Origin of the sequence: Micromonospora sp. NPDC049903 (assembly GCF_044460945.1) — a bacterium.
In the GTDB taxonomy this organism is placed as follows: Bacteria; Actinomycetota; Actinomycetes; order Mycobacteriales; family Micromonosporaceae; genus Micromonospora.
Genome location: NZ_JBITKL010000008.1, coordinates 125,617 through 167,399 on the forward strand (window position 1 = coordinate 125,617; position 41,783 = coordinate 167,399).

Sequence of the window (41,783 nt, forward strand, 5' to 3'; positions counted from 1 at the left end):
CGCGCGGGCTGGGCCCGGGCGGGTGGGCCGGCGGGCGGGGGGGGGGGGCGGGGGCGCGGGGGGGGGGGGGGCGCCCCCCCCCCCCGGCCCGGCCCCCCCCCCCCCCCCCCCCCCCCCCCCCCCACGACGGTGTGGCGCGTCAGCGGGCCAGCGGGATGCCCGGCTGGCGTTCGCGGGCCGTAGCCGGCAGGACGCCGCAGAGCGCGGCGAGTTGGTCGACGATCAGGCCCGGGTCACCGAACGGGTCGAGTGCGCTGACCTCAAGCGGGTCCAGGGCCGGCACCGTCACGTGCGAGATCAGCGGGTGCAGCGGCCGGTGGTCGGCCTCGCCGTGGCCGAGCAGGTCCTCGTGCAGTTTCTCGCCGGGACGCAGTCCGGTGTAGACGACCTGCACCGGGCTGGCCGACTGGGCGACCATGCGGCGGGCCAGGTCGTCGATGCGGACCGGCTCGCCCATGTCGAGCACCAGCGCCTCGCCGTCGCGTCCGATGCTGGCCGCCTGGAGGACCAGGTGTACCGCCTCCTGCACGGTCATCAGGTACCGCGTCACGTCGGGGTGCGTGACGGTCAACGGCTGTCCCGCCTCGATCTGCCGCTGAAAGGCGGTGACCACGGAGCCTCGGCTGCTGAGCACGTTGCCGAACCGGACGCTGAGGAAGGTGCCCGGGTGAGTGGCCGCGGCGTGGGCGGTGAGCATCTCGGTGAGGCGCTTGGAGTAGCCGAGCACGCTGATCGGGTTGGCGGCCTTGTCGGTGGAGATGTTGACGAAGCGGGCGACGTCCCGGCAGGCGTCCAGGACGGTGAGCGTGCCCCAGACGTTGGTCTTGATCGCCTCGCCGGGGTGCCGTTCCAGCAGGGTCAGGTGCTTGAGCGCGGCGGCGTGGAAGACGATCTCGGGTCGGCGGTCCCGCATGATGCGCCGGATCCCCTCGTCGTCGCGCAGGTCGGCGAGGATGAGTTCGGGGCCGTCGAGCAACGCCCGCCCGGTGAGGGACATCTGGAGGCCGTGCAGCGCGGACTCGTCCCGGTCGAGCATCATCAGCTCGCCCGGGTTGGCGCGCATGATCTGCCGGCACAGTTCCGACCCGATCGAACCTCCGGCGCCGGTGACCAGAACCCGCCGACCGGCGAGGCCGTTGTCATCGAGCGTCAGGTCGCCGACCACCTGGCGGCGGCCGAGCAGGTCGCTGATCTGCACGTCGCGGACGTCGCTGACCCGGATCCGGTGATCCACCAGCTCCCGGACCGGCGGAATGATCTTGAAGGCGGCGCCGGTACGGAGGGTGATCTCCCGGATCTCCCGGATCAGCGTCGCGTCGGCGTTCGCCACCGAGAAGATCAGTGTGGTCGCGCCGGTGCGGCGGACCGCCTCGGCGAGCTGCTTCCGGCCGCCGAGCACCGGGACCCCGGCGATGCGCAGGTCGCGCCGCTCCGGGTCGTCGTCCAGCGCGCCGACCGGCAGGTAGCGCCCCTTCGGGTCGCCGAGCATGGCCCGGACCAACCCCTGACCGGCCTCGCCGAGACCGAACAGGAGCACCGGAGTGGCCGACCGGGCGTCCGGGCGCATGGCGCGGTCCCGGCGGTGCCGGTGCAGCAGGCGGGAGCAGAGCATGAACAGCAGGGCCAGTGCGCCGCCGACCACCGGGGTGCTGGCCGGAACCGGGCGGTCGCCGAAGGCGAGCAGGGCGAGCAGCACCAGGGCGGCCGTGGTGGCGGTCGTGCCGGCGAGCCCACGGACCTCCTCGATGGTGCCCAGCGGCTGCCGGCCGGAGTAGATCCGCCGTAGTGCGCTGATGCCGACGTGCAGCACGGCGGTGGCGGCACCGAGCAGCATCACGTCGGCGGCCTGGTCGGCGGTGAGCACCTGTTCGTGTCGGGCCCAGCCGGCCACGGTGAAGCCGCCGACCCAGGCGAGGGCGTCGGCGGCGAGGAAGACGGCGGTACGGCGTCGGTTCACTCTGGTCCGGTCCCGGGGCGTCGGCGTTATCTCGGGTGGCATGACGATCTCCCCTGTCCTGTCCGTGGCCGGTGGAGACCCACATCAGGTCAGGGGCCACGTACGTCCCCTAACTGCTTAGCCGAATTAAGGTCGTGCGATTCCCTCTTTCACGTTTATCTGGCCGATCGTTCATTTCCGGAAGTGCGAACAATTGTCGCGTGTGGAGAAAGGGGAGACATTCTCCGAATGCGCAGACGTTGAATTCACTCCGGAGGTGGTATCCGGCGGTCGAGGCGGTGACGCAGCTCCTCGGGGAGCAGTTCGCGCAGTTGCTCGGGCAGCAGCGGCAGGTCCAGCAGGCTCAGCTTGAGCTGGCTGCGCTCCTGGAATCGGCCGGGGTCGAGGCGTACCACCAGGCCCGCGTCGTGGCGGTAGCGGATGTCGACCGCGCCGGAGGTCGACCCCTCGCGGATCAGCAGCCCGTCGACCTCCACCGCCACCGGCCCGGACCCGGGCCGCAGTTCCAGCCGGACGTTCTCGTCGGGGGAGAGCACCACGGCCCGGGAGATGCCGGACATCGGCGCGCTCGGGGTCACCACCACCGCCCGCGTGGCCGGGGAGATCAACGGTCCGCCCGCCGCGTAGCTGTAGGCGGTCGACCCGGCCGGCGTGCTGACCACCACCGCGTCGCAGCGGTAGTAGCCGTAGCGGCGTCCGTCGACGGCCAGGGTGGCGGTGACGAAACCCTGGCCGGGCGCGCGGATCAGCGCGATGTCGTTGAACGCGACCACGTCGTCGCCGCACACGTCGCAGGCCAGGCAACTGTGCCCCGCCACGGTGTAGTTGCGGGTCAGCAGCCGGTCCAGCGCCGCCGGCACCTCCGGCGGCTCCACCTCGACCAGGAACCCGACCTTGCCCAGGTGTACGCCGAGCACCGGCGTGGGGTCGTCCACGGCCATCCGGAGCGCGCCCAGCATGGTGCCGTCGCCGCCGATGCTGATCAGCACGTCGGAGCGGGCGACGAGTTCCGCCGTCGACATCGGCCGGACCGACTCGGGGACCCGGTGGCGGTCCTCGACGCGTACCGCCAGGGTGGCGTCGTGCCGGACGGCCCAGGCCGCGATGGTGTCCACCACGGGCGAGGTGTCCCGGGTGGGATGGAGCACCAGTCCGAGGCGGATACCGTCCATGCGCTCAGCTCACCACAGTCCGGTCGGTCGTACCGGGCTACCCGTGGGTGTCGACGGGCGGATGGTCGACCCGCGCCGCCGGAGTGCTTACCCGAGAATTGTCAACGCGACACGAATTCACGAACCCGCCTCATTCTGCGGCCTGTTCGATAATCGTGGTCGCCGATGCTAGTTTGATTTGCCCGCTCGGAGTCGAACGGATATCGCGGAGGCCCGTACATGAGGAATGCGCCGATTCGGGTTCGCATTCGAGAAGTGTCCCGCCCGCGTCACCGCACCGGAGCGGGGAGCAGGTGACGGCCTCGACGTCGTACCGGATCGTCGAGGCGCGGGTGCCGTCACCGCCCGGCCCATCGACCACACCGACCGTGGTCCGTGGTCGGCGGCGCAAGCTGCCCCGGCTGACCTGGCTGCTGCAACTCTTCCCGGTCACCACCGTGGTGCTGGCCCCGTACGCGGTGCTCATCGTGCCGATGGCGGTGCTCAACGACAACCCTGACGTCGGCTTCATCGTCATGCTGCTGGGGTTGGCCGTGCCGGCTTGTCTGGCGGTGGAGTTGGCCTTCCTCCGGCGGGTGGGCCGGCGGGGGGAGTGGCAACGCGGTCTGGCCGAGGCCAGCGACGGTTATCCCCACCTGTTCACGATCGCCCGCGCGGTCGTACTGGTCAGCGTCACCGCTGACCTGGTCAGTGCCTGGGTCGGCCAGGGCACCATCTTCACCCAGCTCACCGGCGAGGTCGTCTCCTCACCGGCGGCGGTGGTCAGCTCGCTGTTCATGGGGTGGCGGTACCTCGCGTTCGCCCTGCTGGCCGCCAGTCTGCTCGCCGGACTGGCCAGTCGGCTGGCCTGCCTGCGCTGGACGCTCTGCCTGCTCGGGACGCAACTCGTGGTCGCGGTGGCGACGGCGTTGACCGCGCCGTTGATGACCTACCTCTCCTTCCTCGTCGCGCTGGCGGCCATATGCGGGCTGCTGCACAGCCGGTTCGTGGTCGTCGCCGTGCTGGCGATGTTCCTGATCTGGCCGACGGTGTACGCCGCCCGCAACGACCTGCGCGCCGACGGGGGCGTGGCGATCGACGAGGCGGTGACCTCCGCCGACCGGCTGCGGCTCGATCTCCAGGTGACCCGGGCCAGCGAGTACGACATCCCGGTCGACATCGAGCGACCCGGCCTGACCGAGGTGGTGCGGTACGGGCTGGTGCCCCGGATGATCGACCCGGACCGGCCGGCCCTGTCGACCGGTGCCCGGATCAACGAGTACCTGGGCGGCACCTCCACCTCCGCCTACACCTTCCTCTCTCTGGGCACGATCTACTTCCTGGACGGCCCGTGGGGCGTGGTCCTGTACCACCTCGGTTGGGCGCTCGTCGGCGTGCTGCTGCTGCGGGCCGGTGGCGCGCCGGGACCGATCCGTCTCGCGGTCTTCAGTTTCGTGGTGGCGGCCCCGCTGATGTGGTCGAAGGTCTATCCGGAGTCGATGATCTCGTTCGTGCAGTTCACCGTCGCCGCGCTGCCGGTGCTGCTGCTCCTGCGTCTGAGCCGGTCGCGGTCGCGGTCCGTGTCGCCGGGCGCCCGGTCCGACCCGTGACGATCCGGGCGACACCCCGGCCCGCTCCGGCGGCCACCGGCTCGGGTGGACGGCGTGCGTTCGCCCGTCGGGCGGTGGCGGCGTTGTCGGTGAACGGGCTGTCCAGTGTGGGCAACCTGATGGTCTCGATCTCCGTCGCCCGTGGCGAGTCGCTGTCCGGACTGGGCCAGTTCGCCCTTGCTTTCTCCGTCTACGTGCTGGTCATCGGTCTGGTACGGACGGCGGTCACGGAGGCGGTGCTGGCCGCGCGGCAGGCGCCGGAGCGGCGTGCGGTCGGTCGGGGGGCACGTCGGGCCGCCGCCGTCGCCGTCGTGTCCGGGGTGCTCACGGCGGCCACCGGAGCGGTGCTCGGCTCGCCGTACCTCACGGTCGTCGGCCTGGCCCTGCCCGGCCTGGTGGTCTACGACTACGTCAAGGCGATCAGCATCGGCGTCGGCGGGACCCGGGTGGCCTGGACGCAGGAGTGCGCCTGGCTGTGCTGCACCGCGCTGTCGGTCGGGACGGTGCTGGGCACGGGCGCGCCGACGGTCATGATCTTCGCCGGTTGGGCGGCGTCCGGTGCCGTTCTCGGCGTCGTGGCCGCCCTTTGGCAGCGGTACGGCGTGCTGCCCGGCTGGGGACTCGACCGCCGGGAGACCCGGGTCGCCGCCTCGTTCGCCGCACAGTTCCTGGTCACTACCGGCTCGGCCCAACTGGCCCTGAGCGCGCTGGCCGCCACGGCCGGGGTGGCCGTGGTGGGCGCCCTCGGCGCGGCCCGGACGGTCTTCGGACCGGTGACCCTGCTGACGACGACGCTCTCCTCGCTGATCGTGCCCTACCTGGCGCAGTCCCGCGCCGACACGCCCCGGGCCCGGGTACGGGCCGCCGGTGCGGTCGTCGCGCTCTCCGTGGGCGTACTCCTGCCGCTGGTCCTCGCGTTGTGCCTGTTGCCCGACGAGGTGGGCCGGACGGTGCTCGGGGACAACTGGCACGCGGCCCGTCCACTGTTGCCGTTGCTGTCCGTCGAGGCGCTGTTGGCGCCGATCGCGCTGGTCGCGTTCGCCGGGCACCGGGTGCAGTCGGCGGGGGCGCGGGCGCTGGCCATCGGTGTGGCTCTCGGACCGCTGCGGATCGCGACGATCGTGGCCGGCGGTGTCCTGTTCGGCGCCGGCGGCGCAGCCGGCGCGCTGGCGGTGCTCGCCCTGCTCAGCGCCGCCTGCTGGTGGTTCAGCTACCTGCGGTTGGACGCGACGCCGGTCGACTCGCGCTGACCGGCGTCGCGTCCGTCCGGTCAGCCGGTGACGCCGGCCAGGGCGGAGCGGACCCGTTCCACCACGGTCTTCACGTCCGCCTCGCCCAACTCCGGGTGGGTGGGCAGGTTGATGCCCCGACGGCTGAGGTCGGTGGTCACCGGGCAGTCCGCCGCCTCGTCGCGGTGCGCGGGCAACTCGATGATCGGCACGAAGAAGGGCCGGGTCTCCACGCCGTGTCGGTCCAGCGCCCGGGCCAGCGCGTCCCGGGAGGTGACGTCGCCCTCGTCGCCCACCAGGAACGCGGCCATCCACGGTCCCCGGCGGACCCCGGGCAGCACGGGTTGGCGGGTCAGCCCCGGCTCGTCGGCCAACTGCGTCTCGTAGCCGGCGATCACCCGGTCGCGGTGCGCGATGATCTCGTCGGCCCGGTCGAGCTGGGCACAGAGCAACGCCGCGCTCAGGTTGGTCATCCGGTAGTTGTAACCCAGCACCGGGAAGTAGTAGCGGCGGTGCGGGTCCATCCCCTGGTTGCGCAGCAGGCGCATCCGGTCGGCCAGGGCACTGTCCGAGGTGGTCACGCAGCCGCCCTCGCCCGAGGTGATCACCTTGTTGCCGAAGAACGAGAACGTGGTGACGTCGGCCAGTGACCCGGTGGGGTGCCCGTCGAGCGTGGCGCCGAACGACTCGGCCGCGTCGGCGACCAGGAGCAGTCCGTGCCGGTGGCAGAGATCGCGCAGGGCGGGATAGTCGGCCGGGTGGCCGTACAGGTCGACGGCGATGACCGCCCGGGTACGCGGGCCGATCGCCGCGCGTACGGCGGCCGGGTCGACGCACCAGCTCTGCGGCAGCACGTCCACGCAGACCGCGCGGGCACCGCAGTACGCGACCGCGTTCGCCGTCGCCACGTAGGTCAGCGCGGGCACGATCACCTCGTCGCCCGGCCCGATGCCGGCGGCGGCCAGCACGAGGTGCAGGGCCACCGTGCCGTTGCCGGTGGACACCGCGGCGTCGGCGGCGCAGCGGCGGGCGAAGCGTTCCTCGAACTCCCGCAGGTAGGGGCCGTGCGACGAGATCCAGCCACTCCGGATGGCATCGACGACGTAGCGCTCCTCCAGGTCGGTGATGCTGGGCCGGGCCACCGGGAAACGCTCCGGCGTGCTCACGACACCACCTCCGGATCGAGGGCGGTGGCGAACGCGGACCGGGGCACCGGACCGGGCTGTCCGTCCGCCGCCCAGCGCAACACGTCCAGGTAGTCCTGACCGGTGGCCGCCCAGGTACGGGAGGCCAGCCGGCCGTCGGCACGGCGGGACGCGGCGGCGTAGTGCTCCCGGTCGGCGGAGAGCCGTCGGACCGCGTCGGCCAGCGCGGACGGGTCGGTGGCCCGGAACACCGCCGCCTGCGCCCCGGTGAACTCCAGTTGGGCCAGCAGCGGCTCCGAGTCGGCGCAGGCCACCGGGAGTCCCCAACTGAACGCCTCCAGCATCGTCCCGCTGGCCGCCTCCCAGAGCGAGGGCACCACCACCGCGTCGGCGCGGGCGTACAGGGCGTGGAGTTCGTCCAGGCTGACGAAGCCGGGGAAGGACACCCGGCCGCGCAGGTCCGGCTGGGCGGCGCGGGTGAGCAGGCGACTCGCCTCGGGTTCGACCAGCGGTCCCGGGCAGACCAGGCGGTACTCCGGCAGCAACGCCATCGCCTCCAGCAGCGTCGCGTGGTTCTTGTGCGTCGCGGTCGACGACGGATAGACGAGCAGGCCCGGTTCCGGGTGGGCGGCGGCGCGGTCCGGCGCGGGTTGGAAGGTGGGCGTCGGGATGAGCACGATGCGCTGCGCCGCCTCGGGGAACAGTCGCAGCGCCTGCCGGTACGGGTGCGGCCAGGTCACGACGACGGCAGCGGCCCTGGCCACGTTCTCGCGGACCACGGCCGCGTACCCGGGGGAGTGGAAGTCGGCGTGCAGGTGCCGCAGGTCGTGCAGGACCACCACCGACCTGCCGGACCCGGTGGGCGCACAGTGGAACGGGTACAACGTCACGTCCGCGCCCGAGGACGGTGCTCCGGAGCGCTGACGCAGCAGGTTGACCGTCCGGCGTACGGCCACCGAGTTGCGGACCCGGGTCGGTGTCCAGCGTCGCAGTAGTTGTCCGGCCGGGTTGTCCGACCGCAGCGGCTGGGCCACCTCGGTCCAGTCGATCCGGTCAGCGGGCAGGTATCCCCGCCACTGGTCCAGCGTGCCGCGCAGGACCTCGACCCGCAGGTCGCAGGAGTCGTCGGCGGCCATGCCCGCCAGCAGGCCGTACGCGAACGCCTCGACACCGGCCGCGTGGCCGGGGCGGATCGGGGTGGCGTCGACGGTGACCCTCATCGGTCCACCCGCACCAGGCGTCCCATCCGCTCGTCCTCGAGCAGTTGACGGTCGGCGTCGACCATCACCCGCACCAGGTCCCCGAAGAGGGTCTTGGGCGCCCAGCCGAGCCGACGGCGAGCCTTGCCGTAGTCGCCGATCAACGCGTCGACCTCGGCGGGCCGGTAGTACGCCGGGTCGATCTGGACGTACTGCTCCCAGTCCAGACCCACCTGGTCGAAGGCCGCCTCGACGAACTCGCGGACGGTGTGCCCCTCGCCGGTGGCGACCACGTAGTCGTCCGGGCTGTCCTGTTGCAGGGCCAGCCACATCGCCTCGACGTACTCCGGGGCGTAGCCCCAGTCCCGTACCGCGTCGAGGTTGCCGAGATAGAGCCGGTCCTGCAGGCCCGCCTCGATGCGCGCCACCGCCCGAGTGATCTTGCGGGTGACGAAGTTCTCGCCGCGCCGGGGGCTCTCGTGGTTGAACAGGATGCCGTTGACGCAGAACATGTCCCACGACTCGCGGTAGTTCACCGCCGACCAGTACGCGTAGACCTTGGCGCACGCGTACGGGCTGCGCGGATGGAACGGCGTCTCCTCGCGCTGCGGCGGCGGCGTCGAGCCGAACATCTCCGAGGACGACGCCTGGTAGTAGCGGCAGTCGATGCCGGCGGCGCGGGCGGCCTCCAGCATGTGCAGGGCGCCGAGCGCGGTGACGTCGGCGGTGTAACCGGGGATGTCGAAGGAGACCCGGACGTGGCTCTGCGCGCCGAGGTTGTAGATCTCGTCGGGCCGGACGTCCCGGATCAGCGAGGTCAGGCTGGCCGGGTCGGACAGGTCGCCGTAGTGCAGGAACAACCGGGCGTCCGAGTGGCGTGGGTGCACGTCGATGCGGTCCAGTCGATCGGTGTTGAACGACGACGAGCGCCGCTTGATCCCATGCACCGTGTATCCCTTGTCGAGCAGGAATTCGGTCAGGTAGCTGCCGTCCTGCCCGGTGATACCGGATATGAGTGCCACTCGTGACATGAAGTCCCCTAGCGCTGTATCGACGGTGGGTGTCGCCTGGTTTTTATAGCGGTTTTCAGGGTCCCGGTTTCCGTCTTTGCGCATACTGTTCGGAAGGTGTCTTCCGCCGCGTCCGGCAGTCACCGCAGAAGCGCTCGATCGTTGGTCCAATCAGTCCTGTGCTGCCGGCGAGGAGCGAAGATGGTCAACGACACCACCCCCGTGTCGCAATTTCGAGAAGGAGTCTCGGAATACGACGAGAAGCAATTCCGCGTTCTCGTCACGGCGGAGTACTTCGTTCCCGGATGGCGGGCCGGCGGCCCGGTCCGCTCGATCTCGGACGTGCTCGCCAAGGCCAGCGACGACATCGAGACGACGATGTTGACCCGCGACCACGACCTCGGTTCCCGCGATCCCTATCCCGGTCTCTCCGGCCGGTGGGCGCGATTCGGCCGGACCGACATCTTCTATCTCGGGGTACGCCGTCCGGCGCACTGGCGGCAGCTCTGGCGCGCGCTGCGCGCGGTCCGGTTCGACCTGCTCTACGTGAACAGCGTCTGGTCGACCTTCTCCATCCTGCCGATCGTCGCGGCCCGGCTCGGCCTGCTGCGGGTGCGGCGCGTGCTGGTGGCTCCCCGGGGCGAGTTCGGGTCGGCCGCGCTGCGACTGCACGGCCTGCGCAAGCGGGTCTTCCTGGCCGGTTGGCGGTGGATGCTGGGGCAGCCCCGGGTGCTGTGGCACGCCACCACCCCGGCCGAGGCCGCCGACATCCGGCGGGTGCTGCCCCGGGCCCGGATCGGGGTGGTCGCCGTCGCCAGCGGCCCCGAACCGGAGCCGGAGCCGGTCGCGCTGCCGCCGAACGCCCAGGCCCGGCTGGTCTTCATCGGACGGATCTCCCCGATGAAGAACCTCGACCTGGTGCTCCGCGCGCTCGCCCACGTGCCGGTGCCGGTCCGGCTGGACGTCTTCGGCCCGGTGGGGGACCCGGGGTACTGGCGTCGGTGCCAGGACCTGATCGCGGCCCTGCCCGAGCAGGCCACCGTGGCCTATCGCGGGGAACTGCACCCCGACCAGGTCCGCGAGACCTTCTCCCGGTACGAGGCGTTCGTGCTGCCGACCCGGGGCGAGAACTTCGGCAACGCCATCGCGGAGAGCCTGTCGGCGTACTGCCCGGTGGTCTGCTCCGACCGCACCCCCTGGACCGACGTGCTGCGCGACGGTGGCGGGCTGGTGCTGACCGACCTGACCCCGGTGGCCCTGGGCGCACTGGTCACGCAGGTCGCCACGGCCGCGCCGGAGCAGCGGCACGCGGCGCGGGTGGCCGCCGGGGCGGCGTACCGGCGCTGGCAGGCGAGCCTGACCCGGGTCAGCGTGCTCGACCAGGCGCGGCACGTGATCCGCGACCCGGCGTACCGGGTGCCCCCGCAGGGGCGTACGTCCTGAATCGGTGGGCCAGCCCGCCCATCGGAAGACCGTGGTGAGGAGACTGCCCGTGACCCGGGTGATGACCGTTGTCGGGACCAGGCCGGAGATCATCCGGTTGGCCCGGGTGATCGACGCGCTGGACCGGACCGTGGAGCACACGTTGGTGCACACGGGACAGAACTGGGACCCGGCCCTGTCCGACATCTTCTTCACCGAGCTGGGGGTCCGCGCGCCGGACCGGTTCCTGCGGGCGGACACCAGCTCGCTCGGCAGCCTGCTCGGTGCCGTCCTGGTCGGTACCGAGGCCGCGATCGCCGAGACGCGTCCGGACGCGTTGCTGGTGCTCGGTGACACCAACAGCGCGATCTCCGCCCTGATGGCCCGCCGGATGAAGGTGCCGGTGTACCACATGGAGGCCGGCAACCGCTGCTTCGACCTGAACGTGCCGGAGGAGACCAACCGGCGGATGGTCGACCACGTCGCCGACTTCAACCTGGTCTACTCCGAGCACGCCCGGCGCAACCTGCTCGCCGAGGGCCTGCACCCGCGGCGCATCCTGCACACCGGTTCGCCCATGCGCGAGGTGCTGGATTACTACCGGCCGCAGATCGAGGCGTCCACCGTGCTGGCGCGGCTCGACCTGGAGCCCGGTGGCTACGTCGTGGTCAGCGCCCACCGGGAGGAGAACGTCGACCACCCGGACCGGCTCCGCCGGCTGCTGGACTGCCTCTGCGCCGTCCGCGACGAGTGGGGGCTGCCGCTGCTGGTCTCCACCCACCCACGGACCCGCAAGCGGCTGGAGTCCCTGGCCGTGGACGGTACGCGCCTGGAGGCCATCGCCTTCCACGAGCCCTTCGGCTTCTTCGACTACGTGACCCTGCAACGGCATGCCCGCTGCACGCTCTCCGACAGCGGCACGGTCAGCGAGGAGTCGGCGATCCTCGGCTTCCCGGCGGTGACGCTGCGCGAGTCGATCGAGCGCCCGGAGGCGCTGGACACCGGGGCGATCGTGATGACCGGCCTGGACCCGGCCGGGGTGGTGGAGGCGGTCCGCGTGGTGATCGCGCAGGCGGAGGTGGGTGCCGCCGGCTGCCCGCTGGACTACCAGGTCCCGGACACGTCACGCCGGGTGGTCGACTTCATCCTGTCGACCGTGCGCCGCCATCACGACTGGGCGGGCATTCGGCACTGAGGACGGGGTCGGTCGGGCCGGTACCCCGGTGACCACGACACCGGCTGGGACGTCGCGCGTCACGCAGGCCCCGGCCCCGACGACGGCGTCCCGGCCGACCGTGAGCCGGGGCAGGACGGCGGCGGTGGTCCCGACCATCACGCCCTCGGCGAGGCGACAGTGGCCGGAGACGGCGGCCAGCGGGTTGACCGACACGTAGTCGCCCAGCTCCGCGTCGTGCCCCACCGTGCAGTTCTGGTTGAGGTGTACGTGGCGGCCGAGGATCACGTTCGTCGTGACCCGCGCGCCACCGGCGGCGAACAGTCCTTCGCCGACCACGCAGTCCGCGCCGATCTCGGCGTCCGGGTGGATCACCGTGGCGGCGGGCAGCCCGTGGTGGGCGATGGCCTCGGCGGTCTCCCGGCGCAGTCGGGGCCGGCCGACCCCGAGCGCCACCCGCGTGGTCGGTGGCAGCCCGCCCAGCCGGTGGGTCGGGCCGAGGAACGGCACCCCGAGGCGGTGCACCAGCGCGACGTCGGGCTCGGTGGGGTAGTCGTCGACGAACCCGAGCACCCGCCATCGGGGTACGTCGGGCACCGGCGTGTTAAGTAGACAAATTACCCGATACACCTCACGGCCCATCCCACCGACTCCTACGATCACTACGTCGGTCGTCACCCGTGCCTCCCTCGTCCGTGGAGAACGCCGGTCGCTCTCCGCCATCTGAACCGTCTCGGAGCGTCGATGGTGACGGCCGTGCCGACGCGGCTGCGCTGCGGTGTAAACACCCGTCTGCTGAAGGTTGAGCCACACAGTGAACGAGCCGGTGCGGACCCGTCCGCCCGACGCCGCCGGTGCACGCCGGTCGGTGTCGCTGCGCGCTGTCGAGGCGGACGGCTATCGGGTCGTCGCGACCGCCGGTGTGTTCGAGCCCGGCTTCCGGGGCGGCGGGCCGATCCGCTCCCTGCGGTACATCCTGGACACCCTGCCGGAGGGGATCGACGTCACCCTGGTCACCCGGGACCGCGACCTGCGCTCACCGGTGTCCTACCCGGGGCTGTCCGGGCGGCTGCTGCACCGCGACGCCCGCGCCGCCGTGTTCTACCTCGACCCGTTCGCCCTCCGGCACTGGGCCCGGCTGCTGCGGCACGTCCGCTCCCGGCCGGTCGACCTGCTCTATCTCAACAGCCTCTGGTCGGCGTTCTCGGTGGTGTCGATCCTCGCGGTCGCCTCGGGCGTGCTGCGCGCCGGGGCGATCCTGCTCGCGCCGCGCGGTGAACTGGCGCCGGCCGCCCTCGACATCAGGTCGCGCAAGAAGCGACTCTTTCTGTCGGTGTGGGCGCCGCTGCTGCGCCGGCTCGACGTGCGCTGGCAGGCATGCAGCCGGCGGGAGGAGGAGCAGATCCGGGCGGCCGTGCCGTGGGCCCAGGTGATGGTCAACGGCAACGAGTGCGCCGTGCCGGAGGATCCCGCCCCACCCGCCGAGCCGCGCGAGGGGCCGCTGCGACTGGTCTTCGTCGGCCGGATCTCGCCGATGAAGAACCTGGTCACCGCGCTGGAGGCGGTGGCCGGCGCGACCCGGCCGATCGAGTTCGACATCTTCGGGCCGGTGGAGGACGAAGAGTACTGGGCACGGTGTCGCGGGATCGTCGAGTCGATGCCCGGACACGTCCGGGTCGCCTACCGGGGCGAACTCCCGGCGGCGCAGGTGCTTGCGACCTTCGGCCGGTACGACGCGTTCCTCTTCCCGACGTTGGGCGAGAACTACGGTCACGTGATCGTCGAGAGTCTGGCCGCGGGCTGCCCGGTGATCTGCTCCGACGAGACGCCCTTCAGCGAACTGATCGCCGACGCCGGGGGAGCGGTGGTACGCCCCGCCACGGTGGCCGCGTTCAGCGCGGTGCTCGACCGGCTCGCCGACCGGCCGGTGGCCGCTCGTGCCGAGGCGAAACGGCTCGCCGCCCGGAAGTACCGGCTGTGGCGGCGGCAGAACCGGGAACTCCACGTGCTGGAGCACGCCCGTCGGTTCTGCCGCTGATTGTCGAGTCGCCGGGTCCGTCACCCGTACCCGGTCCGGCTCGTTAAGAGGGTGTCCGGCGGTGCGGGCGCGCCCGCCCGTCGCCGCGTACTTCGTCAGGTGAGGACGTCAGGTGTCTCGTCGCGTTCGTACGCTGGTCCAGCGGGTGCGGGACCATCTCGCCGCCACCCGCGACCCGGAGGCGTTCGCCCGTTCCCTCGGGGTGAACCTGACCGGCCGGGTCCGGTTCTATGGGATCAGCCGGGCGATGTTCGGCTCGGAGCCCTGGCTGATCACCATCGGCGACAACGTCTTCATCACCTCCGAGGTGCAGTTCGTCACGCACGACGGCGGCACGCTGATCCTCCGCAAGGAGCACCCGGACCTCGACTGGACCGCGCCGATCGTGATCGGCGACGACGTCTACATCGGGATGCGGTCGATGATCCTCGCGGGGGTCACCATCGGCAACCGGTGCGTGATCGGGGCGGGCTCGATCGTCACCCGGGACATCCCGGACAACACCGTGGCCGCCGGGGTGCCGGCGCGACCGCTGCGGACGACCGACGAGTACCTCGCGCGGTTGCAGGCCAAGTCGTTGGGGATCGGCCACCTGCCGGTGCCCGCCAAACACGAGGCGATGAAGCGGATCTACGGGGTGACCACGGTCTGACGGCCGTCAGGCCCGCCGGTAGGCCACGCGGGGTGGCGGGAACTGGTGTACGCCGCCGACCGTGATCGCGCCCAGGACGCCGGTCACGCCGGACACCTGGTAGCCGTACCGGTCGCCGGACATCGCTGTCCGGTCGGTGCCGATGTTGAGCGCCGTCTCGCCCGCCGCCTCGGCCAGCACCGTCGGCGCGGTGCTGCCGGTGCCCTGCCAGACCAGTGCGTACCAGTGCCAGCCGCCGGGCAGCACGACCGGCGTGCTCAGCACCGACTCCTTGATCCCGGCGGTGGTCACCGCCAGCGTGCCGAAGTCGGCGATCGGGCCGAGGAGCGCGGGCCGCCCGGTCGTCGGGTCGTGGGCGTACACGCCGTGGCGCAACACGCCGGTGCCGGCTGCGGTCACCTCGACGCAGGCCCGGTCGACCGGCGTCGGTTCGGCCAGGTACACCGGGTGCAGCAGGAGCCGCTGGAACGCGCCGGTGTACGTGCACGTCCGGGTCGGACCGGCCAGCGGCAGGAAGTAGCTGCCGACGCCGAGCGTCACGCCGGGCACCTGCGGCGGTGCCGGCGGTGCGGGCTGGGCGCGCCACATGCCGTAACCGGGCGAGACCGGTACCGCGTACGGGATGCCGTCGACGGCGACCCGGTCCGGCACGGCGAGGTTGGTCGGACCGTCCGCGACCAGTCGCCGGTGGAACAGTTCGGGCGCCGCCATCCGGGTCTGGGCGGCCGGGTCGACCCGCTCGATCACCACCACGTCGTGGGTGCCGGTGGAGACGACGATCTCGGTGGCGGTCGAGGGCGGTGCCAGATAGCGGCGGTACGCCGTGCCGGTCACCGAGTCATTCGGCTCCAACGTGCGTCCCCACACCAGTTGCGGATAGTTCTTCTTGAGACTGGAGCTGACGAACCAGCACTTCGCCGTGGTGTGCCGGGCCCGCGTCGCCGGCTGTCCGTCGTCGAAGGGCAGCAGCCCGACCGCGATGCCCCACTTCTGCACCCCACCGGAGTCCACCACCCACTGGGTCATGCTGGCGGCCGGCGTCAGCGGGTCCCGCAGCGTGGCCGGCGTGATGTCGGTGAGGACGGTCAGGGTGTCGAGCTTCGCCCAGGTCGACCAGTTGAGTGAGCCGGCGACCCCCACGTTCGCCATGAACTGCCGGCGGCTGCCGCCGGTCGGCACGGTCAGCGCGGAGCACTGGGTGACCCCGGCGTTCAGGGCGAAGCGGCTCAGCGCGGTGACCGTCTGCGAGATCAGCAGCCCGTCCGTGCTCCAGCGGTACAGGTTGTCGATCCGGCACAGCGACGGGATCCGCGACATGATCGTGGCGATCGGTGTGCCGATGTTCGCCTGGGCGGTGTCGATCATCCCTCGGTAGGAGGGGATCAGGTACGACTCCCGGATCCGCAGCTCCTGGCCGGTACGCCGACCGTCCGGCACCGGCCGTCCGTCGAGTTCCACGCTCACCACGTGGGTGTGGGTGGCCGGACGGATCTGCACGTCCGGCGTGAGACCCGTGATCGGCACGGTGGTGCGGTTCGTCGCGCCGGACACGTGGGTCAGCGGCGCCGTCGGCCGGACCCGCGCACCCTGGGCGATGCCGTCCACGATCACGTACGGGTTGCCGAACAGCAGGCTGTTGGCGTTGGTGATGGCGAGCAGCGTGAACACCCGGGTGCCGTCGGTCCACCGGGAACCCACGTCGGCGGTGGTCTTGCCGTGGTCGGTCACGACGATCTGGTTGCCCACGTTGTACCCGTGGTTGCCACCCACGTACGACCAGCCGGTGTTGATCGGGCAGTTGTCGTCGGAGGTGTCGTGGATCGGGGTGCCCACGGCCGACGGGGAGGGCCACACCTGGGCGTCGGTGGCCGTCGACGGCACGAGCGTGACCTGCGGCAGGCTGGAGTGCCACATGCCGACCATGCCCTGGGGATAGGCGATGTTCGCCGGCATCAGCACGTCCCGGGTGGCGTCGAAACGCGACCGGACGGTCATCAGCGCGTTGGAACGGTAGACGATCAGTTCTCCCATGGCCGGCACCTCCGCCGTGACGCGTCCCGATGAGCCCACTGTGCGCCACGTCGCCCCTGGTCAGCGGTGCACGGTCGGCTCCCGGACAGCAGCGCGGAATTCCCCGAACGCGGGACGGTGACCCAGATGAGTCGATATACATAGCTTCGACATCCATTCGGGGGTTTCGTCCATGCGAGTTCTGGTCACCGGCGGGGCCGGTTTCATCGGATCCAATCTGGCCCGCGCCGCGTTGGCCGATCCCGCCGTCAAAGAGGTGACCGTCCTCGACGACCTCTCCGTCGGGCTGCCCGGCAACCTGGACGGGCTCGGCGTCGACCTGGTCGAGGGCTCCATCCTGGACCCGGTCGCCCTGGACGCCGCGATGGCGGGCCGGGAGGCGGTGGTCCACCTGGCCGCCCTGCCGAGCGTGCCCCGCTCCCTGGCGGACCCGGTCGCCTCCCACCAGGCGAACGCGACCGGCACGCTGATGGTGCTGGAGGCGGCCCGCCGGCACCACGTCGCGCACGTCGTCGTCGCCTCGTCGTCCTCGGTGTACGGCACGAACCCCGCGCTGCCCAAGGCGGAACTGACCTGGACCCGCCCGATGAGCCCCTACGCGGTGACCAAGCTGGCCGCCGAGGCGTACGCGTTGGCGTACCAGGCGTCTTTCGGCCTGCCCACGCTGGCCTTCCGGTTCTTCAACGTGTTCGGCCCGGGGCAGCGGCACGACCACGCGTACGCGGCGGTGATCCCGCGCTTCGCGCACGCCGCCCTGCGCGGTGAGCCGGTCGTGGTGCACGGTGACGGCACCCAGTCCCGCGACTTCACCTATGTCGGCACGGTCTGCGAGGTCATCCTGGACGCGCTGCGCCGCCGGGTGCAGCATCCGCACCCGGTCAACCTCGCCTTCGGTGCGCGGGCCACCCTGCTGGAGGTCGTCGGCGAGTTGGAGGGGCTGCTCGGGCGGCCGATCGTCCGCGAGTACGCCGCCCCGCGCGCCGGCGACGTGCCGCACTCGCTGGCCGACGACACCCTGCTGCGGCAGCTGTTCCCGGACGTGAACCCGGTCGACCGTCTCGACGGCCTGCGCGCCACCGTCGAGTGGATGTCCGGGCGGCGCGACGTCGCACCCGCCGGGACCCGGTGAACCGGGCGGCGAGCCGGACCGGACCGGGGCGGTCGACCGCCCCGAGCGCCCCGGTCGACACCGCGCAGAGCACGACGCCGCCCGCCGTCGACACGCCGTCCGCCGTCGAGACACATGCGGGCGCGGGTGACCGGGACCGACGCGTCACGGTCGGCATCGCCGCCGCGATGGTGGCGAAGGGGATCGGCCTGGCCGCCCCGCTCGTCGTCACCCCGGCCTGCTTCGGCTACCTCGGCGACCAGCGGTACGGCCTCTGGATGGCGGTCACCGCGCTGACCGGCATGGCCTGGTTCGCCGACCTGGGGTTGGGCAACGGGCTGCTGACCCGGTTGAGCCACCACGTCACCGACGTGCGGGCACAGGCGCGGGAGATCTCCAGCGCCTTCGCCACCCTCGGCGCGGTCGCCGTGGTGCTGGTCGTCGCGCTGGTGGCGGTCGTACCCACGGTGGGATGGGCCGGGCTGTTCGGGGTGACCGACGCGCGGGTCGCCGCGGACGCGTCCGCGATGGTGCTGCTCTGCTTCGGGGCCTTCGCCGTCAACATCCCGTTCTCGCTGATCCAGCGGATCCAGTACGCCCGGGGCCAGGTGGTGCAGAGCAACGTCTGGCAGTCGGCCGGCGCGCTGGTGGCGATGGGCGCGGTGCTCGGCGCCATCGCCGCCGGGTGGAGTCCCCTGGTGGTGATCGGCTGCGCGGTGCTGGCCGTACCGCTGACCAACCTGCTCAACACGGTGGCGTACTTCTGGTTCCAGGAGCCCGCGCTGCGGCCCGGTCCGGCCCTGGTGGACCGGGCCGCCGCCGTGGGCCTGCTCCGGCTCGGCCTCCAGTTCTTCGCGCTCACCACCATGTCGTCGATCGCGCTCAACATGGACAGCCCGCTGGTCGCGTACCTGCTCGGGCCCGCGGTGGCGGCCCACTACGCGGTGGTCGGGAAGCTGTTCGGCGTGCTGTCGATCTTCGTCGGGCTGGTCGGCATGACGATCTGGCCGGTCAACGGCACCGCCCTGGCCCGGGGCGAGGTGGCCTGGGTACGCCGTAACACCCGACGGATGGTGCTCCTCTACGGGCTGATCGTCGGGGTGGTCGGTGGTGCGCTGGTCGGCGTCGGCCCCCGGTTGGTCGAGCTGTGGGTGGGCGGCATCGACCGCGCCTCGGTGCCCGTCGCGCTCCTGGCCGGGCTGGCCGGCTGGTCCTTCCTGGTCGCCGTCACCTCCCCGTTGATCATGGTGCAGAACAGCGTCGGCCTGCTCCGGCCGCAGTTCGTCGGCTGGGCGACGTTCCTGGTGCTGGCGGCCGGGCTCAAGGTCTGGGGGCTGCGGCAGTTCGGGCTCGTCGGCCTGCCGGTCGCGGCCTGCCTCGCGTACGTGCTGACCATGTGGCCGGCGGTGTTCGTGGGCTATCGGCGGGCGCTGCGCGGCGATCGGACCCGGCCGACCGAACGAGCGAAGGAGCGCGCAGATGCCCTGGGATGATCCGGCGACGCCGGGCACCGACCGGCCCGACCGTCCGTGCCGGGTGCTGCGGATCGTCGGCGAACTCAACTTCGGCGGCACCGAGATGCGGACCGCCGAACTGCTGCCCCGGCTGGCCGCCGCCGGTGTCGAGGTGCACCTGGTGACGCTCAGCGACCGGATCGGCCCCGGCCCGCTGGCGGAGGTGGTCACCCGGCACGGTGGCACGGTCACCCCGATCGCACTGGACCGGCACTTCGTCCCGCGCCTGCTCGGGCTGCTGCGGCGGTGGCGTCCGGACGTGGTGCACGTCGACTGCGCCAACTTCTCCGGTGTACCGCTGGCACTGGCCCGGCTCTGCGGCGTACCCGTGCGGGTGGCGCACTTCCGGGGCGACGACAAGGTACGCCGCAACCTGCGGCGACGCGTCTACCGCCGGCTCTGCGGGTGGCTGCTGCGGCACAGCGCCACCGACATCCTCGGCGTCTCGCCCAGCTCGCTCACCTTCGGCTACGACCCGGCCTGGCAGGACGACCGGCGCTGCCGGGTGGTGCTCAACGGCCTCGACCTCGACCGGCTGCGGACACCCGGCCGCGACGACCTGCGGGCGCTGGTCGGCGCCGAACCGGACGCCCTCGTCTGCGTCAGCGTCGGCCGGGCCTCGCCGGAGAAGCGGCGCTGGCTGCTGCCGCCGATCCTGGCCGAGCTGCGGTCGCTGGGTGTACCGGCACACGCGGTGCTGGTCGGCCCCGGTGACGAGGCGGACGACGACGCGCGGGTCCGCGACGCCGCGCAGGCCGCCGGCCTCGCCGACCGGGTGCACCTGCTCGGCCCCCGTGACGACGTGGGTCACCTGCTCCGGCAGGCCGACGTGGTGGTGCATCCCTCCTGCCTGGAAGGGCTGCCCGGGGGAGTGCTGGAACCGGTCGCGCTGGGCGTCGGCACCGTCGCCGCCGACCTGCCCGGGGTGCGGTTCATCGAGGCGCACCTGCCCGGTGTGACGGTCGTCGGCACCGACGCGCCGCCGAGGGTCTGGGCCGAGGCGGTGCGGACCGCCGCCACGTACACCGCGACGACGACGCCGCAGGCGGCTGCCGCACGCTTCACCGACAGCGTCTTCGCCATCGACGCCGCCCTCGCCGCCCACCTCGCCATCTATCGACCACGGGAACACCCGACAGCGCAGCGGAGCCGGCAGACCGCCGGCTCGGAACGGTGACCGAGATGAACGACAGGACCCTGGTACGCGGCCCGGAGCAACGCCGCCCGGCGACCACCCGGGTACGCCCGGTCCGGCCGCTGCTCGTCGGCGCGTACGCCTTCCCGTACGGCGACGCCACCTCCAACCGGCTGCGGCAGCTCGCCCGCAGCGCCGCGCCGGAGGGGGAGCGGACCCTGGTGGTCAACGACTGGCCCTGCGAGGTCCCCTTCCCCGGTGGGTTCGGCGACCTCGACGGCATCGACCTGGTCACGCTGCGCGTCCGGGGCGGCAACCGGCTCACCCGGATGGCGGCCCGCCTGGCCCGGCCGGTACGCGTGCTGCGCGCCCTGCGCCGCCGGGGCGTGGACCGCGACGAGATCGGCGTGGTGCTGCTGCCGATGGCGATGATGACGCTCGGCAACTGGGCGGTGCTGCGGCTCGCGCTGCGCGCTCCCGTCGTGGTGGACGCCAGCGAACGCCACGACCGGCACCAGTTCGCGCACGGCTGGCTCACCCCGTACTTCGTACGGCACCGCTGGTCCACCTTCCTGACCACCCGGCTGGTGCACCGGGCCACGGCGGTCACCGGCGCGCTCGCCGACCACCTCGCCGCGTACGGCCTCGACGTGCTGGTGGTGCCGCCGCAGGTGGACTGCGCCGAGTTCGCACCGGCCCGGACACCGTCGCTCGCCGACGGGCTGCGGCTGCTCTACGCCGGCACCCCGGGCCGCAAGGACATGCTCGACGTGATCGTGCGCGGCATCAGCCGGCTCGCCCCGGCGGACCAGCGGCGGGTCAGCCTGACCATCGCGGGCGTCACCCGCGAGCAGGCCGCCACCGGATCGGACCTGGACCCGGCGCTGCTGGACGAGGTCGCCGCCGAGGTGACCTTCCTCGGTCGGGTGCCCCGCGACACCGTGCTGACGCTGCTCGGCGGCGCGCACTTCTCGATGCTGGTCCGGCCCACCGGCGGGTACGCCGCGCACGGCTTCCCGTCCAAGGTGCCGGAGAGCCTCGCCGCCGGATGCCCGGTGCTGCTCAACCACACCAGCGACCTGGCCGCCTACGTGCACGACGGCGTCGAGGGCCTGGTGCTCGACGGCAACGGCCCGGACGACGTGCGTCGCGGGATCGAGCGGGCGCTGCGCCTGCGGGACGAGGACTGGACGGCGATGAGCCGGGCGGCCCTGTCCCGGGCCCGCGAGTCGTTCGACCACCGCGCCTGGCAGGCCCGGGTCACCGCGTTCCTGACCGCCGAGCGCCGTCGCTGACCGGTGAGCCGGGCAGCCCGGCGGGTGCCCACCGACCCGGCCGGGTGCGGACGCCCTCGGTGACCCCGGCCTTCTCGTCCGGGTCGGCGGAGGGCCGGTGCAGCAGGGCGGCCACCGCGAGCCAGAACACGTACGGGTAGGGCTGCCCGGTGCCGAAGATGGCCGACTCGGTCAACTGCACCATCACCCCGCTGACCACGAGCCACACCAGGCCCGAGTTGGCCCCGCGCACCGGTGCGCGCAGCGCGCCACGCGCGGCGGCCAGCAGCAGCGCCACCAGCGGGACGACGGCGGTGAGCCCCAGCTCCAGCAGCAGTTGCAGATAGCTGTTGTGCACCACGCTGACGCCCGCGCCGAAGAACTCGTCGTAGCTGGCGAGCTCGAACAGGTGGTTGCGGGACGCGTACCCGAAGCCCAGCGTGGGTCGGTTCTGCCACCACAGGTCGACGGTGGCCTGCCACATCTCGGTGCGGCCGTTGGACAGGTCGGCACCTTCCGGGTCGGTGAAGCGCAGCACGACCCGCTGCATCCACGGCGCCGAGAAGATCACCGGCAGCAGGTGGAACAGGTGCGCCACCAGCAGTGTCGCGGCCACCGCCGAGGCGGTCCGGACCACCGGCCCGAACCCGTGCCGCAGCAGGACCCAGGCGGCACCGACCAGCACGGCGACGATGCCGGTACGCGACTGCGACAGCAGCAGACAGACGCCGGCCGGCAGCAGGCCGAGTAGCAGTACGGGCCGACGGAACTGCTGATAGACCGCCCAGCCCAGCGGGATGGCCAGAGCGCACACGATGCCGAGCATGTTCGGGTTGTTGAAGATGCCCTGGAAACGCTGGCTGCTGGCCAACCCGGCGGTCAGCACGCCGCCGGTGCCCCCGTATCCGAGGCTGACCAGGGCGGACACGCTGAGGACCAGGTACACCGTGCGCAGATCGGCAAGCATCACCCCGCGCTCGGACCACCGCCTGCGCACCAGCACGTGCACCAGGGCGGCCAACAGCACCAGTGCCACCCCACGCTGGAAGGTCTCCATCGGGACCACCGACCAGACGGTGCTGAGCGTGGCGATCCCGGCGACCGACCAGAGCGCGACGACGAGGACGCCGGTCCACGGGGCGAGCCGGACCGGGGCCCGGACCGGCCGGAACAGCCCCCACACCACCAGGCCGGCGACCGCCGCATAGCGCGGATAGAAGCTCAGCTCGACCAGGGCGGGCAGGTCCGACGAGGCACAGACCAGCAGTGCCGTGGTCAGCCCCAGCAACCACCGCCAGCCGTCCACCCGGCGGACCAGGGCGACCAGCAGGAGCAGCAGGGTCAGCAGGGTCAGCCCGATCGCGACCAGCGGGGCGTCGACCGCGACGAGGGTCGTGACCACGACCAGCCCCGCCGCCCCCGCGACGACGCCCCACTCGGCGAAACGGTTCATCACGTGCTGTCCTTCGCATCGCGGCCGCGCACCACGCGGCCGGCGGGTCGTCCCTGCGCCGTCAGACCCGGATGCCGGGCCGGTCCGCGTCGGTCCAGCGGGCCCGGGCCGCGTGCATGGCCCGGACCATCTCCGGCCAGTCCGGCGGCCGGTAGCCGGTGGCCCGGGCGAGCGCGTCGGCCCGCATCGAGCGGTCGCAGACGAACCCGTCGTCCGGCACCAGCTCGCCCGGCCACCCGTACACCTCGGCGACCAGCCGCAGCAGGTCGTGTTTGGTGATCGGTTCGGCCGCGACGTGGTAGAGCCCGGTCAGGTCCTCGCGCGGCAGCACCACGGTGCGCAGCAGCCGGGCGAACTCGACGGTCGTCACACCGGTGTAGACGGCGCGGGTGAAACCGCGTACCTGGCCCCGCTGGGCGAGGAACCAGTCCACCAGGGATCGGTGCGTGGCCAACTCGTGCCCGACGATCGAGGTACGCAGGGTGAGCGCGGACGGCCCGGCCGCCTCGCCGAGCAGTTTGGAGCGCCCGTACAGGTCAGGTGGATCGGGCAGGTCGTCCTCGGCGTAGTCGCCCCGTCGACCGGAGAAGACACAGTCGGTGCTGACGTGCACCAGCCGGGCGCCGAGGTCGGCGCAGGCGTCGGCGAGCAGGTGCGGCAGGAGCGCGTTGAGCGTGACGGTCGGCACCGCCTCCTGCACGTCCGGCCGCTGCTTGATGACGCCGACGCAGTTGATCACCACGTCCGGCCGCAGCAGGTCGAGGAAGCGGCGGACCTCGGCGAACCCGGTGGCGTCGACACCCGTGGTGATCCGGTCGCGCAGGTGCGCCGGGAACCACCCCGCGTCGTCGTCGACGCGCCGGGCCAGGCCGTGCACGTCCAGGTCGGGGTCCTCGCTCAGCTCGCGCAGGAGAGCGTGGCCGAGCATGCCGGTCACCCCGACCACGAGTACCCGCCGGGTGGCCGGGCGCGACGCGGCGTCGGCCTGGTCGCGCCGCCGGGGCACCCGTTCCGTCGCGCCGCCGCCCGCGACCGGGTCGGCACCGCGCCGCTCGGTCATGCGGGTACGACGGCGGCCGCCGCGGCCTCGAGCTGCGCCCGTACCTCGGGCAGGGTCCGCAACAGCGCCTCGATCTCCGGTACGGAGAGCCGGCGGGCGTTGTGCGAGTGGAAGTCGGCCAGCGCGCCCCGCTCGACGTTGCCCTCCTCGAAATAGAGGGCGTAGTTCAGGTCGCGGCTGTCCACCGGCACCCGGAGGAATTCCCCCAGGTCCTCGGCGTGGGCGAGTTCCTCCCGGCTGGCCAGGGTCTCGTAGAGCTTCTCCCCGTGCCGGATGCCGAGCACGTCGAACTTGGCGGGCACCCCGAACAGGTTGCACAGGGCGGTGGCCAGGTCGCCGATGGTGCAGGCGTCGGCCTTGCGGATGAACACGTCGCCCGGCTGCCCGTGGCGGAAGGCGTGCTCGACCAGGTCGACCGACTGCGCCAACGACATCAGGAAGCGGGTCATCGACGGTTCGGTGACGGTCGGCAGCGCGCCCCGGCGGATCTGCTCGATGAACAGCGGGATGACCGAGCCGCGCGAGTACATCACGTTGCCGTAGCGCACACAGCAGACCCGGGTCCGGGCCTGTGCGTTGTTCCGGGCGTGCGCCTGGGCCACCTTCTCCATCAGGGCCTTGGTCATCCCCATCGCGTTCACCGGGTAGACGGCCTTGTCGGTGCTGAGCAGCACCAGCGTCTCGACGCCGACCCGTTCGCAGGCCTCGACCACGTTCGCGCTGCCGAGCACGTTCGTGCGCAGCGCCTCCAGCGGAAAGAACTCGCAGGACGGGACCTGCTTCAGGGCGGCGGCGTGGAAGACGAACTCCATGCCCCGGGCGGCCTTGAGCACACTGTCGTAGTCGCGGACGTCACCCACGTAGTAGCGGACCCGGTCGTCGCGCAGACGGTGCCGCATCGCGTCCTGCTTGGATTCGTCGCGGCTGAGGACCCGTACCTCGGTGGCGCCGGCGTCGAGCAGCCGGGAGACCATCGTCTGGCCGAATGACCCGGTGCCGCCGGTAATCAGAAATCGCCGATCCGTTAGCGAGGAAATCACATCTGGCCCTGCCTGTTCCCAGTCGAGTGTTCCGCGATGCTGTCGGGACAGCATCCACCGGCGAACATACCGATTCACGAACTGGTCCGGGTCGGCTTTGCCGAATTAGAAAAAGAGTCTCATTCGGATTGTCGACGTAGTGGCGACAGGTGAGCGCAATTCATTCCACCGTACGGTCCGAACGGCGCGCCACGAAATGTGAAAGCGCGATCCGGTGCAGTGGAAAATGATATGCGTATCGCATGCCAAAAGTTGCTCTCCATGCGACGCACACGCGTGCCGGGGCTCCCGGCGAGGCCAGCGACCGGCGCGGAATCGCCGAGGACCCGGCGCTCCGGCGACCCTACGACCGGTGGAAGCGGCTGCTCGACGTCGTGGGCGCCCTCCTCGTCCTGGTCCTGGGCGCACCGCTGATGGCCCTGGTGGCCCTCGTGGTGCTGATCGCCCACGGTCGGCCGGTGCTGTTCCGGCACAAGCGTCCCGGCCTGCACGGCGAGCTGTTCGAGATGGTCAAGTTCCGGACCATGCGGCACCCCGACCCGGACCGGGGGCTGGTCACCGACGCGCAACGCCTGACCCGGGTCGGCCGCTGGCTGCGGGCCAGCAGCCTGGACGAACTGCCGGAGTTCTGGAACGTGCTGCGGGGCGAGATGAGCGTCGTCGGCCCCCGCCCGCACCTGGTGCAGTACCTCGACCTCTACAGCCCGGAGCAGGCCCGCCGACACGACGTACGGCCCGGCATCACCGGGCTCGCGCAGGTCCGTGGCCGCAACGCGCTGGAGTGGCAGGCCAAGTTCGCCCACGACGTCGAGTACGTCGACCGGCGCTCCCTCCTGCTGGACCTGAAGATCGTGCTGGCCACCGTCTGGGTGGTGGTCAGTCGCCAGGGCATCTCCGCGCCCGGTGCGGCCACCTGGCACGAGTTCACCGGCAATCCACCGTCGGTCGCCGAGGCGGACCCCGCGTACCGCCGATGAGCCGGGTCCTGCTGCTCGGTGCCGGCGGGTTCCTGGGACGGCACATCCGGTCCCTGCTCGCCGCGCACACCGACGTCCGGGCACCCGACCGGGTGGCCTGCGACCTGGTCCGGATCGAGTTGCCGGCGTTGATCGCACTGCTGGCCCGGGAACGGCCCGACGTGGTGGTGGCCGCCGCCGGCCGGATCGTCGGCTCCGGCTACGACTTCGTCCGCGCGCACGTGCTGGTCACCGCCAAGCTCGTCGAGGCGATGGCCGAGGCCGTGCCGGCGGCCCGACTGGTCCGGATCGGCTCGGCCGCCGAGTACGGACCCGTGCCGTACGGCCTCGCGGTGCCCGAGGAGCACCCGTGCGCGCCGGTCAACGAGTACGGGCTCAGTCACCTGACCGCGACCCGACTGGCGGAACTGGCCGGCGCGGCGGGCCGGCTCGACACGGTGGTGCTGCGGGTCTTCAACCCGGTCGGTCCGGGCATGCCACCGGGCAACGTGCTCGGTCGGGTCACCGCGCTGATCAGATCGGCCCGGGCCGCCGGGGACGACGGGATCGCGCTGGGACTGCACGACACGTACCGCGACTTCGTCGACGTGCGGGACGTGGCCTCGGCGGTCCTCGCGGCGACGCGCAGCGCGCCCACGACCGACCGCGTCGTCAACGTCGGCAGCGGCCGGGCGGTGGCCGTCCGCGACGTGGTCCGGCTGCTGGCCGAGGTGGCCGGGTTCGACGGCGGTGTCCGGGACGGCGGCTTCACCGCCGACGCCGGGCGCTCCGCCACCGTGCCGTGGATGTGCGCGGACACCACCCGCGCCGGGCGGGTGCTCGGCTGGGCACCCGCGTACGACCTGCGCGAGTCGCTGACCGCGCTGTGGCGTACCGACGGCGTCGCGTCGCCGGTACGCCCGTTGGCCACACTGGAGACGGGATGAGGCGGATGCGCATCGGCCTGCTCACGCAATGGTTCGACCCGGAGCCCGGCCCGGCCGCCCTGCCCGGGATGCTCGCCACCGCCCTCGCCGGCCGGGGCCACGAGGTGCAGGTGCTCACCGGCTTCCCCAACTACCCGACCGGGCGGCTGGCCCCCGGTTACCGGATGGCCCGCCGTCGGGACGAGACCGTCGGCGCTACCCGGATCCGGCGGGTCGCGCTCTATCCCAGCCACGACCGGTCCGCGCTGCGTCGGGTGGCCAACTACGGCTCCTTCGCGGTCTCCGCGCTGGCCTCCGGCACGCCGGTGCTGCGCGGTCTGGACGCGCTCTGGGTGGGCAACTCACCGATCAGCGTCGCCCTGCCGATGTGGTTCGCCCGGTACGCGCACCGGGTGCCGGTGCTGCTGCACGTCCTCGATCTCTGGCCGGACAGCGTGGTGGCCAGCGGCTTCCTCGGCACCGGGCGGCTGTCCCGGACCGTCGAGCGCGGCATGGCCGGCTGGTGCGGCGCGATGTACCGCAGCGCCGCCCGGGTCGCCTGCGTCTCGCCCGGCGCGGTCGACCTGCTCGCCGGGCGAGGCGTGCCCCGGGAGAAGCTGCTGCACATCCCGATGTGGGCGGACGAGTCCCCCCGGCCCCGCGCCGATGACCTGCGCGCGGAGCTGGGCCTGCGACCCGACCAGGTGGTCCTGGTGTACGCCGGTGCGCTCGGCGAGGCACAGGGGCTCGACTCGCTCGTCGACGCCTGTGCCCGGGTGACCGACTCCCGGCTGGTCTGCCTGATCGCCGGCTCCGGCACCACCGAGCAACGGCTGCGCCACCGGGCCGACGAGCTGGGCGCGGCCAACGTGCGCTTCCTCGGGCAACTGCCCCGGGAACGGATGCCCGCGTTGATGGCCACCGGCGACGCGCACTACGTCAGCCTGCGGCCCGGTGGCATGTCGGCGTACACCATGCCGAGCAAGGTGCAGGCCACGCTGGCCGCCGGACGGGCCCTGCTGGTGGCCGCCGAGGGGGACGCCGCCGACGTGGCCCGCGACAGCGGGGCCGGGATCACCGCCCGGCCCGGTGACCCCGACTCGATCGCCGCCGGGCTGCGCGAACTCTGCGACCTGGGCCGGGAGAAGCTCGACCTGCTCGGGCAGGCCGGTCGGCAGCACTACCAGCGGGTCTTCTCGGTGGCCGCCGGTGCGCAACGGGTGGAGCAGGCGCTCTCCGAGGTGGTCGACGTCCACCGACGCTGAGGGGCCGTCAGCGTGGGAGTCGTCAGGGCCGACGTCGGCGGCGTCAGGGCCAGTCGTCACCGGCGGCGAGGCGTCGGTCCAGCAGCTCCGCCAGGGGCAGCGACTCGCCGTCCCGGCCGCCCCGGCCGACCACCAGCGGCGGCGGGACCGGCGGGCAGACCGTGCCGAACAGCAGCGCACGCAGACTGTTCGGCACGGTCAGCAGATAGAAGTTCCCCCGGGTGTCCACCGCCCGCGACCGCCCCCGGTCGACGTACCAGCCGGTCAGCCCGGTGCGGTAGCGGTGCCGCCCGTCGTACGACGTCACCCGCAGCCGCTCCGGGCGCAACCCGCGCGCGGTCGCGTCGGCGGCGAAGCGGTGCACCAGCTCCGCCGCCGCGGCCTGCTCCACGGCCCGGGCGCGGGACTCGGCCTCGGCGTGCGCGTGCACCGCCCGCCGCCGCTGCTCCCGCCAGTCCTCGTCGCCCGCCATGGCGCTCACCGTACGCCGCCCACCGGGGGACGGCTCAGGCCAGTCCGGCCCGACGCAACGCCTCGGCCATCGCGTCGTTCGCCGGCCCGGCCTGACCCCGGCCCTGCCGCTGCTGCGGGCCGCCACGCTGCCCGCCCCGGTCACCGCGACCGCCGCCGCGTCCGCCCTGCCCGCCGCCGCCCTGCCCGGTACCGCCCTGCCCGCGTCCGCTCTGTCCGCCGCCGTCCCGGCCGCCCCGGTTCTCCCGGCCGGCCTGGTTCTCCGGACGGCCCGGGTTCCCCCGACCACCGCGCTCCCGCGCGCCGCCCCGACCGGCCTCCGCGTCGTCGTCCAGCCGCAGCGTCAGCGAGATGCGCTTGCGCGGTACGTCCACGTCCAGCACCTTCACCTTGACCACGTCGCCGGATTTGACCACCTCGCGCGGGTCCTTGACGAAGGTGCGCGACATCGCCGACACGTGCACCAGGCCGTCCTGGTGCACCCCGACGTCGACGAAGGCACCGAAGGCGGCCACGTTGGTGACCACGCCCTCCAGCACCATCCCCGGGGTCAGGTCGCCGATCTTCTCGACGCCCTCGACGAAGGTGGCGGTCGTGAACTCCGGACGCGGGTCCCGCCCCGGCTTCTCCAACTCGGCGATGATGTCGGTCACCGTCGGCAGACCGAACGTGTCGTCGACGAAGTCGGTGGCCCGCAGCCCGCGCAGGATGGTCGACCGGCCGATCAGCGCCCGCAGGTCCTGCCCGGTGCTGGCCAGGATCCGCCGCACCACCGGGTACGCCTCGGGGTGCACGCTGGAGGAGTCCAGCGGGTCGTCGCCGTCGGGGATACGCAGGAAGCCGGCGCACTGCTCGAACGCCTTCGGCCCGAGCCGGGGCACCTTGCGCAGGTCGGAGCGGCTGCGGAACGGCCCGTTGGCGTCCCGGTGCAGCACGATGTTCTCGGCCAGCCCGGCACCGATCCCGGAGACCCGGGTCAGCAGCGGCGCGGACGCGGTGTTCACGTCCACCCCGACGCCGTTGACGCAGTCCTCCACCACGGTGTCCAGCGACCGGGAGAGCTTCACCTCCGACAGGTCGTGCTGGTACTGCCCGACACCGATGGATCTCGGGTCGATCTTCACCAGCTCGGCGAGCGGGTCCTGCAACCGGCGGGCGATGGAGACCGCGCCGCGCAGCGACACGTCCATCCCGGGCAGCTCCTGCGCCGCGTACGCGGAGGCGGAGTAGACCGAGGCACCCGCCTCGGAGACCATCACCTTGGTCAACCCGAGCTGCGGGAAGCGCTTGATCAGGTCACCGGCGAGCTTGTCGGTCTCCCGGCTGGCCGTACCGTTGCCGATCGCCACCAGCTCCACCCGGTGCGCCCCGGCGAGCCGGGCCAGCGTCTCGATCGAGGCGTCCCACTGCCGGCGCGGCTCGTGCGGATAGATCGTGTCGGTGGCGACCACCTTGCCGGTGGCGTCCACCACGGCCACCTTCACCCCGGTCCGCAGACCCGGGTCCAGACCCATGGTGGGCCGGGCCCCGGCCGGCGCGGCCAGCAGCAGGTCGCGCAGGTTGGTGGCGAAGACCCGGACGGCCTCCTCCTCGGCCGCCTGCCACAACCGCATCCGCAGGTCGGCACCGAGGTGGATGAGGATCCGGGTACGCCACGCCCAGCGCACCGTGTCGGCCAGCCACCGGTCCGCCGGCCGCCCCTGGTCGGTGACCCCGAACCGGCCGGCGATCGCCGCCTCGTACCGGGTCGGTCCGGTGACCGTGTCGGCGTCGCCGTCGGTCTCCGGGTCCATGGTCAGGTCGAGCACACCCTCCTTCTCGCCCCGGAACATCGCCAGGATGCGGTGCGAGGGCAGCTTCGGGTACGGCTCGGCGAAGTCGAAGTAGTCGGCGAACTTCGCGCCGGCCGACTCCTGCCCCTCGCGTACCCGGGCCACCAGCCGGCCCCGCGACCACATCTGCTCGCGCAGCGTGCCGATCAGGTCGGCGTCCTCGGCGAACCGCTCGATCAGGATGGCCCGCGCCCCGTCCAGCGCGGCGGCGGCGTCGGCCACACCCTTGTCCGCGTCGACGTAGCCGGCGGCGGTCTCCCGGGGGTCCCGCGCCGGGTCGCCGAGCAGCGTGTCGGCCAGCGGCTCCAGCCCCGCCTCGCGGGCGATCTGCGCCCGGGTCCGCCGCTTGGGCTTGTACGGCAGGTAGATGTCCTCCAGGCGGGACTTCGAGTCGGCCGCCATGATCTGCGCTTCCAGGGCCTCGTCCAGCTTGCCCTGGGAACGGATCGACTCCAGCACCGCCGCCCGCCGCTCGTCCAGCTCACGCAGGTAGCGCAGCCGCTCCTCGAGCGTACGGAGCTGGGTGTCGTCGAGCAGCCCGGTGGCCTCCTTGCGGTACCGCGCGATGAACGGCACCGTGGCACCGCCGTCGAGCAGCTCCACGGCCGCGTGTACCTGGCGCTCGGCGACGCCGAGTTCCTCGGCGATGCGCTGATGAACAGAGAGGGTCACGATGTCGCTCCGCCTTCGGGTGTGGGTTCCGTGGTGCATTCTGCCGGGCTACCGTGGCGATCATGGAACCACCTGTGGAGCCGCGCGCCCGACGCCTGTTCGGCGGCAGCGCCCGGACCCTCGGCGACCTCGCGACCAGCCCGTTCCGCGCGGACCGGGACCGCATCGTCGGCTCGCCGTTCTTCACCCGCCTGGGCGGCGTCACCCAGGTGATCAGTCCCGGCGGGTCCGGGCTGCTGGTGCACAACCGGCTCACGCACAGCCTCAAGGTCGCACAGGTGGCCCGCGCGATCGCCGAACGGCTCACCGCCGACGGGTGGCAACGTGACCTGGTGGAGAAGCTGGGCGGCTGCGACCCGGACGTGGTGGAGGCCGCCGCGCTCGCCCACGACCTCGGTCACCCGCCCTTCGGGCACCTCGGCGAACGGGTGCTGGACCGGCTGGCCCGGCACCGGCTCGGCCTCACCGACGGCTTCGAGGGCAACGCCCAGTCGTACCGGATCGTCACCTCCACCGAGATCCGCGGCGCGGCCACCACCGGTCTGGACCTGACCGCGGCGGTCCGGGCGGCGATGCTGAAGTACCCGTGGACCCGGCTCGACCATCCCGACCCGCACCCGCGCCTGATGGACCCGCCGCCGCGCGGCGCCACCCCGCCGCCGGACGACCCGGACAGCGGCTCGGCGAAGTTCGGGGCGTACCGCACCGAGCTGGAGGACCTGCGGCAGGCGCGGGCGCCGTTCGCCGGGCGGATCGCCGACTGGCAGCAGACCGTCGAGGCATCGGTGATGGACACCGCCGACGACGTCGCGTACGCCATCCACGACGTGGAGGACTTCTATCGCGTCGGGGTGCTCCAGCAGGGCGCGGTCGCCGCCGAGCTGATGGCCTGGCAGCGGGAGAGCGGCAGCCTGCGGGCCATCACCGACGCGGCGTTGCAGACCTCGGCCCGCCGGCCCGGCGCGGCGATCGAGCGGCTGCGCCGCCAACTGCACCGCAAGGACGCCTGGATCGCCGACGACGACGCCTTCGCGGCGGCCGTCGAACACGTCCGGGAGGAGCTGGTCGAGGGCCTGCTGGCGGTACCCTTCGACGGCTCGATCGAAGCCGAACAGTATGTCGCCCGGTTCTCCGCCCGGTGGACCACCCGCTTCGTGGACGCGATCACGGTCGTCGAGCAGCCCGGCATGCGCTCCGGGCACGTGCTGCTGGCCCCGGCACAGTGGCACGAGGTGCAGGTGCTCAAGTTCGTCCACCACCGCTTCGTGCTGGCCCGTCCCGACCTGGCCCTGCACCAGCGGGGTCAGGCCCGACTGCTCGGCACCCTGGTCGAGGCGCTGCTGGAGTGGCTGCTCGACCCGGAGGAGGAGTCCCGCCTGCCCCGGCGGCTGCACGACCTGGTCGAGTTGGCCGAGGCGGAGCTGCACCCGCGCACCCCGGACCGGCTCGGCAAGGCGCGGGGCCGCGCCATCGTGGACTTCGTCGCCCAGCTCACCGACGGGCAGGCGGTGGCGATGCTGGACGCCCTGTCCGGCCGTTCCGGCGCCCTCTGGACCGACGCCTTCGTCCTCTGACCGTGATGCAAGGAGGGGTCCCTTCCTAACGCCTACGGCATAGGAAGGGACCCCTATTAACATCGAAGAACTCAGGCGACCGCCTGCCACCAGCCGTCCACCGGCGGCGGGTCGTCCACCACGACGCGCTCGCCGGGCCGGGGCACGGCCAGCCGGACGTCGCGTGCCTTGGCCTCGGCCCAGAGCCGGTCCACCGGCTCGGACCAGTCGTGCATGGCGAGGTTGAACGTCGCCCAGTGCACCGGCACGAACAGCCCGCCGCGCAGGTCCAGGTGGGCGGCGACACCCTCCTCCGGGAACATGTGGATTCCCGGCCAGGCCCGGTCGTACGCGCCGATCTGCACCAGCGTCGCGTCGAACGGCCCGTACTCCGCCCCGATCTCGGCGTACCCGTCGAAGTAGCCGGAGTCCCCGGTGTAGTAGACCTTCCGCTGCCGACCGGCGACCACCCACGAACTCCAGAGCGTGCCGTTGCGTCGCAGCCCCCGACCGGAGAAGTGCTGGGCGGCGGTGCAGGTGATCTCCAGGTCGGCCACCCGGTGCGTCTGCGACCAGTCGAGCTCGATCACCCGGTGTGCCGGCACCCCCCACCGGTCGAGGTGCGCGCCGACGCCGAGCGGCACCAGGAACGGCGCCGACTGCCGGGCGGTCAGCTCCCGCACGGTGGCCATGTCGAGGTGGTCGTAGTGGTCGTGGGAGATCAGGATCGCGTCGAGCTGCGGCAGTTCGTCGAGGCGTACCGGCGGCTCGTGCAGGCGACGCGGGCCGACCGCGTCGGACGGCGAGCACCTGTCGCTCCAGACGGGGTCGACCAGCACCCGGCGACCCTCGATCTCGATCAGCGTGGAGGCGTGGCCGTACCAGACGAGGTTCAGCTCGCGGGCCCGGTCGACGTCGGGCGCGGGTGCCGGACGGACCAGCGGCACGGCAGCGGTCGGCCGGCGCTGCTGCTTACCGAAGATCATCTCCCGGAACAGGTTGCTGTCCGGGTTGGGTGCCGTCCGGGTGCTCGCCCGGTTGTGGAACGTCCCGTCCCGGAACTGCGGCGACCGCTCCGCCCGCTCGGCCCGCGCCCCGGTCAGCCGGCCACCGAGCGCGGCCGGTACGCCCCGGGCCGCCCACGCCAGTCCGGCCAGTCCGGCCAGCGCGGCCACGCCGACCACCGAGCCCGCGATCCGTCGGCCGGTGACTCGTCCCGTCGGCTCCTTCGGCGTCCGCATGGTCGCCCCCCTCTGCTGATCCCCGCAGTCCACGGTAGCCCTCGCCGCCCGGTTCAGCCGTGGATGCCGGAGCCGTGCGGGGGATGCTCGCGGGCGGCCAGCCGGTCGGTCAGGTCGAGCAGCCGCCGGCCCAGCCGGGCCCGGGCCTGCACAGCGGGGTGGGTGGCCCCGAAGTCGTCCGCCTGCGGTTGGCCGGCGGCGAAGAAGACGTACGTCAGCCGGGGCGAGCCGCTCGTGTCGAAGATCACTCCGGCCTCGTGCCGGGCGTCGCGGAACCAGCCGGCCTTGGTGGCGATCCGGGCCCGCTCGGCCGACGACATGCTGCGCCGTATCCCGTCGGTGAACGCCACCGGTGAGCGCAGCAGCCGCAGCACGAACTCCGTCGACGCGGGGGAGAGCAGGGTGCCGCCGACGAGCGCCCGGAGCAGGTCGTGCGTCTCGCGGGCCGTGCTGGTCCCGAGGTGGTACCGGGGCGAGTCGGCCACCGGCTGCACCTGCGTGCGCCCGAAGCCCTTCGCCACCATGATCCGGTTGACCTCGGCGCCCGGGCAGACCAGCGCGCACAGCCGCACCGCGACGTCGTCGGAGACGGTCAGCAGATTCGCCAACGCGTGCCCCAGCGTCACCCGGCTGGGGTACGCGCCGTCCAGCCCGAAGATGCCGTCACCGGCCCGCGCGGCGATCGCGGCGGTCACCTCGACCTGCTGGTCGAGGGCGAGCCGGCCCCGGTCGACGGTGTCCAGCACCGCCGTCGCCACCGCGATCTTGTTGACGCTGTACGCCTCGACCGGCCGCTGCGCCGACTCGTCCACCGCGACCAGCGGGCCGTCCGGTCCGGCGAGACTCACGTACGCCTGCCAGTCGCCGCCGGCCCGGGCACGCTCCCGCCGGTACGCCGCCCGGACCCGTGCCGCGATCCGGCTCAGGTCGCGCTGCGGTGCATCCGGTTCGCGAATGGTCCACTCCCGTCGGCCCGGCGTCCGTCACGGACACCCTAGGCCGGGTCCGTCACGGACGCCCGGACCGACGGGACACCGGCGCGTGGCGACCGCTCACGGAGTGAGGACCGCCTTGACGCAGCCGTCCTCCTTGCGCTGGAACATCTGGTACGCCTGCGGGCCCTGGTCCAGCGGCAGCCGGTGGGTGCGCAGGTCCGAGACACCGAGCGGGTCCTCGTCGGTGAGCAGCGGGATGATCTCGTCGATCCACCGGCGTACGTGACACTGGCCCATCCGCAACTGGATGCCCCGGTCGAACATCTCCATCAGCGGCAGCGGGTCGACCTCGCCGCCGTACACGCCGGAGATGGAGACCGTGCCGCCGCGTCGGACGGCCTTCATCGCGGCCTTGAGCACCACCAGCCGGTCCACCCCGACCTTGTCGATCATCGGATCGGCCAGCTTGTCCGGGAGGATCCCGGCGGCGGCCTGCGCGAACTTGCCCAGCGGAGCGCCGTGCGCCTCCATGCCCACCGCGTCGATCACCGCGTCCGGGCCGCGCCCGTCCACCATCTCGATCAGGGCGCCGGGTACGTCGTCGAGCTGGGACACGTCGAGCACCTCCACCCCGTGCCGGCGGGCCATCTCCAGCCGCTCCGGCACCAGGTCCAGCCCGATCACCCGCTCGGCACCGAGCTGGCGGCCGACCCGGGCGCAGAACTGCCCCACCGGGCCGAGACCGAAGACGGCCAGCGTGCCCCCGGGCGGCGTGTCCGCGTACCGGACGGCCTGCCAGGCGGTGGGCAGGATGTCGGACAGATAGAGCCAGCGCTCGTCCGGTCCGTGGTCCGGCACCGTGATCGGGCCGAAGTCGGCGTGCGGCACCCGCAGGTACTCCGCCTGCCCACCGGGCACCGAGCCGTACAGGGAGGTGTAGCCGAACAGTGCGGCACCCTTGCCCTCGGCGGTCACCTGGGTGGTCTCACACTGGGCGTACAACTGGCGCTGGCACATCCAGCACGACCCGCAGGCGATGTTGAACGGCACCACCACCCGGTCGCCGGGCTTGAGCCGGGTCACCCCCGACCCGACCTCCTCGACGATGCCCATCGGCTCGTGCCCCAACACGTCACCCTGCTTCAGGTACGGCCCCAGCACCTCGTACAGGTGCAGGTCCGAGCCGCAGATGGCGGTGGAGGTGATCCGTACGATCGCGTCGGTCGGTGCCTCGATCCTCGGGTCGGGCACGGTCTCCACCCGTACGTCCCGCTTGCCCTGCCACGTCAACGCCCGCATGTCCGTACCCCCTGAATGGTCGCCTGACTGGCTGCTACCCCACCCGGCCCGCTTCAACCGACCCGCCCCCGCGCTCCCGACCCCCGAGTTTCCGGCCTCCGTGTTCTCGGCCTCCCGCGCTCCGGGCCTCCCGCGCTCCGGGCCTTCCGCGCTCCGGGCCTCCCGCGCTCCGGGCCTCCGCGCTCCTGGCCCCGCGCTCCCGGCCCCCTGTTCCGGGCCTCTGGGCTTCGTGCCTCCGCGCTCCCGGCCGCCGCCCTCGCCGCCCCGCTCGCCGCGATTAGTGGCACCCGAAAGAGACGCGGTCCCGTCCGTGTCTCCGGGACCCGCCCAGCCCTCAGCCCCAGCGCCGCTCCCGCTCGGTGAGCAACGTGTCTCCACCCCTCGCGGCTCATCATGATCCGCACAACTTCATGGAAACTGCTGCCTCAGACGCCCACGGAGACAGCAACATCATTATTGAAGTTGCGCGGATCTTGCCCGTTTAGGCGTGAGCGCACCCCCCACACGCTCACGCCCACGCCGACGCCCACGCTGATCAAGGAACGCCGATCATGGAGTTGTGGCGCCGGAAAAGCGCTCTCAATCGCCACAAAACCACAGCCGCAACTCCATGATCGACGGAGCTGCGGCTGCGGCTGCCGTGGTGTGGTGGGGCGGGCTGGGGCGGAGGCCGGGACGGGCTGGGTATGCGAACGGCCGCCGTGCCTGGTGGCAGGGCGGCCGTTCGACGTGGCCAGGTGCGGGGTCGGGCCCCACAGGTCAGGTGCCGGAGGTTGGGCCCCGGTGGCCGGGTCCCGGTGGCCTGGTCCCGACGGTCTGGTGCCGGGGTCTGGTGCCGGGGGTCAGGTGCCGGGGGTCAGGTGCCGGGGGTGTCGCTCCGCTTGGTGGTGGCGGCCAGGTAGTCGCGGTTCAGGCGGCCGATGGTGGTCAGCGGGATGCCCTTCGGGCAGACCACGGTGCACTCGCCCGCGTTGGTGCAGCCGCCGAAGCCGGCCTCGTCGTGCGCGTCGACCATGCCGATGACCCGGGTGTACCGCTCGGGCTGGCCCTGGGGGAGCAGCGAGAGCTGGGTGACCTTGGCGGCGGTGAAGAGCATGCCGGAGCCGTTGGGGCAGGCGGCCACGCAGGCGCCGCAGCCGATGCAGGCGGCCGACTCGAAGGCGGCGTCGGCGTCGGCCTTGGCCACCGGGACCGAGTGGGCCTCCGGCGCGCTGCCGGTGGGGGCGGTGATGTACCCACCGGCGGCGATGATGTTGTCGAACGAGTTGCGGTTGACCACCAGGTCCTTGATGACCGGGAAGGCCCGGGCCCGCCACGGCTCGATGTCGATGGTCTCGCCGTCGGAGAACTGTCGCATGTGGAGCTGGCAGGCGGTGGTGCCGCGCTGCGGCCCGTGCGCGTCGCCGTTGATCATCAGGCCGCACATGCCGCAGATGCCCTCGCGGCAGTCGTGGTCGAAGGCGACCGGCTCCTCGCCGGAGAGGATGAGCCGCTCGTTGAGGACGTCGAGCATCTCCAGGAAGGACATGTCCGGGGAGACGTCCTCGACCTGGTAGGTCACCATCCGCCCCTTGTCCTGGGGGCTGGACTGACGCCAGATGCGCAGGGTCAGGTTCACTTGTAGCTCCGCTGCGTGGGGTGGACGTATTCGAAGTTCAGGTCTTCCTTGTGCAGCACCGACGGCTGCCCGGTGGCGGTGAACTCCCAGGCGGCGACGTACGCGAAGTGCTCGTCGTCGCGCTGGGCCTCACCGTCGGGAGTCTGGTGCTCGGCACGGAAGTGACCGCCGCAGGACTCCTCCCGGTGCAGGGCGTCGATGCACATCAGCTCGGCCAGCTCGAAGAAGTCGGCGACGCGGCCGGCCTTCTCCAGCGACTGGTTCAGCCCCTCGCCGTCGCCGGGCACCCGTACCCGCTGCCAGAACTGGTCCCGCAGCGCGCGGATCTCGTCGATCGCCTTGCGCAGCCCGGCCTCGGAGCGCTCCATGCCGCAGTGCTCCCACATGATCTGGCCGAGCTCACGGTGGAACGAGTCCACCGTGCGGTCGCCGTCGATCGCGAGCAGCCGCTGGATCCGGTCCTCGACGTCGCGCCGCGCCTCGACGGCCGCCGGGTGGCTGCCGTCGACCTGCTCGAACGGGCCGGCGGCCAGGTAGTTGGCGACCGTGTTCGGCAGCACGAAGTAGCCGTCGGCCAGCCCCTGCATCAGCGCCGAGGCACCGAGCCGGTTCGCGCCGTGGTCGGAGAAGTTCGCCTCGCCGATCACGAACAGGCCGGGGATGGTGGACTGGAGGTCGTAGTCGACCCAGAGGCCGCCCATCGTGTAGTGCACGGCGGGGTAGATGCGCATCGGGACCTCGTACGGGTCCTCGCCGGTGATCCGCTCGTACATCTCGAAGAGGTTGCCGTACTTGGCCTCGATGGCCTTGCGGCCCAGACGCGTGATGGCGTCGGAGAAGTCCAGGTAGACGCCGAGCTTCGTCGGGCCCACCCCACGGCCCTCGTCACAGACGTACTTCGCGGCCCGGGAGGCGATGTCCCGGGGCACCAGGTTGCCGAAGCTGGGGTAGATCCGCTCCAGGTAGTAGTCCCGCTCGTTCTCCGGGATGTCCTTCGGGTTGCGGTCGTCGCCCTTGGTCTTGGGCACCCACACCCGGCCGTCGTTGCGCAGCGACTCGCTCATCAGGGTCAGCTTCGACTGGTGGTCGCCGGAGACCGGGATGCAGGTCGGGTGGATCTGGGTATAGCAGGGGTTGGCGAAGTACGCGCCCTTGCGGTGCGCCCGCCAGGTGGCGGTGACGTTGCAGCCCTTGGCGTTGGTGGAGAGGTAGAAGACGTTGCCGTAGCCGCCGGAGGCGAGCACCACCGCGTCGGCGAACTCGGTGCTGATCTCGCCGGTGACCATGTCCCGGACGACGATGCCGCGCGCCTTGCCGTCGATGATGATCAGCTCCAGCATCTCGTGCCGGGCGTTCATCTCCACGTTGCCGAGGCCGATCTGCCGCTCCAACGCCTGGTACGCGCCGAGCAGCAACTGCTGGCCCGTCTGGCCCCGGGCGTAGAAGGTGCGCTGCACCTGGGCGCCACCGAAGGAGCGGGTGTCCAGCAGACCGCCGTACTCGCGGGCGAACGGGACGCCCTGGGCGACGCACTGGTCGATGATGTTCACCGACATCTCGGCCAGCCGGTGCACGTTCGACTCGCGGGAGCGGAAGTCACCGCCTTTGACGGTGTCGTAGAAGAGCCGGTGCACCGAGTCGCCGTCGTTGCGGTAGTTCTTGGCGGCGTTGATGCCACCCTGCGCGGCGATCGAGTGGGCCCGGCGCGGGCTGTCCTGGTAGCAGTACGACTTGACCCGGTAGCCCTGCTCGCCCAGCGTGGCGGCGGCGGCACCGCCGGCCAGGCCGGTGCCGACCACGATCACGGTCATCTTGCGCCGGTTGGCCGGGTTGACCAGCTTGGCCTCGAAGCGGCGGCGATCCCAGCGGGTCTCGATCGGCCCGTCGGGAGCCCGGGTGTCGGCGATCGGGTCGCCCTCGGTGAACAGATCCATGGTCAGGACACCAATCCGGTGAGTACGGCGAACGGGACCAGGAGGTAGCCGGCGCAGAGCACGACGGCGAAGGTCAACGCCACCAGGCGGGCCCGCTGCTCGCCTCGGGGGGTCTGCTGCCCGAGGCTGCGCAGCGCGCTGAAGATGCCGTGCCGCAGGTGGAAGCCGAGCGCGACGATCGCCAGCGTGTAGAAGAGCGTGACGTACCAGCGCGCGGGCGCGAAGTCGGCCACCACGTTGGCGTACGGCCGGGACGGGTCACCGACCGGGTTCAGCGTGCCGGTGGTCAGGTCCAGGATGTGATAGATCACGAAGAGCAGGATGATCACACCGCCCCAGCGCATGGTGCGGGCGGCGTAGCTGCCCCGGACCTTCTTGCGGTGGGCGTAACGCACCGGGCGGGCGGCGCGGGCGCGCAGCGCGAGGACCGTGGCCGCCCAGATGTGGCCGAGCACCGAGACCAGCAGGCCGATCCGCATGATCCAGAGGAACCAGGCGTGCGGCAGCACCGGTCCGCCGATGTCGCGCAGCCAGTGCGCGTAGTCGTTGAACGACGTGTCGCCCGCGAAGACCTTGAGATTGCCCAGCATGTGCGCGATGAGGAAGAGCACCAGGAAGATGCCCGTCACCGCCATGACCGCCTTCAGTCCGACATTGGATCGGATGGGCGACCGCGTTCTCGTCGTGACTACCACGAGCCCGACGCTAGGAGCACTTTGATCAGTCGTCCAATGCATCGACACCGCAGTCTTGATAGCCATAAGCTATGTAGATGCAGCTCCATCAGCTGAAGTACTTCGTAGCGGTGGCAGAAGTACGACATTTCACCCAGGCAGCCGACATCGTCGGCATAACTCAGCCCTCGTTGAGTAAGCAAATTCACGCCCTGGAGGACAGCCTCGGTGCCCCGCTGTTCGAGCGGGTAAGGGGGAACATCACGCTCACCGCCGCCGGGGAGGTGCTGCTGCCGCTGGCCAAGCGGATCCTGGCCGACGTCGACACGGCCACCCGCGAGGTGCAGGAACTGGTCGGCCTGCGGCGGGGCCGGGTACGCCTCGGCGCCACCCCCAGCCTGGCCACCTCGCTGGCCCCGCCGGTGCTGCGCCTGTTCCGCGACGCGCACCCCACCATCGACCTGCGGGTGGAGGAGGGTGGCTCACAGGACCTGGTCCGGGACCTGCTCCGCGGCGACCTCGACCTGGCGTTGATCATCATGCCGGCCCAGGGCACCGACCCCGGGCTGCGCGCCGACCCGATCCTGCGGGAGAGCCTGGTGGTCGCCTCCGTCGACCCGCTGCCGACCGCCTCGACCGGTGGTGACCTGCGCATCACCGACCTGCGCGACCAGCCGCTGGTGATGTTCCGCGAGGGCTACGACCTGCGCGACGCCACCCTCCAGGCGTGCCGCGCCGCCGGGTTCGAGCCGACGCTCTCCGTCGACGGCGGCGAGATGGACGCCGTCCTCAGCTTCGTCGAGGCCGGGCTGGGCGTCGCCCTGGTCCCCGGCATCGTGGTGGCCCGGCGGCCCGGCATCCGGGTCACCCGGCTCGCGCCCCCCGGGGTCCGCCGCACCATCGCGGTGGCCCGCCGCCGCGACGTGGTGCCCACCCACGCCGGCCGCGAACTCCGCCGCATCCTGCTGGAGTACGTGCACACCGCCACCGCCGACGCGCAACTCCCGCCCGGCGTGGAACCGCTGGCCTAGTGCGGTGTCCAGGAACGTTGGCGGTGTCGCGGCGAGGTCCAGGCGGTGGTCCGGCAAGGCGGAGTGGGGGGGGGGGGGGGGGGGGGGGGGGGGGGGGGGGCCCCCCCCCCCCCCCCCCCGCCGCCCACCCGGTCGGGTTGCGCCCACTGGGGCTGGTCACGGTCGGCGACTGCG

The 41,783-nt window shown here is 72.3% G+C and carries 33 protein-coding genes; 15 read left to right on the forward strand and 18 right to left on the reverse strand.

The genetic code is table 11. From position 1 onward, the window contains the following. Positions 1–139: 139 nt before the first annotated feature. Both ACIBO1_RS15575 and ACIBO1_RS15580 read right to left on the reverse strand, forming a co-directional pair. Positions 140–1,999 (reverse strand): polysaccharide biosynthesis protein, encoded by a 1,860-nt coding sequence (locus tag ACIBO1_RS15575; protein WP_396746406.1) that lies wholly within the window; start codon positions 1,997–1,999, stop codon positions 140–142. Positions 2,000–2,202: 203 nt separating this feature from the next. Beyond that, the gene (locus ACIBO1_RS15580; protein ID WP_396746409.1) at positions 2,203–3,129 is read right to left on the reverse strand and encodes an NAD(+)/NADH kinase; all 927 of its coding nucleotides are present in this window, start codon (positions 3,127–3,129) and stop codon (positions 2,203–2,205) included. Between the two features lie 293 nt (positions 3,130–3,422). Between ACIBO1_RS15580 and ACIBO1_RS15585 the strand changes: the two genes are divergently transcribed. Together ACIBO1_RS15585 and ACIBO1_RS15590 are read left to right on the forward strand one after the other, a co-directional pair. Next, positions 3,423–4,718, forward strand: coding sequence for a hypothetical protein (locus ACIBO1_RS15585; protein WP_396746412.1), 1,296 nt, complete (start codon positions 3,423–3,425; stop codon positions 4,716–4,718). Then, positions 4,715–5,968 (forward strand): oligosaccharide flippase family protein, encoded by a 1,254-nt coding sequence (locus tag ACIBO1_RS15590; protein ID WP_396746415.1) that lies wholly within the window; start codon positions 4,715–4,717, stop codon positions 5,966–5,968. The genes ACIBO1_RS15585 and ACIBO1_RS15590 overlap by 4 nt, the downstream gene beginning before the upstream one ends. 20 nt (positions 5,969–5,988) lie before the next feature. On the opposite strand, the gene ACIBO1_RS15595 is transcribed toward ACIBO1_RS15590, so the two are convergent. The 3 genes from ACIBO1_RS15595 to gmd are packed head-to-tail and all read right to left on the reverse strand — an operon-like array spanning position 5,989 to position 9,322. After that, a complete protein-coding gene (locus ACIBO1_RS15595) occupies positions 5,989–7,113 on the reverse strand; it encodes a DegT/DnrJ/EryC1/StrS family aminotransferase (protein ID WP_396746418.1) in 1,125 nt (374 codons plus the stop codon). Further along, positions 7,110–8,312 carry a glycosyltransferase gene (locus ACIBO1_RS15600; protein WP_396746420.1) on the reverse strand — a complete coding sequence of 401 codons (1,203 nt, stop codon included), beginning with the start codon at positions 8,310–8,312 and terminating at the stop codon, positions 7,110–7,112. Before ACIBO1_RS15600 ends, ACIBO1_RS15595 begins: the two co-directional genes overlap by 4 nt. Continuing rightward, on the reverse strand, positions 8,309–9,322 hold the full coding sequence (gene gmd, locus ACIBO1_RS15605; RefSeq protein ID WP_396746423.1) for a GDP-mannose 4,6-dehydratase: 1,014 nt from the start codon (positions 9,320–9,322) through the stop codon (positions 8,309–8,311). The genes ACIBO1_RS15600 and gmd overlap by 4 nt, the downstream gene beginning before the upstream one ends. 180 nt (positions 9,323–9,502) lie before the next feature. On the opposite strand from gmd, the gene ACIBO1_RS15610 reads away from it, so the two are divergent. After that, positions 9,503–10,744, forward strand: coding sequence for a glycosyltransferase (locus ACIBO1_RS15610; protein WP_396746426.1), 1,242 nt, complete (start codon positions 9,503–9,505; stop codon positions 10,742–10,744). 49 nt (positions 10,745–10,793) lie between these two features. After that, complete coding sequence (gene wecB, locus ACIBO1_RS15615; RefSeq protein WP_396746429.1) at positions 10,794–11,918, forward strand: non-hydrolyzing UDP-N-acetylglucosamine 2-epimerase; 1,125 nt, start codon at positions 10,794–10,796, stop codon at positions 11,916–11,918. Here the strand turns inward: wecB and ACIBO1_RS15620 are convergent. Next, the gene (locus ACIBO1_RS15620; protein ID WP_396746432.1) at positions 11,847–12,620 is read right to left on the reverse strand and encodes a NeuD/PglB/VioB family sugar acetyltransferase; all 774 of its coding nucleotides are present in this window, start codon (positions 12,618–12,620) and stop codon (positions 11,847–11,849) included. The genes wecB and ACIBO1_RS15620 overlap by 72 nt on opposite strands. 91 nt (positions 12,621–12,711) lie before the next feature. Here ACIBO1_RS15620 and ACIBO1_RS15625 point away from each other — a divergent pair, with 91 nt between their 5' ends. Next, the gene (locus ACIBO1_RS15625; protein ID WP_396746435.1) at positions 12,712–13,935 is read left to right on the forward strand and encodes a glycosyltransferase family 4 protein; all 1,224 of its coding nucleotides are present in this window, start codon (positions 12,712–12,714) and stop codon (positions 13,933–13,935) included. 112 nt (positions 13,936–14,047) lie between these two features. Then, positions 14,048–14,587 carry an acyltransferase gene (locus tag ACIBO1_RS15630; RefSeq protein ID WP_131052501.1) on the forward strand — a complete coding sequence of 180 codons (540 nt, stop codon included), beginning with the start codon at positions 14,048–14,050 and terminating at the stop codon, positions 14,585–14,587. A gap of 6 nt (positions 14,588–14,593) precedes the next feature. Here ACIBO1_RS15630 and ACIBO1_RS15635 read toward each other — a convergent pair whose 3' ends face one another. Beyond that, the gene (locus ACIBO1_RS15635) at positions 14,594–16,618 is read right to left on the reverse strand and encodes a hypothetical protein (protein ID WP_396746438.1); all 2,025 of its coding nucleotides are present in this window, start codon (positions 16,616–16,618) and stop codon (positions 14,594–14,596) included. Positions 16,619–16,790: 172 nt separating this feature from the next. On the opposite strand from ACIBO1_RS15635, the gene ACIBO1_RS15640 reads away from it, so the two are divergent. Genes ACIBO1_RS15640 through ACIBO1_RS15655 form a run of 4 tightly spaced genes read left to right on the forward strand, consistent with a single transcriptional unit; the run spans position 16,791 to position 21,670 of the window. Beyond that, positions 16,791–17,747: an NAD-dependent epimerase/dehydratase family protein gene (locus ACIBO1_RS15640; RefSeq protein WP_396746441.1), complete on the forward strand. Its 957-nt coding sequence runs from the start codon at positions 16,791–16,793 to the stop codon at positions 17,745–17,747. Continuing rightward, positions 17,744–19,219: a lipopolysaccharide biosynthesis protein gene (locus tag ACIBO1_RS15645; protein WP_396746444.1), complete on the forward strand. Its 1,476-nt coding sequence runs from the start codon at positions 17,744–17,746 to the stop codon at positions 19,217–19,219. Before ACIBO1_RS15640 ends, ACIBO1_RS15645 begins: the two co-directional genes overlap by 4 nt. Continuing rightward, positions 19,206–20,417, forward strand: coding sequence for a glycosyltransferase (locus ACIBO1_RS15650; protein WP_396746447.1), 1,212 nt, complete (start codon positions 19,206–19,208; stop codon positions 20,415–20,417). The genes ACIBO1_RS15645 and ACIBO1_RS15650 overlap by 14 nt, the downstream gene beginning before the upstream one ends. A gap of 5 nt (positions 20,418–20,422) precedes the next feature. Beyond that, on the forward strand, positions 20,423–21,670 hold the full coding sequence (locus ACIBO1_RS15655; RefSeq protein WP_396746450.1) for a glycosyltransferase: 1,248 nt from the start codon (positions 20,423–20,425) through the stop codon (positions 21,668–21,670). On the opposite strand, the gene ACIBO1_RS15660 is transcribed toward ACIBO1_RS15655, so the two are convergent. The 3 genes from ACIBO1_RS15660 to ACIBO1_RS15670 form a co-directional block, all read right to left on the reverse strand. Further along, complete coding sequence (locus ACIBO1_RS15660; protein WP_396746739.1) at positions 21,636–23,102, reverse strand: O-antigen ligase family protein; 1,467 nt, start codon at positions 23,100–23,102, stop codon at positions 21,636–21,638. The two genes, ACIBO1_RS15655 and ACIBO1_RS15660, sit on opposite strands and share 35 nt — an antisense overlap. Positions 23,103–23,163: 61 nt before the next feature. Beyond that, a complete protein-coding gene (locus tag ACIBO1_RS15665) occupies positions 23,164–24,162 on the reverse strand; it encodes a dTDP-4-dehydrorhamnose reductase family protein (protein ID WP_396746453.1) in 999 nt (332 codons plus the stop codon). After that, positions 24,159–25,202, reverse strand: coding sequence for a polysaccharide biosynthesis protein (locus ACIBO1_RS15670; protein ID WP_396746456.1), 1,044 nt, complete (start codon positions 25,200–25,202; stop codon positions 24,159–24,161). The genes ACIBO1_RS15665 and ACIBO1_RS15670 overlap by 4 nt, the downstream gene beginning before the upstream one ends. A 242-nt stretch (positions 25,203–25,444) precedes the next feature. On the opposite strand from ACIBO1_RS15670, the gene ACIBO1_RS15675 reads away from it, so the two are divergent. The 3 genes from ACIBO1_RS15675 to ACIBO1_RS15685 are packed head-to-tail and all read left to right on the forward strand — an operon-like array spanning position 25,445 to position 28,349. Continuing rightward, positions 25,445–26,179 (forward strand): sugar transferase, encoded by a 735-nt coding sequence (locus tag ACIBO1_RS15675; RefSeq protein WP_396746459.1) that lies wholly within the window; start codon positions 25,445–25,447, stop codon positions 26,177–26,179. Next, positions 26,176–27,105 (forward strand): NAD-dependent epimerase/dehydratase family protein, encoded by a 930-nt coding sequence (locus tag ACIBO1_RS15680; protein WP_396746462.1) that lies wholly within the window; start codon positions 26,176–26,178, stop codon positions 27,103–27,105. Before ACIBO1_RS15675 ends, ACIBO1_RS15680 begins: the two co-directional genes overlap by 4 nt. Beyond that, positions 27,102–28,349: a glycosyltransferase family 4 protein gene (locus tag ACIBO1_RS15685; RefSeq protein ID WP_396746465.1), complete on the forward strand. Its 1,248-nt coding sequence runs from the start codon at positions 27,102–27,104 to the stop codon at positions 28,347–28,349. The genes ACIBO1_RS15680 and ACIBO1_RS15685 overlap by 4 nt, the downstream gene beginning before the upstream one ends. 43 nt (positions 28,350–28,392) lie before the next feature. Here the strand turns inward: ACIBO1_RS15685 and ACIBO1_RS15690 are convergent, their stop codons facing one another. Further along, positions 28,393–28,821 (reverse strand): hypothetical protein, encoded by a 429-nt coding sequence (locus ACIBO1_RS15690; RefSeq protein ID WP_396746467.1) that lies wholly within the window; start codon positions 28,819–28,821, stop codon positions 28,393–28,395. A gap of 34 nt (positions 28,822–28,855) precedes the next feature. Beyond that, the gene (locus ACIBO1_RS15695) at positions 28,856–31,324 is read right to left on the reverse strand and encodes a Tex family protein (protein WP_396746470.1); all 2,469 of its coding nucleotides are present in this window, start codon (positions 31,322–31,324) and stop codon (positions 28,856–28,858) included. Between the two features lie 62 nt (positions 31,325–31,386). Here ACIBO1_RS15695 and ACIBO1_RS15700 point away from each other — a divergent pair, with 62 nt between their 5' ends. Further along, the gene (locus ACIBO1_RS15700; protein ID WP_350695220.1) at positions 31,387–32,898 is read left to right on the forward strand and encodes a dGTP triphosphohydrolase; all 1,512 of its coding nucleotides are present in this window, start codon (positions 31,387–31,389) and stop codon (positions 32,896–32,898) included. A gap of 71 nt (positions 32,899–32,969) precedes the next feature. Here the strand turns inward: ACIBO1_RS15700 and ACIBO1_RS15705 are convergent, their stop codons facing one another. The 6 genes from ACIBO1_RS15705 to ACIBO1_RS15730 form a co-directional block, all read right to left on the reverse strand. Continuing rightward, positions 32,970–34,118, reverse strand: a complete 1,149-nt coding sequence (locus ACIBO1_RS15705; protein ID WP_396746474.1) for an MBL fold metallo-hydrolase — start codon at positions 34,116–34,118, stop codon at positions 32,970–32,972. 53 nt (positions 34,119–34,171) lie between these two features. After that, complete coding sequence (locus tag ACIBO1_RS15710) at positions 34,172–34,966, reverse strand: serine hydrolase (RefSeq protein ID WP_396746477.1); 795 nt, start codon at positions 34,964–34,966, stop codon at positions 34,172–34,174. Positions 34,967–35,170: 204 nt separating this feature from the next. Further along, on the reverse strand, positions 35,171–36,352 hold the full coding sequence (locus tag ACIBO1_RS15715; RefSeq protein ID WP_396746480.1) for a zinc-dependent alcohol dehydrogenase: 1,182 nt from the start codon (positions 36,350–36,352) through the stop codon (positions 35,171–35,173). A gap of 856 nt (positions 36,353–37,208) precedes the next feature. Further along, on the reverse strand, positions 37,209–37,970 hold the full coding sequence (locus ACIBO1_RS15720; protein ID WP_350695215.1) for a succinate dehydrogenase/fumarate reductase iron-sulfur subunit: 762 nt from the start codon (positions 37,968–37,970) through the stop codon (positions 37,209–37,211). Further along, positions 37,967–39,904, reverse strand: coding sequence for a fumarate reductase/succinate dehydrogenase flavoprotein subunit (locus ACIBO1_RS15725; protein ID WP_396746483.1), 1,938 nt, complete (start codon positions 39,902–39,904; stop codon positions 37,967–37,969). Before ACIBO1_RS15725 ends, ACIBO1_RS15720 begins: the two co-directional genes overlap by 4 nt. Positions 39,905–39,906: 2 nt before the next feature. Continuing rightward, positions 39,907–40,599: a succinate dehydrogenase cytochrome b subunit gene (locus ACIBO1_RS15730; protein WP_396746486.1), complete on the reverse strand. Its 693-nt coding sequence runs from the start codon at positions 40,597–40,599 to the stop codon at positions 39,907–39,909. A 77-nt stretch (positions 40,600–40,676) separates the two neighbouring features. Here ACIBO1_RS15730 and ACIBO1_RS15735 point away from each other — a divergent pair, with 77 nt between their 5' ends. Beyond that, positions 40,677–41,609, forward strand: a complete 933-nt coding sequence (locus tag ACIBO1_RS15735) for a LysR family transcriptional regulator (RefSeq protein ID WP_396746489.1) — start codon at positions 40,677–40,679, stop codon at positions 41,607–41,609. Positions 41,610–41,783: the final 174 nt, after the last annotated feature.

What these genes read in the sequence shown, in the direction of transcription:
- ACIBO1_RS15650 (WP_396746447.1), top strand. Translation starts at nt 19,206, where the DNA reads ATGCCCTGGGATGATCCGGCGACGCCGGGCACCGACCGGCCCGACCGT.
- ACIBO1_RS15635 (WP_396746438.1), bottom strand. Translation starts at nt 16,618, where the DNA reads ATGGGAGAACTGATCGTCTACCGTTCCAACGCGCTGATGACCGTCCGG.
- ACIBO1_RS15715 (WP_396746480.1), bottom strand. Translation starts at nt 36,352, where the DNA reads ATGCGGGCGTTGACGTGGCAGGGCAAGCGGGACGTACGGGTGGAGACC.
- ACIBO1_RS15675 (WP_396746459.1), top strand. Translation starts at nt 25,445, where the DNA reads ATGCCAAAAGTTGCTCTCCATGCGACGCACACGCGTGCCGGGGCTCCC.
- ACIBO1_RS15700 (WP_350695220.1), top strand. Translation starts at nt 31,387, where the DNA reads ATGGAACCACCTGTGGAGCCGCGCGCCCGACGCCTGTTCGGCGGCAGC.
- ACIBO1_RS15735 (WP_396746489.1), top strand. Translation starts at nt 40,677, where the DNA reads ATGCAGCTCCATCAGCTGAAGTACTTCGTAGCGGTGGCAGAAGTACGA.
- ACIBO1_RS15600 (WP_396746420.1), bottom strand. Translation starts at nt 8,312, where the DNA reads ATGAGGGTCACCGTCGACGCCACCCCGATCCGCCCCGGCCACGCGGCC.
- ACIBO1_RS15690 (WP_396746467.1), bottom strand. Translation starts at nt 28,821, where the DNA reads ATGGCGGGCGACGAGGACTGGCGGGAGCAGCGGCGGCGGGCGGTGCAC.
- ACIBO1_RS15620 (WP_396746432.1), bottom strand. Translation starts at nt 12,620, where the DNA reads ATGGCGGAGAGCGACCGGCGTTCTCCACGGACGAGGGAGGCACGGGTG.
- ACIBO1_RS15685 (WP_396746465.1), top strand. Translation starts at nt 27,102, where the DNA reads ATGAGGCGGATGCGCATCGGCCTGCTCACGCAATGGTTCGACCCGGAG.
- gmd (WP_396746423.1), bottom strand. Translation starts at nt 9,322, where the DNA reads ATGTCACGAGTGGCACTCATATCCGGTATCACCGGGCAGGACGGCAGC.
- ACIBO1_RS15665 (WP_396746453.1), bottom strand. Translation starts at nt 24,162, where the DNA reads ATGACCGAGCGGCGCGGTGCCGACCCGGTCGCGGGCGGCGGCGCGACG.
- ACIBO1_RS15610 (WP_396746426.1), top strand. Translation starts at nt 9,503, where the DNA reads ATGGTCAACGACACCACCCCCGTGTCGCAATTTCGAGAAGGAGTCTCG.
- ACIBO1_RS15640 (WP_396746441.1), top strand. Translation starts at nt 16,791, where the DNA reads ATGCGAGTTCTGGTCACCGGCGGGGCCGGTTTCATCGGATCCAATCTG.
- ACIBO1_RS15580 (WP_396746409.1), bottom strand. Translation starts at nt 3,129, where the DNA reads ATGGACGGTATCCGCCTCGGACTGGTGCTCCATCCCACCCGGGACACC.
- ACIBO1_RS15575 (WP_396746406.1), bottom strand. Translation starts at nt 1,999, where the DNA reads ATGCCACCCGAGATAACGCCGACGCCCCGGGACCGGACCAGAGTGAAC.
- ACIBO1_RS15655 (WP_396746450.1), top strand. Translation starts at nt 20,423, where the DNA reads ATGAACGACAGGACCCTGGTACGCGGCCCGGAGCAACGCCGCCCGGCG.
- ACIBO1_RS15680 (WP_396746462.1), top strand. Translation starts at nt 26,176, where the DNA reads ATGAGCCGGGTCCTGCTGCTCGGTGCCGGCGGGTTCCTGGGACGGCAC.
- ACIBO1_RS15660 (WP_396746739.1), bottom strand. Translation starts at nt 23,102, where the DNA reads ATGAACCGTTTCGCCGAGTGGGGCGTCGTCGCGGGGGCGGCGGGGCTG.
- ACIBO1_RS15705 (WP_396746474.1), bottom strand. Translation starts at nt 34,118, where the DNA reads ATGCGGACGCCGAAGGAGCCGACGGGACGAGTCACCGGCCGACGGATC.
- ACIBO1_RS15725 (WP_396746483.1), bottom strand. Translation starts at nt 39,904, where the DNA reads ATGGATCTGTTCACCGAGGGCGACCCGATCGCCGACACCCGGGCTCCC.